Raw genomic sequence first — 40641 nt, forward strand, 5'->3', positions numbered from 1 at the left:
CACCGGCCGTCGGGCTTGCCTCCTTGCCCTCCAACTCGCGCGTTTCCATCACGAGACGATGGTTGATGCGTGGCCAAAGTCCCAACGCTCTCCATATTGCCGACGGGTGATTTTGGTCCAGGCCATCGTGTTCTCCATCGAATCTCGCAAATCCGAAGGAATCATAACCTGTTGAAATCACCCACCTCTTTTTGAGGCAGCCTCTAAAGAGAAGCCCACCACGGCAACTGATCGGTTCATATCCAAGAATATCACCATGAACCGGAAGCGGTGGCTCATTAAGAGGCAACGCCTAATAGTCGCACCAGATTGCAGCAAGCGACGCGAATTCTTCCCAGTTCGGTTTGCCTTTATCCTTCCACCGCATGCAAACTTTAGGAAGGTCGGCTGTCATTTGGGCCCAATCATCTGCGGAGACTTCTTTGATCTTGCCGACGTCCCATCGATCTTGAGACAAACGCGAGAGCTTTTCATAGGCCTCCGGTTTACCCAGCAGAATCTTGCGCGTCCCGCCGGGAATCCAAGCGTCACGCCAAGAGTGTTGGGCGCAAACATTATGCGGACTGACTGTCGGAATGAAAAATTCTAATCCCGTGTAGTGGCAATAGTCCCAAGTCTCGTCTTCGGGAGAGCCAGTATTGCATTTTTCCCACACGTTTTCCGGCAACTTCACACTCGATCGCAACTGCTCAGCCGTAAGCAATAGGCCATCTCGCGCCTCCAATTCTTTCGAAGGCGGCGGATTTGACGTATCGTAGCCGCAGCCTCCTTTGAGAAAGGTTTCGCGCACCATCGAAGCACCTGGAGCCATTGTCCAGGTAAAGTCATTTGCTTGGTGGAACAGCGTATATTCGTGCCATTCGTTTGCCCCGGTTGCTTCAGTGGCCAATTCATTGAAAAAAATTCCTGCGGATACGGCATCGGGCTGCGAGCCTAGGCCGATCATCTTTGTAGGGAAGCGATTGAACCAGTCGAAGGCTACAGGTTGTCGACTCTGGCAAGGCCGATCCCCTGAAAAATGCAAAGTGTCGCCTTTGACTGTATAGAGTTCCCCGTTTCCAATTTGGATGAGTTCGCATCCATGGCTAGGCTTAACCAAGTCCGGTGCATACTCAGGGTTGAGTGTCATGAAAATAATTATTGCGACAATCGCGATGATCGCGAGCGACGGATATTTGTCCAAGATTCTATGAAATAATCGGCGCAAAAGCCTGTAGATCGCAACGAATGGGCGAAGTGCCTGGTTTTTCTTGGCAATGTCGAAGCAATATCGAAGAATGCCCGCCAACATGTTCTGCCCCAGCGGCTACTTAAGTTTCTGCATGCTACAGACAATATTTTTCTTAACAATAGCAGTTCCGATTCGATCTAATTGTACCACGCTTCACAACTATAGATGTGGATTCTGGAAGGGGCAATGAAAACATCCCGATGTTCATCGCTGCTCGCGGAATCCCCAATCCTTTTGACTTGGAGAAGGAGCCGAAGGCGAGGCAGGGTAGCTGGTCCCTGAATGTGTTGTTCGGCTCCAGGGTTATTGCATTTTTAATTTGACGTCATATAAAATCACTAATGTCTACGTTGCTCAATCCTCCTGCCTCCAATGAGGCTATCACTCCCGCACAATGTCGCGCTGCTCGCGCTCTTTTGGCTTGGTCTCAGCAGGAGCTCGCCAGCCGCGCTCGAGTAGCCACCTCCACCGTGGCAGACTTTGAGCGGGGCCATCGCAACCCGATTCAACAGAACGCTGAAGCAATTCGCGGAGTGCTCGAAGCGGAAGGCATTGCTTTCCGAGCGGGAGGAGCTGTTATCGGGCCAACATTGCCCGCCTTCGCCGACCGGAAGGACGCTGGTTTGCCAATAAGATGGGTCGATGCGACTGATCTTTCTCAGTGGGCCGAGCGACGCGACGGTCAGGGATCTCTTCCAACCTTGCTTGCGAAGCTAGCAAGGGCAAATCGCCCCATATTACTGAGGTTTCCCTCGGACGAAGGTGTCCAGCACGCTGGCTGGGACGGAGTTACCGAAGCAAGCGAAGCGTCTGAATATATTCCGCTCGGTGTCACGGGATGGGAAATCGGGACGCAGCGAGATCGCATCGCCTCGAAGGCCGATGATGACTATAAGAAGCGCAGCGAGAATCCGCTTGGTCTTATACCTGCCGAGTTGACGTTCATCTTCGTGACGCCGCGTCATTGGCCCCAAAAGGAAATGTGGGCGCAAAAGAAGCGTGCGGAGAACATCTGGAAGGACGTGCGTGCTTACGATGGAGATAATCTAGTCCATTGGATCGAACTCTATCCCGCTGTCGGGTTATGGCTGGCTATCGCCCTTGGCAAGCGACCAGCCGGGGCACTTGATCTTCGGGAATATTGGCTGGAATGGGCGCTCGCGACCCAATGGCAATTGCCAAGTGAATTGGTGCTCTGTGATCGCGACGAAAGTGCCACCCGGATTCTTCGATGGCTCAGGGGGCCGTCGTCTGTGCTTGCGGTAAAGGGGGAGAGCCCGGCTGAGGTTTCCGGATTTGTTTATGCGGCGATCAACCAGCTTCCCGCTAATCTTGCGGAATATTACCTGTGCCGAAGCTTGGTAGTCGCAAACTCCGAAACTGCAAGGCTGATTGGAGATAGTGCAACGCCGTTGGTCATCGTGGTGTTAGATCCGGAGCCAGGCCCGGCGCAGGCGTTGGCCAAGAAGGGACACCATGTACTTGCCGCATATGGCCAAGACGCCTCGTCCTCCGGCGATGCCATTGTGCTTGAACGCCCCGCACGAGAGAATATTAAGATCGTCCTTGAAGGGGTTGGCGTGCCTTCCGAGATGGCAGGGCGGATGGCGAGAGATTCGTCGCGAAGTCTAGGAATTCTGCGACGTCTCATGCCAAGCTCTCCTGGACGAGTACCCGCGTGGGCGAAAGGACTTCCCTCTCAATCGCTCATTGCGGCTCTCCTCGCAGGTGGCTGGGATGAAAGCAGCGAGGGAGACAAATCTGTCCTATCGCGGTTGGCTGACATGCCCTACGAACCGTTCGCAGCTAGTCTTGCGGGTTTGGCCGGAAATTTCGATAGTCCTCTGCGTAAAGTGGGCTCTGTGTGGAAAATTGCCTCGCCACGCGATGCTTGGGGCCTGCTGGCAGCGGATATATCGCCCTCTCACATGGAACGGTTTGCTGCAGTCGCATTAGACGTTTTGAGCGCGGCCGACCCCCGCTACGAAATGCCCGCGGAGGAACGGTGGTATGCATCGGTCCGGGGGGTGCATCCAGAATTTTCCAAAAATCTGCGTAACGGTGTCGGCGAAGTATTGATTATACTTGCTCTGTTCGGAAAACTGGCCTCATCCGTACCATCTGCGGAGCTGCAGCCAGATCTTATCATTCAACGCTTGCTTAGCGGCGCCGACCGTCAACGTTGGTGGTCACTGTCGAGGGATTTTCAACTATTAGCGGAAGCCTCACCGTCCAGTTTCCTCAGCGCACTCGACGACGCACTTGGTCAGGACGATAGCCCTGTCGCCGTTCTTTTCGGTCACGATACGTCCCCGCTTTTTGGCGCCGAGCACCTATCCACATTATTGTGGGCTCTCGAAACTTTGGCATGGTCTCCCGACTATCTCGGGCGTGCGGCCTCTATTCTCGGGGCGCTCGATGAGCTTGATCCTGGGGGCCGTTATACTAACCGTCCCGGCAGTAGTCTCCGAACTACATTTCTTCTATGGGCGCCGCAAACACACGCGACACTAGAACAGCGACTTCGGGTCTTGGACCGGCTAAGAGCGAGGTTCCCCAAGGCAGCTTGGAAACTCCTGCTGGGCATTCTTCCGACCGAACACGACTCGTTTTCACCAACGCCAGCCCCTCTCTGGCGCGATTTCTCGACGCCAACCTCAGAAATCGTCACTTTCGAGCTGATTGAAAGAGGCGCGCTCGCGATTACCGATCGTCTCCTTGCAGACGCGTCGGCTGATATCTCACGGTGGGTGGCGCTGCTCGATCGCTGGGGCAATCTCGGAGCCAGACGGGAAGAAGCGCTAAACAAACTCAAGGCGCTTGTTCCGTTCATTGCGGACGACGTGGGTCGGAACGCGTTAAGGTCGAAGTTGCGCGCAATTTTGCATAGCCATCGCAGTTTCCGTGATGCCGCGTGGGCGCTTCCTGAAGAAGAATTGGCTCCTTTTGAGGAAATTTACAACGCCATAACCCCTGTCGACCTAATCGCAGAGATTTCTTGGTTGTTTGACACGTCGGTCGCACTTCCGAACCCAATCGGCACCAGGTGGCACGAGGACACACAGCGGCAGCTCCAAGGGGAACGCCGAAGCGTTGTTGAAGCAATTCTCACCAATATGGGACTGGACGGCCTGTTTGCTCTTGCTAACGCTGTACAGGAGAAAGGTTACCTGGGACAAGCCATTGCCGAGGCCGAAGTTGGCAACCCGCGACGGGGACACGAAATTATCGTCCGGGCTCTCACAAGAGAGGGCGTAGTGGGCTTAGGAGTTGCCCGGGGGATGATAATAACGATGTATCCCATGCAAGCTGATCAATGGGTGACAGATTTGGTCGACGAGATGCAGCAGATAGGAGCCAAACAGGAAAGCTTGCTCGCAATTCTGCTCGCCCTCCCGCCCTCGTCGCGCGCTTGGTCGCTCTTGCGGGAATTGGGCGCAAATTTCGAAGAGCAGTACTGGAAACGGGTCCCAATCCTTTGGATTAATGGCGAACGGGAAGATACAGAGTTTGCGGTGAGCAAACTGATGGATGTCGGTCGCGCTCGCCATGTCGTGCATCTAGTTGGCTTGCGGTTGCATACAGGTCTGACATTTGGCTCGGATTTGCTCGTCCGCCTCCTTATTGAAGCGGCCTTACAACCAGCCGAATTCGACGCCGATCACAATGACACGACGATGTTCCAACACTACGTTGCCGAAATTCTGTCTGTTTTAGACAACCGTGACGACGTCCCCGCCACGGAGATGTTAAAGCTGGAATGGATTTATCTTCCAGTGCTTGAATACTCGCAGCGTCCGGCCAAGTTAATCATCCGCGAGCTTGCGTCCAATCCGCAGCTATTCATCGACGTAATCTGCGCAATTTACAAACCCAGCGAGGACAGCCGCGTAGTTGAAGAGACTGTGGCTAACCAAGAACAAGTCACCAATCGTGCCCGCCAAGCAAGCAACCTCTTGCGTCTCTGGAATGTTGTTCCTGGAACCAGACCAGACGGTACAATAGATCTAGCGATCTTAGAAGACTGGGTTCAACGTGCCCGCCAACTGGCGAAATCCGCCGGGCGGGAGGATATTTCGGACCAGAAGATCGGCGAAGTCCTTGCCTGCGCACCTTCGGGGCAAGACGGCATCTGGCCCACAGAAGCTGTCCGCGAATTAATTGAATCCGTTCGCAACAAAAATATCGAAATTGGGCTCATGATTGGTCGTCGCAATCTGCGTGGCGTTACGACGAGGCTACCGCGTGACGGCGGCGCCCAAGAGCACGATCTTGCGAGGACCTTTAGCGAGTGGTCGCGAGCGACGGCGCTGGAATGGCCGCGCACGTCTGCTGTTCTCGAAAAAATCGCTACGAGCTATGACTACGAAGCTCGTTCGCATGACAATGACGCGGAAAAGCTCGATTGGTAAGATTGTACCTGCTTCATGCGAGGAAATTGCCTGGGATGGTGCCATCCCAAGCAATTTCGACCGCGTTACTGGCTGTGAAGCCGTATGCCAGCTTAAGCATTCGGCTCATAGGCACTTGACAATAAGTGAGTTTGTTCTTTATTTGTTCCGTCCATGACAAACATTGGCCGCCTCATACGCTTTCGCGAACCGAGTGGTCATGCTTTCTCGTTTATCGTATCGGAGTGGCAAAAATGGGCGAATTATTGTCCCATCGCGTGGAAGCCTGCACTTTTCTTCCATCAGGTTTGAATACCGTCCAATCGGTGCTGAGGAAACGAGATCGTTCGTTCCAGAGATATTTCGACAGCGGTACAATTATGAAAGGCGGCCCAAGCCTGTTCGCGGTTTTGACCTATTCCGATAGCGGAAACTGCAGGGCTCGAAGCAGGTTAGAGAGCCGCTCCACGAAAAAGGCCCGACTATCCTAAAGTTCAGAACTCCCCTGTTCTGAAGATCGCGTCTCAACTCACAGGTATGACGGCATTTCGACGCTGTCGGATGTGGGGACACCCTGGGGGCGCGACTTTTTCAGCGGACAGGCTATGTTCCTGTTTGGACATGAAATCTCTTGCTGTGGAACATTTATAAGTCCGTTTTACAAGATTATATAATAATTCCATTAGGTTACAGATGTCAAAGCTGGCTAGACGCGCGACATTGTCAGCCAGTTAGAAATGCGACACTGGCTCTGACAATCAGCCCCCGATCCGGCCGGCTGGGCCGGGTTGAAAGGGCGGAGCGGGGGCGGGTGATAACATTCCCCTTCGGCTTTAGCTTTCTCACTGGCAATTGTTCTTTTACCGCTCGATACTCGCTAGCACTTGCATGGCGCAGTTGGGGATCAAAGCCGCACGATGCTTCCGGAAATCAACCTGCAAGGTGACGTCGACATCGCCGCGCTGTCACCACTTCTTCGCGGCATGCTTCTTTCGGTTGCCTATGCTGACGGTGAGGGTGGCATAGGATTGACCGCGACCGGCGCCATGAACCGCAAGTTCGTGCATTGGGCCGCTGTGCACTTCCTCTGGCCCGGATTCACAGCCGAGGACCTCTACAGCATGAACAAGGTGCTCAATGAAAGCGACATGCCGCCGCTTTGGGTCGTGCGCGACATGACCCGCCACCTGAAGCTTCTTCGCCGGAAAAAGGATGTGCTGCTGCCAACCAGACGCGGGCGGGAGTTTCTGGTGAATCCGCAAGCCTTCTTCGATGTGGTCGCCACGGATTATCTCTATTCGTATGTCCACGCCACCGAGCGGGAAGAAAAGGTCCGCGCGCGGTTACGCTGGTGGCGCATGTTCCTCAATCTTCTCAATATCAAGGCCAGGGAAGGTTGCACGCCAATGGACGTTGTGAAGATCCTCTATCCAGACTTGGCGCCTCTGTCACACACCGAAATGACCATAGAAGCCTGGGAGTTGAAATCCGATCTCCAATATGGCGTCTTACGGCGCTTGTGCTGGCTCGGCTTGCTCTATGAAGCAAGAGAGGGCCTCACACTCTTCCAGGACGGATCCTTCCACAAGACACCGCTTTGGTCCGCATGCCTGCAGCTGGAATCGGATACGCAAAGCGACATCGGCGTGCACTGACGATCTTTATTCCGCCGCTGGTTGCCTCAATAACGCTTTCTCTCGCCGTGCAATCACCGCCGGATCGTTCATGTAATCTGTCCTCGGCTTGCGTCCCCGCTTCTGATAGCCGTTGGCTGTGCTACCGTCCCGAATGCCAAACATATGATCCTTCTGCCCGGTGCGTCGGGGACCACTCTTGCTGCGTTGCTGTTCTCGGCCGGCTTGCAACTCGGCGACGATCGACAGCATGTCGTCCAGCCGCTTGTTGTCGACGACCTCCGCACGATGCACCGAGCGCAACGTATCGAAGGTCTTGTAGGGCAGGGAAAAGCTCTCGTGCATGATCTCGAGCCGACCGTCCGGATAGTCGCAGACGATCACTTTCTGGCCAGCCAGTGGCCTGGAAATCTCGGTCGGATCGAGAATGAACAACATCTTGTCGTAGCGTAGCGTCAGAGATTGCGACAGCGTGCGGACTTCCTTCCGGCACATGGCACCATCGAGGTTCTCGTGGTTGGCCAGCGGTCGGTGCATGTCCTTTGGATTGCGTGGTTGCTTGCCAAAGCGAGTGTTGAAATCCGCAATGAACTCAGGCGCATAGGAATTGGCAGCTTCGATCGTATCAATGCCGCGAAGCCGTAATTCCTTCACAAGCCGATCCTGCAATGTCTGGTTGGCACGTTCCACCCGACCCTTGGCCTGAGGGGTGTTGGCGCAGATGATATCGATGTTGAGCTCATAAAGCGCCCGGCCGAACTGCGTCAGACCGCTTGTCCTGTCCTTCTTCGACGGATGCGTCGATCGAAAGACACCATGTTTGTCGCTGTAGAAAGCCAACGGCTTGCCCCACTGCTGCAGATAATCCTTTGTCGCATGCAGATAGTCGAACGTATTCTCCGATCCGGCGAAACGCAGGTGCAATAGCCTGCCGGTGGCGTCATCGATATAGACGAGCAGGGCGCATTTGGGGCCGCGGTTCTCGAACCACCAGTGATGCGATCCGTCGATCTGCACCAGTTCGCCAAAGCAGCCGCGCCGGCCGCGTGGTTGGAAAACCCGTTTCTTGCGTTCACGACGCGAAATCCAGATACCAGCCTCGGTCATCCATTGCCGCAGCGTCTCCTTGGCGACCGAGATCCGGTGCAACTCGAGCAGCTTCTCGCGTGCCAGCGTCGGACCGAAATCCAGATAGCGTTCGCGGATCAGATCCAGCACCGCATTGCGAAACTCTTCGCTATGGCGCCGGTTGCTTGGTCGTGATCGCTTCTTTGAAACAAGGCCGGCCGGACCATCCTGATCATAGGCCTGCAGCAGCCTGTGGACCTGACTTCGACTGAGGTCGAGCAGTTCGGCGGCCTGTACGACGCTCAGGCGTTGGTTACGGATCTTCTGGATGACTTCGAGGCGATGTAATTCTTTCTGCGACATGGTGATCATAAAGGACATGACGACTCCGACCGCTCCTGGTCTCGACCAGGCTGAAGATCGTCATCCTTGCTCCCAACGGTGGCTTTGACCAGTGCGTCGAGAGGCGAGACTGTCGCATCTCTAACTGGCCCAACTGTCGCATTACTAAATAGCCGCTACAACAGAAACTCAGATAAGTTCTATTATGGAACGGCCGAGCCATTTTGGATTTGTTCGTAACGTTTGTCCGTTGGCATTAGCTAACAGGTGTAAGATCCTTCTCGAGTTCGCTCACCTCTCTCCGGACCAGACGCCAGAACATCTTGTTGATCTTTTCCTCCGTCCAGTCTTTGATGCTATCGAGCTCGACCCCTTGGAGATCCGCGATCAACTGCATTTTCTTTTCCAGGGAATAGTCGTCGAACCGTGGGATATATTTCGATTTCGCCATGTTGAATCGAATCTCATGGTAGGCCTTCACGAAGGTCTTTGGCTTCCCCTGCCCGGCCATGCCAAGTTTCCTCCACAGCCGGGCGGCGAAGCGGTCGAGCCGTTTGAGCTGCTTCACGTCCTGGGTCATCGAGAAAAAGAACATCCAGCCGTAGCGTTTGTCGTTAAGAATGCACCCCGTGATCTTGAGATTGAGCTTCGCCAGCAGGCGCTTGTGGTTTGCACGATACTTCGCGCTTGTCATAAGCGACATTATCGTCGTCATCATCCGTCGGTAGGAGCTTTTCCGCACAGACACAAGCTTCGGCGTGATGTGGTACCCGAGATAGTCGACGCCGGTCGAAAGCGGAACGATCTTCGACTTGCTGCCCTCTTCGAGCGGATGACATGTCAGTTGCGCCTTTGACAGCCTGCCTTTCAGCCATCGGAAGTGCCGCTTGGCGTCGGATGCCTTGCAGACCACCAGTATGTCATCGACGTACCGATAATATTGGAAGCGGTCGTGGGCGTTCTCGTCGATCTGCATCATGTATATCGAGGAGAGAATGTTGGACACGCTGAGTCCTTGTGGAACTCCGACACCGTTCGCTTTCTTACCGTCGCCGGTAGGCGTCTTGACTGCGGAGTCCACCAGAGAGGTTAGGAACCTGTATCGGGTTCGCGTTCGGATCCGCTTTAGCAAGAGCTGATGGTCGAGGCTCGGATAGAAGTCCTGGACATCCAGTTGAAGAAAGACGTGATCGTCTGCCAGCGGCCGCACGAACTCCAACAGGTCCTTCACGATGAAGTGGGCGGGAGGGAGCTTCGCGTCATCAAAGACGTGCATCAGCACGTTCGTGAGGGCTCTCAGGGTGACCCGGTCTCTAACGCCCGCTATCGCGATCTCGCGCGGCGCCTTCCCCGCTCCCTTCGATATCAAGCGCTGTTTGAAGGACGTGAACCGATAGGAGTCGGCATACACCCGTTTCCTGATGAGCGCCAACTCGGCATCGATGTTCTTCTGAAAGGCTCCGGGGTCGATACCGTCCTTTCCGATCGTTCCGGATGCGGCAATTCGCTCATCGAAGATCGATTGCAGGTTCCCGATTGCAAACTGCTCGTCGAACTTTTCTTTGGCCTGCATCAACCTCACCCGTGAAGAAATGGCCACATGAGGAACGCCGCCGGAACCAGAAATAATGCGGCGATGATCGACCGGTAAAGGATTCGCCGCCCGAAGAACGAAAAGAACTGGAACCACGTCCATGTTAGGGGCTTGCCGTGATTGGTAAGCTCCTTCCCTTCGAGGAGCATGTGATTGACGAGAAGGTCCGTGTAATCGTGGTTCGAATGATTTGGGAAGTCGAGTAGGATGTCCCGATATCGAAGCTTCTTGTCCTGATCCGGGAGATCTTCGTCGTAGAGCTTCTGCAGCTTGAGATAGCACTCGCGAAACGAAGCGGCCCGAGCCTCCATCCGGAAACCGCCCGCGACTAGAGACGCCACAAGCACGACCACCGACGACGCCAGGTTCAGCTTGCCGAGTTCCGGGTACGGAACGCTGTAGAAGGACTCGAAGATGGAAAGGATGACTGAGAATACAGAGTAATAAGTCACCGCGAGGTATGAAATGTTTTGGTTCCGCAGAGCTTTGCGCTCTGCGATCATTCGAACTCGGGACGTTATCCAGATCGTGTCGTTGATCGTACTCGGACTAGGACGCGTCATATCTTTCTCGCAAGAACTGAAGTGGTGCGGACGCAAAAACTCAAAGCAACTAAACACTCAATCGAATGTAGCCATAGGCCGACGCGCAGAACGCGCCCCTTTGTGACCAGAACCCAGCAAGCTGAGCCAGCGGCTTTACCCGCTCCGCCCGCACCGCAAACCATCTAACTGTAGTTGTAGTTTTTTTCAACTAGCTGACGACTTGTGCTTGCAGCGCCTCGCCGTGTTCGGCAAAGGCGGGAGGCGTCCTTGGTGTTCCAGTTCCTCCGTCACAAGAGAGGCATCATTCGGCTCAGTCTCTCGGAATAAATCTCGCTCGATCAAGCCATTCATCGAAGGTGACAATGTCCAGGTTCCGGGTGTAACGTCGAAACAGTTCGAATGTGTCGCGTCTGACCTCAGCGTCACGGGAGGTTCCATCGCCTTCGATATCGCGGCCCCGCCCAATCACCAGGATCGCCTTGGGATCCCGCGTCCTCGCGGTCATGCGGCGATTGCCGGTCTTGTCGAAGTTTTGGCCGGTCTGGCCTTGAATGAACCATCCTGCCTTCTGTTCGAGAACCTGGGACACGGCATCCATGAATTCGCCGCTGAATCTCCAAGTCCCTGACCTTCCGGCGCGGCGTTGCTGGAATATCGGCGTGTGATTTCAACAAGAACTGAGTACTCGGTGAAATTCATCAGATAGTCGACCGTCGGCCTGTCACGGTTGGGGTCGAGCAGAAGGTTCGGCTGTGCGGGATCGCGACGACGCAGTGGCTTCGACCGGGCCGGACCGTCAGTGTCTTGGAGGAGCGGTTTCGAACGCGGAGGCTTGGACATGGTGCTATTCCAGCCGGAAAAGCGTTAAGAAGCTGATATGAGCCGCTTTGAAGAAACCGAAATAGCCCTGACGGATAAGCTTCGGTCCCTGAAGCTGAAGCCCGACATGATGATCAACCTGTTCGACATCGGGGTTCCACTCACCGCGGCAGGATTTACGCAAGATGAGATCATGGCTGTGCTCGTCGCATTGGAGCAGGACAAGATCATCGAGTTTGCGCCGGGAAACAGGCTTCGGCTCTTGAAGCGACTGCCCTGACGCCCTTAATGCCGGGACTCGGTCATCATGTCTCGGTCGAAATCGTCCATCACGTCCGGGCAAGCAGGGCGACGTAATGGAGCCGCTTCGAGATCTTCTGCAGAACTTCCTTCCGCAGATCGACAGGGAGTTTAGAGAACGGTTTCTGAGCATAAATTTCGACATCTCGGGCCATGACGCAATACCTCCGAAAAGCGATTCGCGGCTCAAGACGAATCACCGTCGAAGGTTCCGACTCATCGGACAAAGAAAAAGGCCGTCCCCAGCAGATGGCCCTGATCTTGGTCTTCTCCGAAGAGATCGGTCGGTAGTGTGCAGCACGCGCAATCAGGCCCCTGACCGTTCGCTTCCCATGCCTCAGTCATGGCTTCTAGCTCGGGATCCACTTCCATGCCGGAGATCGCGAGATTGGCCTTCATCTGCTCGTAGCGCCACTTCTGGGCTTCAGGGCTATGCACACTTCCATGCTCGTCACTGAAAAGTTGCCATCGAATGTGCCCCACGTACTTCAGCGTACGAGGGCAGATTGGGTGGCAGTGCCGCTTTGATGTTCGCGGGCGTCGTGATGCGAGCGTATCATGCAGTGGAGACGAGCCGAGGCGACCTCCGAATTTGGCGATCTGCTCGATGTCATCCGCGAAAGCTGTGGTCTGGTCGACTTCCGCGAAGTCGCGGATGAAGCACGTCGCTTCCTCTCCATGCCGCTGCCACCTCCCCAGCTCCCAGGCGCGCAGCGCCAGCCAGCGGCGAAACGCGGCTCCCCGAAGGCCGCGCGTAGACTGTTCGCCATGTCTCAGCCGATCGCCGGCACGCTGCCGAACGATACCTCGCCGGTCGCGGCATTCTGCTCTCCCCGCATGAGCGCGCGCTGCGCTTCCATCCCGGCTGCTACTACAGGGATCTCGTTACGGGCGAGACGCAGACTCTTCCTGCCCTAATTGCCGCTGTCAGCGGCCTGCAGCGCACCTGGCTTGATCCTTCGGGTCAGGGCAAGGCGCAACTCGCGGATCCACGCCGCTCGCTGGGGGATATTCTTGGCAACGGCATCTTGCTAGGCCACCAGCCCGGTGCGCCCGTCCCGGTCATGGCCGCCGGCGAGGCTTCGAGACGATGGCTTCGCTTAAGGTGGTGATGCCGGCGCTGCCGGTGGCCGCCGCCGCCTCGGCCAATCACCTCGCCGGCCCGGACTTCCGCTTGGCTGCCGTCGCCTCTACATCGCAGCCGATGCCGACTCTGCCGGCCGGCACTGCATCGAACGTCTCAGCCAGCGCGCAGGCGAGTCCGGGATCCTCGCCTTGGTGTTGCGGCCGCAGCTCGGCGACTTCAACGACGATCTGCTTCATCTCGGCCGGGCCCACCTCGCGGCATGGCTCGGCGATCAACTCGTCCCCGACGATGAGGCTCAGCGGCCTTTGACGGTGTCCGACAATTTATGGCTGTTTTGGCGAATTTTGGACATAGGCTTGTTTAGCCGGCCTCCTCGATGTTTTCGCTAAGTAACTGAAAGGAAATCTACAATCTATTTTTTAGCGCCAAAATACAAATTGGTATGAACTTTGCCCCGCCGTTGAGAGCCGACGAAGTTGCTTGCCAGGTAGGAGCGAAGCGATCGCTCGGCAAAATTAAAGGGACTGGAATAAATGGGTTTGTTGAACTCCCACGACTCACGATTGCAAGACCCATCTTGCCCTCCAAGGAATGGATAATCATGCATTTTATGGCGGAGCACATCCTCACCGCGCTTGGCTATCGTCACGGGCCGATTTTCTATGGACGAAGGCGTCGCAATCGCACTCCTTTCGACAGTCTTGCAAGTACGATTCCTGGAACGACAATAATCTTGTGCCGTTTGGGGTTAGCGGATTTGGCTCCATGAGCCAGCGCCAGTTCTATATTGAGGCCGATTTTGATCGGTATCTGACTAGAGTTGAAGCGGGCGATAAACCGATTTGGAAAGGTGTCGCACTGTTAGAGGACGATCTGATGGGCAGGACAGTAATGTTTGCGTTGCGAAGCAGCGGAGTGTTGTTATCCCGCTTCGCACGGGAGTTTGGGGTGCCCTTCGAAAAATACTTTCCCCGCGAGCTTGAAATCTTGAAGGAGACCGACCTTGTATTCATCTCTAACGACGGCGTACTTTCTCTGACTTCCGCCGGCATCATCAATTCAGGCGCTGTGTCTCTGCTGTTTTTCTCGGACCAGGTGCTTGATCGGGTAGCCTACAACGATAGCAGGATAGGGACAAGAAGACCGACCTCTTGGAAGAGCACGATTACTCGCCAGCGGGACGGTACGGCTCAAGTGCGAAAATGCAAGCTGTGTTTCGGCGAAGTCGGGGGACCTCGTCAATGACCTTCACCTCGTCCTTTTCCATCCCAGATCGACCCGCCCATCAGGCGCGGGGGATATTTTCTCACCTGGTCGACAGCATCGACCGCAGCCAGGCAAAACGCCCGCTTGGGATTGTCAGCGATTTCGTCGCCGAGCAACTCCCGCACCAAATTGCGCAGATCAAAGGGAATGAACGGCCAGATGAAGCGGTTAAGGCGCTCGGGCAGAGCATCAACGCAATGATACGGGGAACAGACTGTGAGGCGCAGCTAATAAATCTGCCCCAGTCCGACTTCGGAGTGGCTAAGACAGACATTCAGTATCTCGTCAATTGTGCTTATCAGATGTCCGCGTTTGCCGGCCTCAATCCCGTCGATGCGGAGTTGGCGGTAGGAGAACCGTTGATGCGTATTGCACAATTAAGTCGTCAGCGGCAGCCTAGCATTGATGTCCTCTCCTATGAAGACATGATCCTCACCAACCCAGTGGAGAGGGATCCTCGCGTATATTGCCTCGGTTCAGCTGGGGTCGAGGAGCGCGATTTTTGCCTCGGCCATCAACTTATTGAGGGTGACTTACAGTCGGCAATAGAAGCTCTGCTTGAGTTGCGAGACACGGTCGCGGCAGATGCACGCAAGTGTCTATCGCTGTGCATGAAGTCGCTGGAGTCAGCCATTTATGTTTTGGAACGTTTTTATGAACATATGTCGCACGATCTTTTCGAGCAATTTCGCATGTTCTACGGAAAGAACCCTTACAAGGATAGGCTTGGCCCAAGCGGTCGTTTCTCTGCCCGCATCGTGGCGGTCTCGGTTCTTCTGATCGGCGAAGAGCTGTTGCGCCAGAAGCCGCAATTCTACAAGGATGTATATCGGTTGTCGGAATATTATCCTCAAAAATGCATTGACGACGTATTTCGCTGGTTATCGCCAGACAAGGTGCGCGCGAGAACCCAGCCAAGCTGGCTTGAAGGGAAAGCGCCTTTCCCTAAGCTCGCAACGGTCTCGTCCATCGTGGAGCGCCAGAGCAGCGAAATCCGAGAGCTGCACGCGTCCTGTGTTTGTGCGCTGGATCGGTTTACCCGGATGCATCGTCGTGCGGCCCTGAAATATACGGTAGGGCCGGGTCTCCCAATTGTTGGAGTTGATATGTCGGAAAGGATTGAGGATGTGTTGTCGCAGCGGCTGTTAGGGAGCGCACCAAAGCTAGAGGCGGCATTTTCCTCGATCAAGCATATCTCCGACATCAGGCGAAAATGGTCAATGTCTCAAGACGAAGTGGTCTTTCGCCGATTCGAGGTAGGAGATGCTGACGATGTATGGCGGTTGCATCGAAGCGCATCCGACGGTGTTGGTGTACATGGGCCGGAAGGGGCATGGGAGGATGATTTGCGTAATGTCGGGGACGTATATCTAGCCTCAGGCGGAGATTTTGTAGTTGCTCATATTGGCGGCCAACTCGTCGCTATGGGTGGACTGAAACCTGCCGAAGATGATGTTGCAGAGCTGAAGCGGATGCGGGTCGATCCCGCCTTTCAACGACGAGGGCTTGGAAGGAGAATACTTAGTGAATTGGAGCTGCGCGCCGCTGCCCTAGGTATCAAGTGCATAATGCTCGAAACAACAACCATCCAGGTCGGGGCTCAAATGATGTATGAGACGTCTGGCTATAGTCGCCGCGGTGAGGGGATGCTGCATGGGTATGCCGTGATTTTCTACGAGAAGCGGCTCGCCAGCCAGGATGACTTGTTGATTTCTGCTGAGAAGCGACCCGGGAATTCAGACTGATGGGGTCGTCTAGTCTTACTGCGTCATAAACCGCGGATTTGCCGCGGCTGTCCATGGCCCTTGTACAGCACGGACATCGTTGCAGGCGGTTGGCCAGGGCCGCAGTCAGGCGTCGACGGATGGTCGGGATCGCGGTCGGGACGCGCCGCCCTGGTCGGATCGGAGGATCCGCGGGGGTTTTGGCGCAGATGATGTCGATGTTCAGCTCATAAAGCGCCCGGCCGAAGTGCGTCAGGCCGCTCGTCCGGTCCTTCTTCACGGATGTGTCGATCGAAAGACACCATGCTTGTCGCTATAGAAAGCGAGCGGCTTGCCCCATTGCTGCAGATAGGCCTTCGTCGCAGCAGATAGTCGAACGTGTTCTCCGATCCGGCAAAACGCAAATGCAGAAGCTTTCCGGCGGCATCGTCGATATAGACGAGTAGGGCGCATTTGGGGCCGCGGTTCTCGAACCAACAGTGATGCGACCCGTCGATCTGCACCAGTTCGCCAAAGCAGTCGCGCCGGCCACGCGGCTGGAAAACCCGTTTCTTGCGTTCCCGGCGCGAGATCCAGATGCCGGCCTCAGTCATCCATTGCCGCAGCGTCTCCTTGGCAACAGAGATCCGGTGCAACTCGATCAGCTTCTCACGCGCCAGTGTCGGGCCGAAATCCAGACAGCGCTCGCGGATCAGATCCAGCGCCGCATTGCGAAACTCCTCGCTGTGGCGCCGGTTGCCCGGCTGCGTTCGCTTCTTCGAAACGAGGCCGGCCGGACCTGAATGGTCATAAGCCTGCAGCAGCCTGTGAACCTGACTTCGGCCCAGCCCAAGCAGTTCGGCAGCCTAGACGACGCTCAGGGAAAATACAGGCGCCGTGATAAAGACGCCCTCTTTTTTCTCGCCGCACGGTCCAACGGAATCGATTTCTTCGATGAAGAGCAGACTCGGTGCGTTTGAGCGTGCACGTGCAAAGTCGAGATCGTCTACGCCACTCGGCAACGTCATAAACGAGCGTTAACGCCCAATCGCAGGGCGCGCCGTAGCCTCTTACGCTACTCAGGTCCGTACCACCTCGCCAGACTTCGCTCGGTTAACTTTGGTTGCAATTGCAGCAAACGCAAACGCCCCAATGTCTCATCGAAACCGCAACCCTTTCGAATGGTCTTCCAAAATAGGCCGGGCGCAATGGCCACGGCTTCCGCAACGGCTCCCTTGTTAGCTTGAGGTTCGGAGCCTCCTGGTCCGCGTAAATTCGGAGATCGCCGCCCATTTGTTCGGCACTTCCACGCCGTGATCAAAAAGGAGAGCACGCTTGGAAGTGTCGATGGCGTTCTCCGCCCGATTCACCGCCCTGCGGTCGCCAACGACCAATACGAACCCAGGTGGGAAGAAGATTGCTGTCGGCAGCGTCCACGAGCTAAATTGAACATCATGATTGTATAACGTCGGTCTGAGAAAAACCCTGGGTAGCTTCTCCCAGAGACTCGTATATGCTGCCTGACGAATCTTAGTCCGCAGGCAACGAGATCGCGATGGCAATGCACCAGCTCCCCTCATCACAAAGCGGCTCGAGCACTCGGCCGCGGCTCTGGTGGATGGTATTTCTATTTCCCGGCAAGGCCATCTTATGGTTTCAGTATCACTTTCCTAAATTCGGCAATGTCATTGCTACTGGCCGCCGCTATCGGAGCCGCACTTGCGGAATAATGTACTCGGCCGTGTTTTGGGTGCTAGTCGTCGCCTGGCTGCTTGCACTTTTGCACGGCGCACTTCGGTAACACCTCGATGCTGCCATCTCGAGCCCGAGAGTCGCGGTTCCGGTGCTTTTCCCAAAAGCCACACCCGGCGAAAAAATATCTTTGAGCGCTCTTTTGTAAATGCAGCGCCGGCGAGAGCTGCTATGCATTGTTCGCAAGCTTGAGGAGAACCACATGCCGAATCCGTTTGAGCAAATTCCCTTTGATGGCGCGGAGTTCGTGGACAATCCCGAACCGCGTTGTCCCTGCCTTTTATTGCTAGACGTTTCTGGTTCGATGCGGGGACGCCCGCTTAGGGAACTCAATGAAGGTCTCGTCCAGTTCAAAGACGAACTCTATGCGGACTCTCTCGCATCTAAGCGCGTTGAGATAGGCATAGTCTCCTTCGGCCCTGTGACCATCGTGAACGACTTTACAAGCATGCAAAACTGGATCGTCCCCGAGTTGGCCGCACAGGGAGATACGCCAATGGGCCATGCAATCGAGGAGGGCCTCCGGCTCCTGCGCGACCGGAAGAACTCCTATCGCCAAAACGGAATCTCATACTATCGCCCGTGGGTTTTCCTGATTACGGACGGAGCCCCAACAGACGCCTGGCAGAGTGCGGCGGCGCAGGTCAAGGCTGGAGAAGTTGAAAAGGCCTTCAGCTTTTTTGCTGTCGGCGTCGACGGTGCTAATTTCGAAACGCTTTCCCATATCTGCGTGCGCCAGCCTTTGGCGCTGAAGGAACTCAGGTTTCGAGATCTGTTCCAGTGGCTTTCCAGCTCTCTAAGCTCGGTCTCGCAATCCAATCCCGGTGACGCCGTTCCTCTCTCTAATCCTGCAACGCCAGACGGATGGGCCTCAATCGCATGACCGACGGCTGGCGATGGGCTGCGGCCCGTGCTCGTGGCACCTCCCATGTGAAGACGGGTTTGCCATGTCAGGATTTTGCATTGAGTGAGACTTTAGCCAGCGTCGATGAAACCGTTATGGCAGTGATCGTTTCAGATGGTGCGGGAAGCGCAAAACTGGCGCAGATTGGTTCCAAATCAGTCTGCATTGGTCTGCTTCGGCTCATCCGCGGATATCTCGCAAATCACTCCCTCTCCCAGCTTCGTGAAGAAATGGTCTGGGACTGGATAGACGATATCCGCGAATACATCAGCGCGAAGGCTAGTCGCTCTGGAACACAGCGACGCGATTTCGCGGCCACAAGCGTTGCTGCTCTCATGTCTGAAAACGGTACTGTGATCTTTCACATCGGCGATGGCGCGGCTGTCGTACGCTACGAAGGAGACGAAGCCTGGGATGTGCCGTCGTGGCCGTATCAAGGCGAATATGCATCGACAACCACCTTCATCACCGATGATCCCCAACCGCATCTCACTTTCGTTCGAAATGACCGTCGTGTCGATCGATTTGCAGTCTTCTCCGACGGCATCGAACGTCTAGTCCTCAATAGCGCAAATCGTTCGGCTCATGAGCCATTTTTCAATCGGATGGTGACGCCGCTGGCTCTTTCGGAGGAAGCCGGCAGGAACCTTCCTCTGTCGATGGCGCTGCGAGAATATCTTGAAAGCCCATCCGTTTGCGAAAGAACCGATGACGACAAGACGCTCGTACTCGGTGTGCGCAAATGAGCACTATCGTATTCGGATCGGATGGGAGGAAGCTGACGCTTGGCGGGATGCTAGGAAAAGGCGGCGAAGGCGCGGTCTATCACGTCCACGAGGCGGGCGATTTGGCGGTGAAGATTTATAATCCCGGCAGGGCCTTCGAGAGGAAAGCAAAAATCCTTGCCATGACGTCGGCCGCACTCCACAAGACAACCGACATCGTCGCCTTCCCGATCGACACTGTCAGTGACAAGAGCGGAATGTTCATGGGGTTTTCCATGAAGAAGGTCGCAGGTTTTAAGAATATCCATGAACTCTATGGGCCTGGCAGCAGGCGGACGGAATTTCCTTCTGCCGACGCCCGGTTCCTGGTGCGCAGCGCGTTCAATCTTGCGAACGCGTTTGCTGCAATCCACAGCACGGGCTGCGTGGTCGGCGACGTAAACCACTCCGGCATCCTCGTTTCAAACCAGGCTATGGTAACTCTGATCGACAGCGACTCCTTTCAGTTCAATAAGGGGCCAGAAGTCTATCGCTGCACCGTAGGCGTGCCGGATTACACGCCGCCTGAGCTGAGAGGCGCGGACTTCGAAAAAGTGGTTCGGATGGCGAACCACGACAACTTTGGTCTAGCCGTCCTCATCTTTCAGCTGCTTTTTCTTGGGAGACATCCGTTTGCTGGGAAGCATCTCGGTCTTGGCGACATAGACATCCCGACCGCTGTAGGCGACCACCGTTTCGCCTATAGCGCACGCAGGGCTGAGACGCGCATGGAACCTCCGCCGCTAACACCAGCGCTGGGTGACTTTGGCAAGGAGGTTTCCGACGCATTCGAATCCGCTTTCGGAAAGAGTGGTGATCTTCCGGGCGGTCGACCGAATGCGACCTCGTGGGTCCAAATCCTCGGCAAGCTCGAGAAGGGTTTGCTGGAGTGCTCTGCTGACAAATCGCATGCGTATTTTCGGAGCTCGTCGTGTCCCTGGTGCCGCCTCGAGAAATCGATGGGCAGGAGCCTCTTCGCCGCGAAGATTTCAAGCACTGTTTCCACACTGAACATCGGTGACCTCATTGCTCTGATCAACCGTCCCGCTCCACCAAACCAACCCCCAGCACCTGAAAGCATCATTGCGGTTCCGTCTCTCACCCGCAGCCCTGTGGCGGTATCCTTCTCACGTGGAAAGCAGCTGGCGTTTTTCGCCTCGGTTGCGGGACTGCTGATAGGTATTTTCCTTGCAAACCAGTTGAATGGCTTCTGGGGTGCAGCTCTGGTTATCGCATCAATCACAATGATGATCCGATCCCGCCGTCCTGCGGAAGAATTTAGGGTCGAACTGCAGGCGGCTACCGCAGCATGGGAGGAGAAGAAGAAAATTTGGGAAGAGCACGCCGGGCCTGCCGTGTTCCTGAAACGAAAAAGCCACTATCTGTCCCTGGCCTCGGCTCATGGCAAACTTCCGGAACAGGAACGCGAACGTCTCGCCGAGCTCGAGCGAAAGAAAAGAGACCTTCAATTCAGGAGCCACATGCAGGGGCACTTGATCTCCCGCGCAAAAATCGCTGGCATTGGACAGAGCAGGACGGTAACGCTCTCGTCGTTTGGTTTTGACAGCGCGTGGGATGTGAAGACTCGCTCGGTTTTAGCCGTTCCCGGCATTGGTCCCAAAAAAGCCGACGCCCTTGCGAGTTGGTCGTCGTCTGTTGAAAAGAAATTTGTATTCAATAGTCACATTGCCACCGATCCGCAGGCTATCAATGAGGTCAAAACGGACATAGCGCGTCAGAGGGCTGACCTGGAAGGAGAGCTGAGGCGTGCTCCGGATGAGCTCAAGGAACTTCTGGATACTGCCTCCGAACTGCGAAGGAACCCGCCCCCGCAATTGGTTGAAGCGTATGTGCGGCTTAAGCAAGTCCAAATGGATATAGGGTAACGGTGACGCGCGTGGCCGGAGCATACCGAGACTTCTGGGTAATGCTGGCGATGATCGGGGGCGCTGTCTTCGCAGCGAATACGACGTCAAAGCCGGGAACGGCGTCTCACGCCCCTGTTTCGTCACTTATTCCCTCGCGCAATCAGATCGTGACAGCGCCGGTTACTACCCCAACACGCGCTCAGGAAAAAGCGCTTCCTGCGTCTCAAACTTCGGTGGTAACCGCGACTCCTGCAAGTGCAGAGCCGTCGCCCACATCTTCCAGTACAGCGAATGCGACATCCGTTTCGGAAGCGGCTCCGTCTTTCTCCGCACCTACGCCTCAAAGCACCGAGGCGAGCCCTGGGCTTCCGATCACGCAGCCAACGAGCGGCGCCCCTGAACCTGATCCGTACGTCTTCGATGGATTGATCGCGTCCATCGAGAAATCGGAGGCGACCACCATCGCGCCTGCGGTCGATCCTTTCGATAAGGCCACCCCGCCCCCTGCCGCGAGGTTCGCTTACATTCGGCTACCTCTTGAACTCAGAGACGGCCCTGGTCCTAAGTACATCGTTGTCGGCAGTCTTGGGCAGAACGCCCTTGTATCTCTTATGGAGCAAGAAGCGGGTTGGACCCACGTTAGCGCCGGCGACGCCATTGGCTGGGTGCCTCCTGGGATGATTTCCTCCAGTCCCGTGCTTTCTGTTGCTCGCAAACCGACTCCTGCAGCACGGTCAGTCGAAACTCCACGCCGCGAGGGCGGCCGCTAGTTGATCACGGGCTGGCGCACTGCCTCCAGCCCAATCCCCGCTGATCACACCATCCAGAGCTATTCAAATCGGCCTCCAGGATCGAGCGCGATTTGCATACTTCCGCGTCGACAGCGTTCCCAATCGAGCAGGCGGTAGCGTCGAGAATCCAACGGCGGATGATACGATCGGGGCCGGCGACTGCTTTGTCGGTCTCAATGACCCTGCCCGTCTCACTGACTATCCTTCGACTAACCGGGTCCCAAGTCAGCGCCAGGTTGACTGCGCCTGAAGCACCCTTTTTTCTGGTTGCACTGAAGGCGTACCAGTCGACAACGCCGAAGACTGAACACTTGTCTGCACAAAGCGCATGAACTGAACCCGGCCGCGCTGTGTAGATTCTTGTCGGCCATCGGTCCACGAAAGCGCTCTTCTCCTTAAGCACATCTTCTCGCGAAAGGTCTTTTCCGTAATACTGGATGCGGTCGGCATAGACGTTGCGAAGAAAGGCTACCGCCTCGCTGCTCGAGCCCGACCATACCCGCTGGAACTCATTGAACACTTCCACTGCCCCTGCTTGATCGGTGGGCTGAATATCCTGCACTTCATCTGCCGAAGCGCTTTCTTCATTGAGCTGGGCCGTTACCAGCTGATAGCCCGCCATATCGACAAGATTCAATTCTTTCGATTGCCCCAGCGGCATTGACAACGCTGCGTCCAGAAGCGAAGCGCTGACACCCATCGTGCCGAGGTAGTCTTTGAGGGCTGCTGACACTGAGGGATTGAGACGACCGTCAGATTCCGCAGATGTCGCAAACGTCTCTACAGATATGCCTATGCTCTCATCTTCGGCATAACGACTAAGGCCACCCATAAAAGCCAAAAGGCAGGTTTCGAGACAAGGGGAGCCTTTTGTCTGGAGCGTCGGAAGGCCGGTCTTGCGGATTGCCTTCCCGAAAGCCATCGCGATTGATCGATCGCCACCCGCCGAATTAAACGCGATGTATTTGGCCGGGCTTGCAGCAAGTTCTAAGGCGATGTGTTGAGGATCATCGCCAGTCTCGAAGCTGCCCTCAACAAGAAGGATCGTGGTCCCATTCGTCGTGGAGAGATGACGGTAAGAGACCGCAGCAGTCGCGGCGCCCATCGAAACCGAAACAGACAAAACAATTGTGATAATCGTATAAAGGAAACGCCGTTTCATTCGCATGGCGGTTTAGTTCGTCGCGATCCCCAGGGCCGACAGGACCTGCGGAGTTATGGTGCCGGTGACTTTGAGACCGTACGCGTCCTGCATTTTACTGAGCCCGCCCTTCGTGGCGGCATCGACTTGACCTGTTATCGGGCCGCCGAAATAACCAAATGCGATCAGAGCGGTCTGGACCTGTATGACGATACGGCGAAATTTGTCCGAGTTGCCTGGCAACGTCTTCAGTGGCACTGGCTGCGCGCTCGTCGAAGAGGATTGCGTCGAATAGGTGCCAGTTGACGTCGTCGCCGGTAAGTTTGGAGTGGTTGGGAGACTTCTGATGACCGGCCCCGGGTTGGGCTGATAGCGCGGTGTCGGATCGGGGGATGGATAAGCAGTGTCATAATCGCCCCGTGGGACGTAGCCACCTCCAGCTGAGGATGCGTGGCTTGCGTGACTGGCATGGCTTGCGTGGCTCGAATGCGAGCTATGGCCGGCAAGGGTGTAGACCTGCTTGACCCGCAACCGTTCGAACAAGGTGGCGGCCGGCTTCTTTTCGGTAAGGCCGATGATCGGCGCAGCATCACCTTTCGATGGCATGAAACCGGCCGCGATCAACGACGGCACCAGGTAGATCTTGCGCTTCTTCATTGTGGTGAGAGTCCCCCAAACCCCTGATCAGCTTTATACCATTCAAAAAATCCACCACAAGTAGAGCGCAGCGAACATCCGCTGCACTGTTCCAAAAATTTGTTCTTCCAATCTGAAATCGTGCCTGGTGCCAGATGTCGGTACCCTGGAGGGACACTGCAAAGAGGGAAATTATAGAGCAGCGTTTGAATACCGCGCCCAATCGCGAGGTTGATGGCTGTGCGGAGTCGGCCGAAATCCAGCGACGTATCCTTGAACGAATGGGCCCAGTTCATTCTGCCGTAGCCAATATTTTCCAGTTGCATGATCGCCCATACGTCAATGAACGGAAGCCGGGTCGAGACATAGTTCGCAAGCTGTGGCAACACATCCCAGTTCTGCTGGAGGACAACCGTACGAAGCTCGACCGCTGCCCCCGCCCTCATCAGCGCCGTCAAGTTCAACGACAGCGTTTCAAAGGCTCCGGATTTTCCAACAATGCTGTCGTGAAGTCCCGCATAAGGCGCATAGAGCGGAATGCCCCATAGCACGCGATCACGTCCGATCTCATCCATCACGGTGCTGTCGCCCGGTTCGAAAAACTGGCCGTTGGTCAGAACATGAAATGAGATATCCGGCCGGGCTTTCACGGCTGCTAGAAGAAACTGAAACAGCCTTCCTTTGTGCAGCAGCGGTTCGCCGCCAGATATGGTGATCCGAGCGTTTTCCGGCGCTAAGGTGGCGGCGACTGTGAACTGGTCGAAGAGGTCGGCGTGATATTTCTTTGGAGGCTGCGAGCACATGACGCAGAGCTGGTCGCATTGCTCGGTGACCAAGAAGGTGTTGTGTCTCGACCGGGATCGCACCAATCGATGCGCTGACTTTCGCCCAGGAACTAGAAGCAGGACGTCACCGTCAAGATCGGTTTCGGGACCGCAGTGGACGCGAAGCGAGTAACCCGCGAGATCGAAGGTTTGACTTTCCTGATCTCTGTCGATCAGGAGTGCATCATATTCACTGTCCACCGCGTGCGAGCGCAAGCGAACGATACTTGGATTGTCGATCGGGACGTCATCGATCTTGAGCCGCAAATCGATCATGTGTGTACCGGCGCCAGTGACGGATCGAATTCCGGAATTCCGGCCCAGAACGCAAGGCTCTTTTGGACTTTCTCGTCAGCCGAATAGAGCAGCTCGAAGATCTTGTCGAAGATTGCGGTATGACGGCGACAGAAGGCTGTGTCGGCCTTCGGTAGATCGATGCGCCCATAACGGGATAGATCGTCAACAACGTCCGCACCACACGCGGCTTGGTATGGACAATGGATGCAGTCGGGATGGAATGAATTGGAAGACTCTTGGTTCAGCACGTCTAGCTTGGACTGGTCGATGCCGTCACAAAGATTGCCAATGCTAAGATCGACCTGTCCAACCCGCGTGACCATCCTGGCTTCATCCGTCGGATAGAAGGTGCCATCGTAGTCAATAACGATGTAGTCTCGGCCGAGAATATTCGGATTACGAAGGTCGACGTGCTGATTGTGGCCGCCACGCAGAACCCGCCGCAGGCAGTGTGTGAAATAGAACTCCTCAACCGGCTGCCCGGCGGTCCAATTGTCCTCGATCAGAGCGTCGATAAAATCGGCATGGTAGGCATTCCATTTGTCTTCGAGACCGGTGGTCTGAAACCGTTTTCTGGCAAAACCCTGATGATTAACTGGTCGAAGGAAAATTGACCGAAATCCGAACCGGCCAAATGTATCAATGATCTCGGAAACGCTCGGCAACTGGTTGATGTCTAGCGTCGGGAGAGCCGAGACCTTTCCCTGCCCCAAGCGCTCGATGGCATAGCTGAGGTTCGATACGAATTGCTGCGTGTCTTTGGCGTTTACGGTTCGTTGCCGCTCATGCGTCGAAAATTCGCCATCAAGTGACGTACTCACGAAGACGTCCGAAGCATCCAGGAAATCCCAAGCTTCTTCCGATACTGATTGCAGATTGGTGCATACCGTAAAGAAAACTTCTTGGAACTTGCGGCGAGCGAAATCACGAACCTTCTCCAATAGGTCTAATCGGAGCAGTGGCTCGCCACCCTGGAATTCGATTTTGACGCTCGCGGACGTCATGGCATCGAGAAATCGGAGAACGCGCTCAAGCGTCTCATCCGTCCAATCAAAGCCCGGAGTGCTCTCGTTCACCCGAGACACCTGGCAATAGGCACATGCCAAATTGCAACGGAGGGTCGGAACGAGAATGACGTAATTCAGCTCTTGAGGACGGTGCAACCGTTGGGCCCACCGGTAGGCAAATCCCATATAGGCTGGATCGTCGATCTCATTGAACGCATGACCATTTGCTTCAAGAAAGCCCCTATCCAGTGCCGTCAGCTTTCCGGTCGCATAGCGATTGAGAAAGTGAGCGTCGGCTTTGAAGTAACCGCCCGCATCATCCGCAAAAAGATAGCCGGCGCCGAACGGTTTGAACTTAAGGGGAAATACGGTCATCGCCCGAGGACACCGTCGACCAGGGCACGCCTGAGCGGAAGCGTCTCGGCATAAATTTTCTCGCGATACAGACAGTGGTGGAACTCTCGAACGAGCAGATCACTCGGCGCTGCGCCGTTATCCAACAGGCTGATGGTTTGCGATATTTCGATTTCTGTATCTGGATGCGACGCACTAAACCGAACGATAGCCACTGCGAGATATGGACGGAATGTCGGATCGAGCTCGATCGCACTGCGGCGAGTTTTCTCTGGGGACGAGGTGTGAGAGTTTTGCGGTTTCACGTCAGTGCAGCCTCCCCATTCCGTACGATTGAGATTGTAGCCATGCTGGCATCCAAACACCAGACGGTTGCACTGAATTTTCTCTTTCGAGCCCCGCGCACGACGTCCCAAACCAAGTATCCATTCGACTGGGTTTTCAATTACCACATTTATTCCAGTGAGTGCTTTCGTGATTTGCCCTCTTGCCGTAGCAGGAAGCGCTCGTGATTCCTTGTCTGGCACCGAATCGCAGAGGAGCCAGGGAGGCGTGGTTTGATAGCGACCTTGCCGGTCACGGCGGGCAACACTTTGCCGATGTGAATCCTTTTCGTTCCAATATTCGAAATGCCGTTGACGTCTCACAAAGGAAGGGCCGCCTCGAAGGGGCTATTGGCGGCCCAAAGGTGACTGCTCGTGCAGCCACTTTGGCGAATGAAAGGAAAATTCGCCTAAGCCATAGTAGAATTTCAATTTTGATATTGCAACGGTCACTTTGAAATAGCTGTAGCACGAAGCTCTACCACTGATTGATTTACCATACCTATTTGCCGATGCGAACCGATGTCTTGCAAACAGCTGAAGTCGAGCTGGGGGATGATGGGAGACGCCGGCGCTTTTTGCAAACCACGCTGAGCTGCGGCGACAGCCTTCGGGCCAGCGGCCAAGGCCTCCCACAGCCGAATTGGAACCGCGCATAACCTCGGCGACGCGATGCACGGCAATTTCTTGATCTTGGGTCATCATGTTTATGGTTCCTGCCTTGGGCGTTTTCAAAGCTTCCAGTTCCTTTAGGTATCGATCCACTTGATTTCGGCCGGGCACTCAGCCAGCCCGTGGAGCAGCCAAATGCGACCGAAAGCGAGTGGCTCTGTGCAACCGTTCCCTTGATTTCTGAGGACATAGCGGTGAAGCGCAAGCCATCACAGATAGCTGTAAACATCGCCTCACGCGGCAAGGATGAGGAAAGCGTTTTCCATTTATTTTGCCACAAGGTGATCAGCGGAACTGCAAAACCAAATGTTGCAATCGCAAAGGCAGAGAGGGGCCTCGCTGAGGCAACGACGATCCCTCCCAGTGCGGGACCGACACTGCGAACAGTATTGAACCCGACAGAAATAAGCGTGACTGCACCCGGCAGGTGGGGCCGTTCGACGATATCCCCGACCGATGCCTGCCAGGCGGGATCGTGGAGAGCAATGCCGCAGCCAGCCTGAAAACTGAAACCGAGAATGATCCACGGATCAGTTTCGTCGAAAGCAACGGAAAGCGTGAGCATGGCGGACGCGGTCATCATAAGGCTTCGGCCAATGATCATCACCTTACGTCGGCTAAAGTTGTCAGCGATCGCCCCGACGAAAATGGCCAGAATGAATGCAGGTGACGTTGAAGACGCCTGGACCAATGCGACCATCACATCCGAGGTCGAAAGGGTCGCCATCAGCCAACTGATCGCAACCGCTTACATTAGCCGGCCGAGACTGGAGAACTGATTGGCGGGCCAGATGGCGCGAAACGTAGGATTTGTTCAGCGGCGCCGACAACGTTGATGAAGCAGGAAACCTGCATTAATAGACAGGTTGACGCCCTTTGGCGGGAAGCTTTTTGACTAAGAGAGCGTCACTTTAGGAGTGACATGCCACGATCCCGGATTGAACGGCGGAGCCGATCCGAATTCGTTCCACCTTGGCGCCGATACAACACGAGGGCGCACCTCCTGCGGCCCTCATCCTCAGTCGGAAAACCCAAATGGCGCGTCCGTGCGCCGGTAGTGATCAGGCAAGATCTGTCGGCCGATTGGCGGTTCCGACCGGGATGTGCAGCTATCGCGTTGGCAAAGACGACAGGTAATGCCGATGGGCGTTGGCACAACGGACGTGTTGTCCTTATGATAGACCAGACGTTCGACGTGGCTGGCTTCGCAAACCAGCGCCACGGCCCGATCGACGCGCGGAAGTCCAAAGGCACCTCCCCCGGAACTTACGGTTCGAGCGATCGAAAAAAATAGTTGGCCATCCGGCAACTCTAGCCACTGCGTTACCACCGTCCTCGGCGTTGTAAAAACCTGGTGCAACGTCCAAAGGGGGCAACCACCGCCATGTCGTGCGAAGGGAAAATTTGCGCTGTCGAGGCGCTTGGACACGTTGCCTGCAGAATCCACACGGATAAAGAAGAAGGGGATCCGCTCTTGTCCGGGCTTCTGCAGTGTGGTCAGCCGATGTGCCGTCTGTTCGAAACTGGTGCCAAATTGACGCGAGAGCGCTTCGACATCATAGCGGCGCGCTTCAACCGCTTTGGCAAATTGCGTGTAGGGCATGACAACGGCTGCTGCAAAGTAGCCTGCGAGCGCCCGGTACGCTAATCGTCGCCCACTCTCTGTCGCAAGATTGCCTTCTTGAACGAACTTTTGAATATCGCCCTCGGATTCAAGATAGGCGAGTTGCTGTGCAAGTTGAAAGTTTTGGCTTGCCAGATCCAAGCAGTCGTCAAGTAGAACCTCATGCCTGTGTCGGTCCAGTCGGCGGACCGATCCTGACATGATCTCCGTTGGTAATCGTCTCACTCGAAGATTGTGACGTTGCATAAGATAGAATGGAAGCCCGCCAGCCTCCTTCACCGCCGCCGCCAACTTTTCTGCCGCAACATCAAGGCCAGGAAAGCAATTACGTCGAGCTGCGAGGAACCGTCGCACGCCCGCAACAGGATCTGCTCCTTCATCGATCCCTCCGTCGAGGGCGGCCTGTCGTTGATCGGCAAGAACAATCTGTTCCTCCTTGTACGAGGTGTAGAGCCGCAGCATCGCTTCTGCAAACCCCGGAAAGCTGCTGAGCACGTCTGCGACTTCGAGCGGTGATATCTCTATGCCACTGAATATTGGATCCTTCATGGTCGATTGTAGTCGCGCAAGGATTTCGGGCGTGCCGTCGTCGGCAAAGAGCGACATGTCGAGCTTGTAGATCTTCGCAAGTCGCAGAAGAATCTCGGCCGTAACTGGTCGCTGATTCCCCTCCATGAGCGCGACATAAGAAGGGGAGACATCGAGGTCAGATGCCATGTCGGCTTGAGTGAGGCCAAGATTTTTCCGCAAGCGTCGAAGTCGCGGACCGAGATAAACGCAGAGTTTTTCCATACACCGATTACAGCATTACAAAATATCCTTGTAAAGTTTGACAACATCACAAAGGCACCGGCTGAAAAGAAAACGGCGACCCGCTATTGCAGTGCACACAACTGGCCGACCCTTGGAGGAGTAAATGTCGTATTCAGATAGTGTTGAAGGAGCCAAAACCTTGATTGTCGAAAACCACGCATGGTCCGGCCTCACTGCCGAAGCTGTCGCTCGCATGCGCCTTCAGAACAGATTCAGAACCGGTCTAGACATTGCGCGCTATACCGCTGCGATCATGCGTCGGGACATGGGCGCCTATGATCAAGACCCGAGCAAATATACGCAGTCGCTCGGATGCTGGCATGGGTTTATTGCCCAACAGAAAGTCATCTCGCTGAAAAAGCACTTCGGCACGACGGAACGCCGTTACATCTATCTCTCAGGTTGGATGGTTACGGCACTGCGGTCGCAGTTCGGTCCGCTCCCCGACCAGTCCATGCATGAAAAAACGAGCGTGCCGGCCCTTGTCGAGGAGATCTACACCTTCTTGCGCCAGGCAGATTCACGCGAACTCGGCATGTTGTTCAGGGAAATCGACAAAGCCCGGGTGGAGGGTGACCGAGCGCGGGAACAGCAGCTGGTTCAGGCGGTCGACAATCATCAGACCCACGTCATTCCCATCATTGCTGATATTGATGCAGGTTTCGGAAATGCCGAAGCAACCTACCTGCTGGCGAAAAAGTTGATTGAAGCCGGCGCCTGCGCGCTGCAGATCGAGAACCAGGTCTCCGATGAAAAGCAGTGCGGCCATCAGGACGGAAAGGTGACCATTCCGCACGAGGAATTCGTCGCCAAGATCCGCGCATGCCGCTACGCGTTTCTCGAGCTCGGCATCGACGACGGCATCATCGTGGCTCGCACCGATTCACTCGGCGCAGGCCTTACCAAGCAGATCGCCTTCAGCGTCAGCGAAGGCGACATCGCCGACCTGTACAACGGCTTCCTGGATTGCGACGATGTCACCGGCCAGCCACCCTCCAACGGCGACGTGTTGATCACGCGCGGCTCGAAGCTCTTGCGGCCGAAGCGGCTGCGTTCCAACCTTTATCAGTTTCGTGAAGGCACAGGCGCCGACCGCTGCGTGATTGACTGCATCAATGCGCTTAACAATGGCGCCGACTTGCTGTGGATCGAGACCGAAAAGCCTCATGTCGAACAGATCGCGAGCATGATGGACCGCATCCGGCAGGTGATCCCCAATGCCAAGCTGGTCTATAACAACTCGCCCTCTTTTAACTGGACGCTGAATTTCCGGCAGCAGGTTTTTGATGGTTGGCAGAGCGAAGGAAGGGACGTCTCTGGGTTCGACAGGGCCAAGCTGATGAGCGAACAATATGACGACAGCGATTTGGCGCGGGAAGCCGACGAAAAAATCAGGACCTTCCAGCATGACGCCTCCAAACGCGCCGGCATTTTCCATCACCTGATTACGCTGCCGACCTATCACACCACGGCGCTCTCGACGGACAATCTCGCCAAAGAATATTTCGGCGCGCAGGGCATGCTCGGTTACGTCGCCAACGTCCAGCGAAGGGAAATCCGCCAGGGCATTGCCTGCGCGAAGCACCAGAACATGGCTGGTTCTGACATTGGCGACGATCACAAAGAGTATTTTGCCGGCGAGGCGGCGCTTAAGGCCGGCGGAGCCAATAACACGATGAACCAGTTTGCGGCCTGATGCAGACCTACCTTGCAAGGGACCTGCAGCAGGCCTGCGTCCTTTACCTTACCGGAGGAAGTAATGTCGAACGACGAAGAGAAAAAGAAACCGATCTTGCTGGAGCGACCGCGGGCTGTCTTTTCGCAAGAGGACTTTGAGCTCATCCGGGTAGCTGTCGCCCACTATCTGCACGTGGTGAAAAACGAGCCAGTGGCAGTAAAATACTCAAACCTGCATCACCGGCTCGGCCGGATATCTTAAGATCGCAGCTCTTGTAATCGCGCGTCGCAATTGCGCTCGAAGAGTTTCGTTCCGAACCCTGAACCGCGCCGGGTTTGCCGGAGGCCGTTTGGTTTAAGTTATGCGGCCATGGCTGGCTCGTCCAGCATGGCATAGTAACGTTCTTCGGCTTCGGCAGGCGGAATGTTTCCTATGGGCTCCAGAAGACGCCGGTTGTTGAACCAATCCACCCATTCGAGTGTGGCGAACTCCACGGCTTCGAAATTGCGCCATGGTCCCCGCCGATGGATGACCTCGGCCTTGTAGAGGCCGTTGATCGTTTCGGCGAGAGCGTTGTCGTAACTGTCGCCGACGCTTCCAACGGAAGGCTCGATGCCTGCCTCCGCCAGCCGTTCGGAATACTTAATCGATACGTATTGAACACCCCTGTCGGAGTGGTGGATGAGCCCACCGCGATGGACTGGCCGCCGGTCATGGAGTGCCTGGTCCAGGGCATCGAGGACGAAACCCGCATGAGCGGTTCGGCTCGCCCGCCAGCCGACGATGCGGCGGGCGAACGCGTCGATCACGAAAGCGACGTAAACGAAGCCTTGCCAAGTGGCTACATACGTGAAATCGGAAAGCCACAACATGTTCGGCGCGGGAGCGCAGAACTGGCGGTTCACGCGGTCGAGCGGACATAGAGCGGCCTTGTCAGACACGGTCGTTTTGACGGGCTTTCCACGGATAATGCCCTGAAGACCCATCATTCTCATAAGCCGAGAAACAGTGCATCGAGCTATGTCGAAGCCTTCCCGCTGCAACTGCCGCCATACTTTCCGCACGCCGTAGACTTGGAAATTCTCATTGAACACTCGGCGTATCTCGACCTTCATGGCCGCGTCGCGACGAGCGCGGGCCGACAGGCGGTCCACGTCCGTGCGCTTGGCGATGGCGTCATAGTAAGTGGACGGGGCAATCGGCAGCAGCCTGCAGATCGGCTCGACCCCGAACTTTGAGCGGTGTTCGTCGATGAAGGAAATCATCGCTTCAGTGGGCGGTCGAGCTCCGCCTGGGCAAAATAAGCCGACGCCTTACGCAAAATCTCATTGGCCTGTCGAAGCTCGCGGTTCTCCCGCTCAAGGGCCTTCATCTTCTCGGCGACATCGCTTGGAAGGCCTGCTCGTTTGCCGCTGTCAACATCGGCTTTCTTCACCCACTCATGCAGCGTATGTGCCGAGCAGCCAATCTTGGCGGCTATGGATGAAACTGCCGCCCACCGGGATGGATGCTCGGCCTCATGGTCCAAAACCATGCGGATGGCTCGGTCACGAACTTCAGGTGAAAATTTGTTGGTCGTCTTGCTCATATCGGCTCCACTTTCTCACGAGTTGGAGCCTCCGGCAAACCCGGCGCGGTTCACCCCCTCTGCGGGAAGACAATTAGAACACAGATCAGTTCATTCGGCAGCTGTTAGTTCCCAGCTAGCGAGCCCTGAGGAAAAATATCATGGATAACAACAATGCTTGTGTCTTAGTCGACGGCCATAGTGCCGAATTGAAACTTCGATCAAGCACGATCGGTCCGAACGTCCTCGGCATTGGATCCCTCTACGAGCAGACGAAGATGTTCACCTATGATCCTGGCTTCACTTCGACTGCGTCGTGCGAGTCCAGCATCACCTTTATTGATGGCGACGAAGGCGTTCTGCTGCATCGCGGTTATCCGATCGAACAGCTTGCCGAGCACGGCGACTTCCTCGAAGTCTGTTACCTGCTGCTCTACGGCGAATTGCCGACCGCAGCCCAGAAGAAGGACTTCGACTATCGGGTCGTGCACCACACCATGGTGCATGAACAAATGTCCCGCTTCTTCACCGGTTTCCGCCGCGATGCGCATCCGATGGCCGTCATGTGCGGCTGCGTCGGCGCTCTGTCGGCCTTCTATCACGACTCCACCGACATCACCGATCCGCACCAGCGCATGGTCGCAAGCCTTCGTATGATCGCCAAGATGCCGACGCTTGCCGCCATGGCCTACAAGTACCATATCGGCCAGCCCTTCGTTTACCCGAAGAACGATCTCGACTATGCGTCGAATTTCCTGCGCATGTGCTTTGCCGTGCCCTGCGAGGAATATGTGGTCAATCCGGTGCTTGCCCGCGCCATGGACCGCATCTTCATCCTGCACGCGGATCATGAACAGAACGCATCGACCTCGACGGTTCGCCTCGCCGGCTCTTCCGGCGCCAATCCCTTTGCTTGCATCGCCGCCGGCATCGCATGCCTCTGGGGCCCGGCCCATGGCGGCGCCAACGAAGCTGCGCTCAACATGCTGACGGAAATCGGCACGGTCGACCGCATTCCGGAATATATCGCCCGCGCCAAGGACAAGAACGATCCGTTCCGATTGATGGGCTTCGGTCATCGCGTTTACAAGAACTACGATCCGCGCGCCAAGATCATGCAGAAGACGGCGCACGAGGTCCTCGGCGAACTCGGCATCAAGGACGATCCGCTGCTCGACATCGCGATCGAACTGGAGCGTATCGCGCTGACCGATGACTATTTCATCGAGAAGAAGCTTTACCCGAATGTCGACTTCTATTCCGGCATCACGCTGAAGGCGCTCGGCTTCCCCACGACCATGTTCACGGTACTATTTGCGCTCGCCCGCACCGTCGGCTGGATTGCCCAGTGGAACGAGATGATCGAAGATCCGGATCAGCGTATCGGCCGCCCGCGCCAGCTCTATACCGGCGCACCGCTGCGCGAATACGTTCCGCTTTCAAAGCGCTGAGCGACATCCGTGATGAAACGAATACCCGGCTGCTCAGCTGCGATCTCGCAGGGTTGAATGCAATGGCGACCGAACAGTGGTGCTTGACGAATCTTGCTTCCCTTGCGAAGGCCTAGCGCGAGCATGCGAAGACGTTGAAAGCGACCGTTCTGCTCGTTGAACTCAGCGACTTCGCGGACGTCAAACGTATCTATGCCGCCCCCCTCTAGACCCCCTACCCCTGCTGGCGGTGGAAGGCGTTGGCGAAAGGTGCAAAAGTGAAATCGAGACCTTGATCGCTCTCAGTCAAGCTGCGCGCCGCCTTCACCGCAACGATCAGGAACAACATTGCTCCGGCGTCCCCGTTCAGCATAAACGTTCAGATGAACAAAGCTGTAGACGTTGACGATCGGAACAGGAAGAACGGGAATGACGCTCACTGCTGCGCTAACGAGGCATCTAAAAAATCCGGAGCAATTCCTCGACCTATCCGAGCCTAGCACGCACACGGCTACATCTATGAAGCGCTTTGCGGTCTTTAACCCGTCCACCGGCGATCTGCTGGCCGAGGTGCCGGACATGAGTGCCGAAGAGGTTTCCGCAGCCATTGACAAGGCGCATGCTGCCCAAGCGCCTTGGGCTGGGCTCACCGCCCGGGCGCGCTCGGACATCCTGTGGAAGTGGCACCGGCTGATCCTCGAACATAGCGACGATCTTGCCGTGATCTTGACGGCTGAGATGGGAAAGCCGCTGGGAGAGGCGAAATCGGAAGTCTTGTACGCGGCGGCATATCTCTAATGGTACGCCGAAGAGGCCAACCGCATTTACGGCGAGACCATTTCAGCGCCCTCCAATGACAGGCGTATGCTGGTGATCAAGCAACCAATCGGTGTTGTCGGGGCCATTACCCCTTGGAACTTTCCGGCCTCGATGGTAGCGCGCAAGATTTCGCCGGCGCTTGCCGCTGGCTGTACCGTTGTCTTGAAGCCCGCTGAGCAAACGCCCCTCGTTGCCGGGGCCATGTTCGCCCTCGCGCGTGCAGCTGGTTTCCCGGAGGGCGTTCTCAATTTCGTCTATGCGTCAGAGGGTGACGCTATCGGTCGTGAATTGTGTTCAAACCCAAAGGTGCGAAAGATCAGTTTCACAGGGTCGAACGAAGTCGGCCGATTACTGATGCGCTAGTGCTCCGACCAAATCAAGCGCATCAGCTTCGAACTCGGCGGGAACGCCCCTTTCATCGTCTTCGACGATGCTGATATCGACGCCGCCGTTGACGGCCCGATCCGAGCCAAGTTTCGCAATGCTGGGCAGACCTGCGTGTCCGCCAATCGGCTGTACGTCCAAAAACGCGTCTATGACGAATTTGCTGAAAAGTTCACCGCGCACGCGCGAAGACTTCGCGTTGGCGACGGCTTTGAACAGGACACCGCGATCGGGCCTCTGATCGACAATCATGCTCTGACAAAGATCGAAGCGCATGTCGATGACGCTGTCAAAAACGGGGCAATAGTGCGATGTGGTGGGCGGCGCATCGGCACGTCCGGAACATTTTTTGAGCCGACCGTGATTACAAATGTCGTCAGCTCAATGCGCATCGCCCAGGAAGAGACTTTCGGTCCTCTGGCACCAATCATCCGTTTCGACGACCCGGAGCAAGTCGTGCGATACGCTAACGATACGATCTACGGCCTCGCCGCCTATTTCTATGCTTCGAACCTCAGGCGGGTCTGGCGTGTGGCCGAGGCGCTGGAATACGGGATGGTCGGCATTAACACCGGCCGCATGTCGTCGGAGGCTGCACCCTTTGGAGGGATCAAGCAGTCAGGCATTGGACGTGAAGGCTCCCGCCACGGCCTCGAGGACTATCTTGAAATGAAGTACCTTTGCCTGGGTGGCCTCTGACGCGGATTAAGACCTCCCGCGATTTGACGCTGTTGATACCAGTCTCTCTCGCAAAAAAGAGGCTGCCGTCCTTGTTCGGCGGCAGCCAAGTCGCTTGGGAGGCGAATTCAAAGCTCAAGCGACTGATCCCCTAAACGAAGCCCTTTTCGTACGTGTCGCCGATCAGATACCTATCGCTTCATAGGCATCGGCGATCTGTCGGATTGACGCGACATAGGCGGCGGTTCGGTAGTCACCGAGTTCCGGTTGCTGCTCCATCAGGTCAGCAATGCGCCCCCAGGTGCTTCGCATCACGTCTTCCAGTCCGGAACGAACGAGATCGATTTCCGCGCCGCCTTCGAGGAACTCGTCACGGATGTCGGCAGGGAACTCCTTACCGGTCATGCATTCGAGGGCCGGTGCGATGGTCTGGTTGCGCCGCTCGCGCCGGCGGCGCTCCATCAAGCCGAAGCCGAAGGGATATGCGTGAGATTCTTCACCCATTCGAAGTAGCTGACGATCAGGCCGCTTCTTTGTTGCGAACATCCTTCCATTAACAACACGGCACAAGTCTGGCGGACCGGTAAGTAGGGGCACACTCCCAAGGACCCTACGAGCCGGAACCAATGCCTAACGCAATATGACCACTAATGCAACGAGTGTCTTAGTTTGCGATATATGGATCAGGTGTAACATCGCTTTCAAGATCATTGGGCTGCATCTGATGCGCCAGCGCACGAGCCATCCATTGGATGTCGCTCCCCAATCGAGGTTGCGACACCGCACCCTGGCAAGTTTAAATGTAAATGGCGTGGCCACTGATCAGGCCTTCCGGGCCGTCCGCTTTGACGACCGATTACACTTAGTTCCAAGAAGTGACGACACCCGCGCCCCCTTCGGTCCGGGCCAAGCGGCTACACAACACGGATACCGCAGCGTTATTAAGCCAATAACTCACGGCGATACATTCGGGTCGAACAGACATACTTAAAACAAATGTTGCATTTCGATTTACCACACGATACGCTTCGAAAACGGGGCAGCAGCCTGGGATACCGATCGGGACGCACAAGCTGAGCCGAGGTGCGCCGCGATGAGCCGCGCCGACAATCAAGAAGCACTAACAAAGGGGAATATCGGATGAACAAATTTTTAAAAATGTTGACAGCGGCGTCGTCGGTCGCGGTTGCTTCGGCAATTCCATTAGCCAAAGCAAATGCCGGTGAGGTACTTGATCGCGTACGCGCAACCAAGACGCTGACAGTTGCGGTCGGAACGGACTGGGGGCCGATGTCGCGCATGAATGACAAGCACGAACTTGATGGTGACGATGTCGATATCGCTAAGGGAGTTGCTAAGTACCTAGGGGTGGAGGTCAAGTTTGTTACGCCTGCCTGGGATCTCATCACCTCTGGCCAGTGGGAGGGTCGCTGGGATCTTTCTATGGGTCAAATGACGCCAACCAAGGAGCGTGCGGAAAAATTAAACTTCCCAGCTGTCTACGTGTGGGCGCCAGAAGTTGCCGTTGTTCACAAAGACAGCAAGGCGACGACGCTTTCGGATTTGGACGGAAAGATTGTCGGCGTCGGAGCGGGCAACGTGGCGGAATCCTACGCCAATCACAACTTCAATCCCAGTTGGATTGACGCCAAGCCGGTGCAGTACCAATTTACGCCAGGCCAAGTGAAGACGTATGGATCCAGCAACGTCGCATTCGACGACCTTCGTCTCGGCGACGGTGTTCGTTTAGATGCGGTTCTCGGTGATGATACGGTGGCCCGTGAAGCAATAAAATCAGGCTATCCGATCAAGGTGCTTGGTACCCTCTTCTACGCGCCAGGTGCAATCTCAATTTTGAAGGGCGACGACGAATTCAATGACAAGATCGCGGCCGCCGTCAAGAGTATGAAAGATGACGGTACCCTTTCCAAGATGTCGATCAAGTGGTTCGGGGTGGACTACTGCGAACAAAAATAAGACATCACGCGTTAGCGGCCCGGCTCGGCCGGGCCCATTTTCTTGAAGGGTCTATCATGCTATATCGGGATACAGTTGAATCCGAGGTGCTTGTTCATAAGCCTTGGTTCGTCGCCCTGATCTTCGTCGCAATGCTTGCATTTTTTCTTTCGTTCAACCTTGCGGGCACGACCTTCGGCGAACTTATGCGGCCGGTTATTGGCGACCCGCTACAAAGCGGAATTTACGGGCGTTTTGCGATCGCCTTCGTACTTGCGATCATATTTAGCCTCAACATCGTAGTAGTTGGATTTATTCCATTACAGGTGCAGATTGGCATCGTATGGATGGAACTATTGCTGCTGTTTCTCGCCTTTTTCAGATCATTCAATCTGAGCATGCCCTTCATATGGGAGAATTTGCCTTACCTCATCTCCCAAGGGGTGGTGACTACGATCTATGTTTCAGCGGTCTCGCTTTTCTTTGCCTCGCTAATCGCGATTGTCGCCGCGGTCGCAAAGCTTTCAAGCAATGGCTTCGCATATGCCACCGCCAGTTTTTACACCTCTTTTTTCCGGGGTCTGCCCCTTCTCATGCAGATTTATCTGATTTACCTCGGTTTGCCTCAGTTGGGGATTGTGCTCAATGCCGTTCCCTCGGGCATCTTGGCGTTGTCGCTCTGTGTGGGAGCCTATATGACAGAGATCTTTCGCGCCGGTATCCAGAGTATCGACCGGGGCCAATGGGAAGCGTCAAGATCCATCGGTTTTGGCTTCGGTCTGACCATGCGCAAGATCATCTTGCCGCAGGCTTTTCCTGTCATCATTCCACCGATGGGAAATACGTTCATCTCAATGCTAAAGGATAGTTCGCTTGTGTCGGTACTCGGCGTGTGGGAATTGACGTTCCTTGCCCGCACAATCGGTCAGCCGACGTTTCATCACATGGAGATGCTGATAGCAGCATCGCTCATCTATTGGACAATGTCTGTCTGCCTCGAGATTGGTCAATCACGGCTCGAGCGCCATTTCGGGAGGAGTATGGTACGATGACCCTTAGCAATACATTTGAAGTGAAGGGGGCCGATGAGCGCAACTCTTTGCAGGGGATTGACAACATGCCGCCAGTGCATGTGCCGTCATCCCACAAGTCTTCGAAGCAGAAGCAGGTCTCGATGAGCGCAGAAAAAATAATTGAAGCGACGAACGTTTCCAAGTGGTACGGCGCCTTCAGGGCACTCACTGATGTCAATATTACTGTCAGCAAAAGCGAACGCATCGTCATCTGCGGCCCCTCCGGATCGGGAAAATCGACACTGATCCGATGTTTCAACCGACTTGAGGCGCATCAGGAGGGTGAGATTGCCATTAACGGGATCAGGTTGCACAACAGAATGCGTAACGTCACCGAAGTTCGCAAGAATGTCGGTATGGTGTTCCAGCACTTCAATCTCTTTCCCCACATGACCGTGCTGATGAATTGTATGGCCGGTCCAATGTGGATTAATGGCGTGCCCGAGGCAGAGGCCAAAAAGATCGCTCTTAAGTTCCTAGAGCGCGTTCGCATCCCCGATCAAGCGAACAAATACCCAGCCCAATTATCAGGCGGACAACAGCAGCGCGTCGCGATTGCCCGTTCTCTGTGTATGGAACCAGCAGTGATGTTATTTGATGAGCCTACCTCAGCACTCGACCCTGAAATGGTTTCGGAGGTACTAGAAACTATGACTAGTCTGGCGCGTGAGGGAATGACCATGGTTTGCGTCACCCACGAGATGGGTTTTGCCCGAGCCGTCGCGGATCGGGTAATTTTCATGGATTGTGGTCGAATTGTCGAAGAGGGCAACCCCGATGACTTCTTTGGCAACCCCAAGCACGACAGAACAAAGCTGTTCCTCAGCCAAATCTTGACACATTGAAAGCTGTTATTTCACGCTTGGCTTTGTCTGGTTAGACTTCTGACACCAGACGTCATTAACGTGGCGAACTATCGAGAATGTGGCTTTGCGTGCGTCGACCTATATCTTCTCGAAGACGCAATTGATTATCGTCTAACGCCTTCGCAAGGAGGCGTGCGGCAGCTTGGTGCCGTCGCAGCGGCACCGCATCCGGCGAGCTAGCCGTCACCCATGCTTGTCGATATCTCCCAACAATATTACCGAAGCCGTCGTAACCACAGACTTGCGCGATCGGTTACATGTTTGGTGATCCTTCACAGGAAGTCCGGAGTTCCAGAGGTCCAGTATCCCCACGCCGAGGACCGCCTTGCTTTGTCACGGTGATATCGATGTTTTGCTGAGGTGAGCGGTATCGCCACGTTGCTAACAACGAGGATAACGACGTGTCTATCCATCAGCTTGAGATTTTGGCGGGCAGTATG

General features: G+C 55.6%; 30 protein-coding genes, 4 pseudogenes and 1 other annotated feature. Of the genes and pseudogenes, 17 read left to right on the top strand and 17 right to left on the bottom strand.

The features are described from left to right. Nucleotides 1–292: 292 nt before the first annotated feature. Nucleotides 293–1291 carry a hypothetical protein gene (locus tag GGD46_RS31755; RefSeq protein WP_004118206.1) on the bottom strand — a complete coding sequence of 333 codons (999 nt, stop codon included), beginning with the start codon at nt 1289–1291 and terminating at the stop codon, nt 293–295. Between the two features lie 281 nt (nt 1292–1572). Here GGD46_RS31755 and GGD46_RS31760 point away from each other — a divergent pair, with 281 nt between their 5' ends. Next, on the top strand, nt 1573–5643 hold the full coding sequence (locus tag GGD46_RS31760) for a helix-turn-helix domain-containing protein (protein WP_004118204.1): 4071 nt from the start codon (nt 1573–1575) through the stop codon (nt 5641–5643). An 896-nt stretch (nt 5644–6539) separates the two neighbouring features. After that, on the top strand, nt 6540–7277 hold the full coding sequence (locus GGD46_RS31765) for a hypothetical protein (protein WP_004118203.1): 738 nt from the start codon (nt 6540–6542) through the stop codon (nt 7275–7277). A gap of 6 nt (nt 7278–7283) precedes the next feature. Here GGD46_RS31765 and GGD46_RS31770 read toward each other — a convergent pair whose 3' ends face one another. From GGD46_RS31770 to GGD46_RS34115, 5 genes and pseudogenes are all read right to left on the bottom strand, one after another. Further along, a complete protein-coding gene (locus GGD46_RS31770) occupies nt 7284–8705 on the bottom strand; it encodes an ISNCY family transposase (protein WP_004118201.1) in 1422 nt (473 codons plus the stop codon). Nucleotides 8706–8922: 217 nt separating this feature from the next. After that, a complete protein-coding gene (locus GGD46_RS31775) occupies nt 8923–10239 on the bottom strand; it encodes a reverse transcriptase domain-containing protein (RefSeq protein ID WP_004122915.1) in 1317 nt (438 codons plus the stop codon). 5 nt (nt 10240–10244) lie between these two features. Beyond that, complete coding sequence (locus tag GGD46_RS31780) at nt 10245–10823, bottom strand: SLATT domain-containing protein (RefSeq protein WP_004122917.1); 579 nt, start codon at nt 10821–10823, stop codon at nt 10245–10247. A gap of 292 nt (nt 10824–11115) precedes the next feature. Continuing rightward, nucleotides 11116–11403 carry a Shedu anti-phage system protein SduA domain-containing protein gene (locus tag GGD46_RS31785; RefSeq protein ID WP_004122918.1) on the bottom strand — a complete coding sequence of 96 codons (288 nt, stop codon included), beginning with the start codon at nt 11401–11403 and terminating at the stop codon, nt 11116–11118. A 119-nt stretch (nt 11404–11522) separates the two neighbouring features. After that, a pseudogene (locus tag GGD46_RS34115) lies at nt 11523–11645 on the bottom strand (ATP-dependent DNA ligase); the annotation flags it as partial. A gap of 37 nt (nt 11646–11682) precedes the next feature. Here GGD46_RS34115 and GGD46_RS31790 point away from each other — a divergent pair. Next, nucleotides 11683–11904, top strand: a complete 222-nt coding sequence (locus GGD46_RS31790) for a hypothetical protein (RefSeq protein WP_004122919.1) — start codon at nt 11683–11685, stop codon at nt 11902–11904. A gap of 236 nt (nt 11905–12140) precedes the next feature. Here the strand turns inward: GGD46_RS31790 and GGD46_RS31795 are convergent, their stop codons facing one another. Next, the gene (locus GGD46_RS31795) at nt 12141–12323 is read right to left on the bottom strand and encodes a hypothetical protein (RefSeq protein ID WP_240535486.1); all 183 of its coding nucleotides are present in this window, start codon (nt 12321–12323) and stop codon (nt 12141–12143) included. A gap of 159 nt (nt 12324–12482) precedes the next feature. On the opposite strand from GGD46_RS31795, the gene GGD46_RS34590 reads away from it, so the two are divergent. From GGD46_RS34590 to GGD46_RS31810, 4 genes are all read left to right on the top strand, one after another. Beyond that, a complete protein-coding gene (locus GGD46_RS34590) occupies nt 12483–12842 on the top strand; it encodes a hypothetical protein (protein ID WP_004122923.1) in 360 nt (119 codons plus the stop codon). Nucleotides 12843–13154: 312 nt separating this feature from the next. Further along, nucleotides 13155–13400 carry a hypothetical protein gene (locus tag GGD46_RS34595; RefSeq protein WP_376774047.1) on the top strand — a complete coding sequence of 82 codons (246 nt, stop codon included), beginning with the start codon at nt 13155–13157 and terminating at the stop codon, nt 13398–13400. A gap of 376 nt (nt 13401–13776) precedes the next feature. Beyond that, complete coding sequence (locus GGD46_RS31805) at nt 13777–14256, top strand: coproporphyrinogen III oxidase (protein WP_240535487.1); 480 nt, start codon at nt 13777–13779, stop codon at nt 14254–14256. Beyond that, entirely contained in the window at nt 14253–16022 is a 1770-nt protein-coding gene (locus tag GGD46_RS31810) for a GNAT family N-acetyltransferase (RefSeq protein WP_004122926.1), read from the top strand. Before GGD46_RS31805 ends, GGD46_RS31810 begins: the two co-directional genes overlap by 4 nt. Before the next feature lie 172 nt (nt 16023–16194). Here the strand turns inward: GGD46_RS31810 and GGD46_RS31815 are convergent. Continuing rightward, nucleotides 16195–16882, bottom strand: a pseudogene (locus GGD46_RS31815) (ISNCY family transposase); the annotation flags it as partial. 1052 nt (nt 16883–17934) lie between these two features. Between GGD46_RS31815 and GGD46_RS31820 the strand changes: the two are divergent. The 3 genes from GGD46_RS31820 to GGD46_RS31830 are packed head-to-tail and all read left to right on the top strand — an operon-like array spanning nt 17935 to nt 21286. After that, on the top strand, nt 17935–18615 hold the full coding sequence (locus GGD46_RS31820) for a vWA domain-containing protein (RefSeq protein WP_004122927.1): 681 nt from the start codon (nt 17935–17937) through the stop codon (nt 18613–18615). Further along, nucleotides 18612–19382, top strand: a complete 771-nt coding sequence (locus GGD46_RS31825; RefSeq protein ID WP_037136628.1) for a PP2C family serine/threonine-protein phosphatase — start codon at nt 18612–18614, stop codon at nt 19380–19382. The genes GGD46_RS31820 and GGD46_RS31825 overlap by 4 nt, the downstream gene beginning before the upstream one ends. Next, the gene (locus GGD46_RS31830) at nt 19379–21286 is read left to right on the top strand and encodes a protein kinase domain-containing protein (protein ID WP_004122931.1); all 1908 of its coding nucleotides are present in this window, start codon (nt 19379–19381) and stop codon (nt 21284–21286) included. The genes GGD46_RS31825 and GGD46_RS31830 overlap by 4 nt, the downstream gene beginning before the upstream one ends. A 756-nt stretch (nt 21287–22042) precedes the next feature. Here the strand turns inward: GGD46_RS31830 and GGD46_RS31835 are convergent. The 7 genes from GGD46_RS31835 to GGD46_RS31865 form a co-directional block, all read right to left on the bottom strand. Next, nucleotides 22043–23227, bottom strand: coding sequence for a hypothetical protein (locus GGD46_RS31835; protein WP_004122936.1), 1185 nt, complete (start codon nt 23225–23227; stop codon nt 22043–22045). A 6-nt stretch (nt 23228–23233) separates the two neighbouring features. After that, entirely contained in the window at nt 23234–23857 is a 624-nt protein-coding gene (gene hxsA, locus GGD46_RS31840; protein ID WP_004122938.1) for a His-Xaa-Ser repeat protein HxsA, read from the bottom strand. After that, entirely contained in the window at nt 23854–24936 is a 1083-nt protein-coding gene (gene hxsC / locus GGD46_RS31845; RefSeq protein ID WP_004122943.1) for a His-Xaa-Ser system radical SAM maturase HxsC, read from the bottom strand. Before hxsC ends, hxsA begins: the two co-directional genes overlap by 4 nt. Beyond that, the gene (hxsB, locus tag GGD46_RS31850; RefSeq protein WP_004122947.1) at nt 24933–26339 is read right to left on the bottom strand and encodes a His-Xaa-Ser system radical SAM maturase HxsB; all 1407 of its coding nucleotides are present in this window, start codon (nt 26337–26339) and stop codon (nt 24933–24935) included. The genes hxsC and hxsB overlap by 4 nt, the downstream gene beginning before the upstream one ends. Beyond that, the gene (locus GGD46_RS31855; protein ID WP_240535489.1) at nt 26336–26770 is read right to left on the bottom strand and encodes a hypothetical protein; all 435 of its coding nucleotides are present in this window, start codon (nt 26768–26770) and stop codon (nt 26336–26338) included. The genes hxsB and GGD46_RS31855 overlap by 4 nt, the downstream gene beginning before the upstream one ends. Before the next feature lie 373 nt (nt 26771–27143). Beyond that, on the bottom strand, nt 27144–28040 hold the full coding sequence (locus GGD46_RS31860) for an MFS transporter (protein WP_004122951.1): 897 nt from the start codon (nt 28038–28040) through the stop codon (nt 27144–27146). A gap of 291 nt (nt 28041–28331) precedes the next feature. Then, nucleotides 28332–29729 carry a short-chain fatty acyl-CoA regulator family protein gene (locus tag GGD46_RS31865; RefSeq protein ID WP_004122953.1) on the bottom strand — a complete coding sequence of 466 codons (1398 nt, stop codon included), beginning with the start codon at nt 29727–29729 and terminating at the stop codon, nt 28332–28334. Between the two features lie 124 nt (nt 29730–29853). Between GGD46_RS31865 and GGD46_RS31870 the strand changes: the two genes are divergently transcribed. Together GGD46_RS31870 and GGD46_RS31875 are read left to right on the top strand one after the other, a co-directional pair. Continuing rightward, nucleotides 29854–31446: an isocitrate lyase gene (locus GGD46_RS31870; protein WP_004122955.1), complete on the top strand. Its 1593-nt coding sequence runs from the start codon at nt 29854–29856 to the stop codon at nt 31444–31446. A gap of 63 nt (nt 31447–31509) precedes the next feature. Further along, nucleotides 31510–31689: a hypothetical protein gene (locus GGD46_RS31875; RefSeq protein ID WP_015342020.1), complete on the top strand. Its 180-nt coding sequence runs from the start codon at nt 31510–31512 to the stop codon at nt 31687–31689. 98 nt (nt 31690–31787) lie between these two features. Here the strand turns inward: GGD46_RS31875 and GGD46_RS31880 are convergent. Next, nucleotides 31788–33016, bottom strand: a protein-coding gene (locus tag GGD46_RS31880; RefSeq protein ID WP_076611960.1) for an IS3-like element ISRtr2 family transposase whose coding sequence is annotated in 2 segments (ribosomal slippage) — nt 31788–32728 and nt 32728–33016 — 1230 coding nt in all. Because the reading frame shifts where the segments join, the coding sequence is not laid out codon by codon here. Continuing rightward, nucleotides 32619–32735: a sequence feature (AL1L pseudoknot), on the bottom strand. Its footprint overlaps the gene before it by 117 nt. 140 nt (nt 33017–33156) lie before the next feature. On the opposite strand from GGD46_RS31880, the gene gltA reads away from it, so the two are divergent. Together gltA and GGD46_RS31890 are read left to right on the top strand one after the other, a co-directional pair. Further along, nucleotides 33157–34446 (top strand): citrate synthase, encoded by a 1290-nt coding sequence (gene gltA, locus GGD46_RS31885; RefSeq protein WP_004129043.1) that lies wholly within the window; start codon nt 33157–33159, stop codon nt 34444–34446. 408 nt (nt 34447–34854) lie between these two features. Next, a pseudogene (locus GGD46_RS31890) lies at nt 34855–36327 on the top strand (NAD-dependent succinate-semialdehyde dehydrogenase). A gap of 162 nt (nt 36328–36489) precedes the next feature. On the opposite strand, the pseudogene GGD46_RS31895 reads toward GGD46_RS31890, so the two are convergent. Next, nucleotides 36490–36833, bottom strand: a pseudogene (locus tag GGD46_RS31895) (glutamate dehydrogenase); the annotation flags it as partial. Between the two features lie 613 nt (nt 36834–37446). Here GGD46_RS31895 and GGD46_RS31900 point away from each other — a divergent pair. From GGD46_RS31900 to GGD46_RS31910, 3 genes are all read left to right on the top strand, one after another. Beyond that, complete coding sequence (locus tag GGD46_RS31900; protein WP_004129031.1) at nt 37447–38283, top strand: transporter substrate-binding domain-containing protein; 837 nt, start codon at nt 37447–37449, stop codon at nt 38281–38283. A 56-nt stretch (nt 38284–38339) separates the two neighbouring features. After that, the gene (locus GGD46_RS31905; protein ID WP_004129028.1) at nt 38340–39314 is read left to right on the top strand and encodes an amino acid ABC transporter permease; all 975 of its coding nucleotides are present in this window, start codon (nt 38340–38342) and stop codon (nt 39312–39314) included. Nucleotides 39315–39436: 122 nt separating this feature from the next. After that, on the top strand, nt 39437–40180 hold the full coding sequence (locus GGD46_RS31910; RefSeq protein ID WP_028755383.1) for an amino acid ABC transporter ATP-binding protein: 744 nt from the start codon (nt 39437–39439) through the stop codon (nt 40178–40180). The last annotated feature ends 461 nt before the right edge of the window (nt 40181–40641 follow it).

The organism is Martinezella lusitana (genome assembly GCF_014207095.1).
Taxonomy (GTDB): domain Bacteria; phylum Pseudomonadota; class Alphaproteobacteria; order Rhizobiales; family Rhizobiaceae; genus Rhizobium; species Rhizobium lusitanum_B.

What these genes read in the sequence shown, in the direction of transcription:
- GGD46_RS31810 (WP_004122926.1), top strand. Translation starts at nt 14,253, where the DNA reads ATGACCTTCACCTCGTCCTTTTCCATCCCAGATCGACCCGCCCATCAG.
- GGD46_RS31780 (WP_004122917.1), bottom strand. Translation starts at nt 10,823, where the DNA reads ATGACGCGTCCTAGTCCGAGTACGATCAACGACACGATCTGGATAACG.
- GGD46_RS31860 (WP_004122951.1), bottom strand. Translation starts at nt 28,040, where the DNA reads ATGGCGACCCTTTCGACCTCGGATGTGATGGTCGCATTGGTCCAGGCG.
- GGD46_RS31820 (WP_004122927.1), top strand. Translation starts at nt 17,935, where the DNA reads ATGCCGAATCCGTTTGAGCAAATTCCCTTTGATGGCGCGGAGTTCGTG.
- GGD46_RS31775 (WP_004122915.1), bottom strand. Translation starts at nt 10,239, where the DNA reads ATGCAGGCCAAAGAAAAGTTCGACGAGCAGTTTGCAATCGGGAACCTG.
- GGD46_RS31760 (WP_004118204.1), top strand. Translation starts at nt 1,573, where the DNA reads ATGTCTACGTTGCTCAATCCTCCTGCCTCCAATGAGGCTATCACTCCC.
- hxsB (WP_004122947.1), bottom strand. Translation starts at nt 26,339, where the DNA reads ATGACCGTATTTCCCCTTAAGTTCAAACCGTTCGGCGCCGGCTATCTT.
- hxsC (WP_004122943.1), bottom strand. Translation starts at nt 24,936, where the DNA reads ATGATCGATTTGCGGCTCAAGATCGATGACGTCCCGATCGACAATCCA.
- GGD46_RS31805 (WP_240535487.1), top strand. Translation starts at nt 13,777, where the DNA reads ATGAGCCAGCGCCAGTTCTATATTGAGGCCGATTTTGATCGGTATCTG.
- GGD46_RS31835 (WP_004122936.1), bottom strand. Translation starts at nt 23,227, where the DNA reads ATGCGAATGAAACGGCGTTTCCTTTATACGATTATCACAATTGTTTTG.
- GGD46_RS31870 (WP_004122955.1), top strand. Translation starts at nt 29,854, where the DNA reads ATGTCGTATTCAGATAGTGTTGAAGGAGCCAAAACCTTGATTGTCGAA.
- GGD46_RS31875 (WP_015342020.1), top strand. Translation starts at nt 31,510, where the DNA reads ATGTCGAACGACGAAGAGAAAAAGAAACCGATCTTGCTGGAGCGACCG.
- GGD46_RS31755 (WP_004118206.1), bottom strand. Translation starts at nt 1,291, where the DNA reads ATGTTGGCGGGCATTCTTCGATATTGCTTCGACATTGCCAAGAAAAAC.
- GGD46_RS31765 (WP_004118203.1), top strand. Translation starts at nt 6,540, where the DNA reads ATGCTTCCGGAAATCAACCTGCAAGGTGACGTCGACATCGCCGCGCTG.
- GGD46_RS31905 (WP_004129028.1), top strand. Translation starts at nt 38,340, where the DNA reads ATGCTATATCGGGATACAGTTGAATCCGAGGTGCTTGTTCATAAGCCT.
- GGD46_RS31790 (WP_004122919.1), top strand. Translation starts at nt 11,683, where the DNA reads ATGAGCCGCTTTGAAGAAACCGAAATAGCCCTGACGGATAAGCTTCGG.
- GGD46_RS31830 (WP_004122931.1), top strand. Translation starts at nt 19,379, where the DNA reads ATGAGCACTATCGTATTCGGATCGGATGGGAGGAAGCTGACGCTTGGC.
- GGD46_RS31910 (WP_028755383.1), top strand. Translation starts at nt 39,437, where the DNA reads ATGAGCGCAGAAAAAATAATTGAAGCGACGAACGTTTCCAAGTGGTAC.
- GGD46_RS31900 (WP_004129031.1), top strand. Translation starts at nt 37,447, where the DNA reads ATGAACAAATTTTTAAAAATGTTGACAGCGGCGTCGTCGGTCGCGGTT.
- GGD46_RS34590 (WP_004122923.1), top strand. Translation starts at nt 12,483, where the DNA reads ATGCAGTGGAGACGAGCCGAGGCGACCTCCGAATTTGGCGATCTGCTC.
- GGD46_RS31770 (WP_004118201.1), bottom strand. Translation starts at nt 8,705, where the DNA reads ATGTCCTTTATGATCACCATGTCGCAGAAAGAATTACATCGCCTCGAA.
- GGD46_RS31785 (WP_004122918.1), bottom strand. Translation starts at nt 11,403, where the DNA reads ATGGATGCCGTGTCCCAGGTTCTCGAACAGAAGGCAGGATGGTTCATT.
- gltA (WP_004129043.1), top strand. Translation starts at nt 33,157, where the DNA reads ATGGATAACAACAATGCTTGTGTCTTAGTCGACGGCCATAGTGCCGAA.
- GGD46_RS31825 (WP_037136628.1), top strand. Translation starts at nt 18,612, where the DNA reads ATGACCGACGGCTGGCGATGGGCTGCGGCCCGTGCTCGTGGCACCTCC.
- GGD46_RS31795 (WP_240535486.1), bottom strand. Translation starts at nt 12,323, where the DNA reads ATGAAGGCCAATCTCGCGATCTCCGGCATGGAAGTGGATCCCGAGCTA.
- hxsA (WP_004122938.1), bottom strand. Translation starts at nt 23,857, where the DNA reads ATGAAGAAGCGCAAGATCTACCTGGTGCCGTCGTTGATCGCGGCCGGT.
- GGD46_RS31865 (WP_004122953.1), bottom strand. Translation starts at nt 29,729, where the DNA reads ATGGAAAAACTCTGCGTTTATCTCGGTCCGCGACTTCGACGCTTGCGG.